Origin of the sequence: Paenibacillus etheri, from assembly GCF_001012825.1 — a bacterium.
Classification (GTDB): Bacteria; Bacillota; Bacilli; order Paenibacillales; family Paenibacillaceae; genus Paenibacillus_AQ; species Paenibacillus_AQ etheri.
Genome location: NZ_LCZJ02000019.1, coordinates 457302 through 514972, shown reverse-complemented (window position 1 = coordinate 514972; position 57671 = coordinate 457302). Strand labels below are relative to the sequence as shown.

Below are 57671 nucleotides of genomic sequence, written 5' to 3'. Positions count from 1 at the left end.
ATTTTATGGGTTTCTATCCGATTGACTAACCATGGCTGATTACTAGGTACGGGAATTCTATTGGTTCCTGCAGTGTAGGAGAGGATTCCAATTGTGATCCCATTAACGTTTTTGATAAGAGTAGTCTTGGATTCTTTTACAGACCTTGATGTACCGGTATGATCGATTGCACTACGGTCCAGTACTCGCAATGTCCGAAGCAGCCCCGAGGCACCATAATCCATACAATGATTGTTTGCTGTCACTAATACATCGAATCCTGCTTCTTTTAGTGCCGGGGCTAATTCGTCTGGACACTTGAATATTGGACCTCCAGATCGCAGACTTTTTCGGCATTCTCGTCCGTTTCCGGCAAAGGTTGTTTCGAGATTACCAATGGTTAGATCCGCCTGTCTCAGATAAGGAGCTACTTTTGCGAACAGGGGAGTGAACGAATAGGTTCCGTCCGATTGTTTAGCATCTGAAATAATGTAACGTTTGACCATAAGGTCTCCCACTGCAGCTATTTGTATTTCGGTCATCTTTATCCACCTTTTTTCGTTTTCATTTAGAATATGAAAAAAAGGCGTTATGGGTTATTTTTTTGGCAAATTAGACATCAAGTAATATACAATAATCTTTTTGAAAAGAAGAGGGAAGCTTTATGCAAAGGATTCAAAATTCTAAAATGTACTTTGTATTTATTCACATATTTTTGTTGATCTTATTGTGTACCTCAATGTATGCCTATTCTCCGTGGATTCGTACTAAAGTGAAGGAAATTCTCGATCCTGCGGACAAAGTATATACGATTGCGCATCGCGGTGCATCGGGTTATGCTCCTGAGAATACTATACCTGCATTCGAACTAGCTATTAATATGGACACCGATTATATCGAGTTAGACATTCAGTTAACTAAGGATCGTGTTCCTGTAGTTATTCATGATGAAACTATTAATCGCACGACAAATGGAACGGGTTATGTTAAGAATTTTACCTTAGAGGAGCTTTCGAAATTAGACGCTGGCTCATGGTTTAACGAACAGTATCCCATGTTTGCTAGAGATAAATATGATGGATTACGTATTCCGACTTTAGAAGAGGTATTTGAAAGGTTTGAAAAAGAAGTGGACTATATGATTGAGATTAAGGATCCCGCTTTGAATCCGAATATTGAAACCATATTAAACGAACAAATTGAAAAATATAAGCTGTCGGATCATGTTTCCATACATTCATTTAGTGAGGCGAGTTTACGTAGGCTTCATTCCATTAACCCGGAGATCCCTCTTTATCAAATTGTTTGGTATAATATCCCGGTTTATAAAATACCAGAATCTTATATCAATCGGGTGAAAACTTATGCGGTTGGTATTAGCCCTAACTTTCAAAGAATAAATTCGTCCTATGTCGCACAGGTGAAAAATTCTGGACTAAAGGTATTTCCATATACAGTGAATTATCAAGTCAATATGGACAAAGCCGTGGTTTGGGGCGTAGACGGGGTTCATACCAATTTTCCTGACCGTTTTAATGAAGTGATTAAGAATAATAAGAAGTGAGGAAACGAAAATTCAACGATCGGAATTTATATGCCGAATACATCGATTTCAGAGACAGGATACCATGTTTTTGAATCTACGTCTTTAAAATACACTTGAATAGTATAGGTACCTTTTGTATTAAAGGAATAAGTAAACTCGTTGGTTTTGAACCAAAAGTTCTCTTCACTTTTCTTAATCTGTTGATTATCTATGGTTTCTGTTTTATCTGCAGGATCAGTGATCGTAAGTTTTATATCTGAAATTTCTGTTTTTAAATGATCCACTTGTAATAAAGTAGAAAATGCAAAACGGGCAGGGCTTTTTACCTTACCGAAGATTTCTCCATTGTTATCAAGCAATACCATGTTCACATTTGGCTTGTAAATTCGAACCGTTTTACTTGTCTCATCCAAAGAGATTAAAGCAAACAAACTTTTAGAAAGCTGTTCAGCAGGTAAGAGAATGTCCCCCCCGGACAATATTGCTGCCTGTTTTTGTACCACATTATTGAAATATAGTGAAACTTCTGATGGGTTCGAAGCGGCATAAATCATTGTTCCCGGTAAAATCATTATGCAAAGTACTAATAATGTCAGTCTAATTAGTTTTCTCAATGAAATCTACTCCTTTATATTTGTTATGTTAATTATACCCATAAGATGGAAGATAGTTTCTTTTATGCAATTAATAAAATAATCCATTTTTTAGGTTTCGTTTTGTATCTCCGTTTTCTAAATAATTCTCCAGGAGCTTGGATAAGAATGTAACAAAATATTATGGCATAAGAATATCATTGGGACTAGATTTCATTTGACAGAGAAGATAATATTGGTAAAATTATACACAGGTTATATTAATAGGAGGTTAGCGATGGATATCGCCATGGAGTTAATTGAAAGTATGTTAGTTAAATTTAGATCTGAAAAGAAATGGACGCTCCAAGCACTTGAGCAATGTAACCCAGAGGATATTACTTGGTCCCCAACCGTGGAAAGTAACAGTATTGCAAATTTAGTTGCTCACATTAGCGGGGCAGTGCACTCTCGAATTGAAACCATTCTTTTAGATATTCCTGATACAAGAGATAGAGAGAGGGAGTTTGAACGAGGGCTAGAAATGACAAAAGAACAAGCCATAACCATGACCAGGGATGCTTTTGATATTCTCATTCAATATCTTGAACGGCTACAATCTAACCCGGAGTTACTGATGGCACAACCCTTTCTTAATTTACCACCACTTACATATAGCCAAGTAAATAACGAGACTACCGCTCTTAATCTCATGATAGCGATGGTAAGAGAAGTACATTATCATACAGGCCAAATCATCTATGCGGCAAAAATAAGAAAGGGAAAGCTTGTATGGCAATGACAGTTTAACTACAGAAAATGATCCCATAAATAGCAAAGGACTGCCAAGAGGCAGTCCTTTGTTCACCCTAACTAGAACCCTCTCACACTGCTAGGGGTTACTTTTCTATGCTTTTTGAAAGTCCGGCTGAAATAGTAGATATCGTTGAAGCCAGTAGTGGTAGCGATTTCAGAAACCGTTAGCTGAGTATGCCTTAGCAAATAATCTGCACGGTCTAAACGGACTGCATTTATATATTCCGATATCGTATGCCCAGTTAATTCCTTGAAGAGGCGACTGAAATGGAAGCGGCTTAGCCCTGTTAGTGCCGCAAGTTCGTCAACTTGTATCGGCTCCTGGTAATGGGTATCGATATAACGTAAAACAGGTGCGAAGCGTTCAACGGTCTGAATACGTCTTTCTTGCTCAGCCTGTGAAAGTACGGTGACGAGATGTCTGCGCAATAGCAGCGTTAGCAGGCGATATAGCTCGGACTTGACGGCCAGCTCATATCCAAATTCGCGAAGTTCCAGTTCCCGAATAATCGCCAGCGCACAGTCTGTAATGTGCTGATCCCCACGGATATGATTACGTAACAGCAGCTGGTTCTGCTGAATCGGGGCGATGAACTTGGTCTCGGCAGCGTCGCTTACTGCACTATGCAGCAAAGAAGTATCTGCAATAATCGCATAATACAATAAATCAGAAGAAGCGCTCACCCCATAATGCAGCTCGTTGCTGTTCACAGCAACTAAATCACCAGCCCGTACGTTGATCGGTGTTCGTCCGCATTCAAAAACAGCCTCACCGCTCTCAATAAACAGAAATTCAAGATGCTCATGCCAATGATGTGGGAACAACAAAACTCCCTCTTGGTTGAAGCGCTGGGTATGTACTTTGATCGGAAACTCGGGATCCGGCATGTCCATGGGTTCCTGCAGATGTTTATCATAGTCCAACATTTATTGTTTGCACCTCCTATAGCACAATTGTACAAATGAAACCGCAAGGCTCTGCATGGTGTTTAGGCTTGAAATCATTATAATACGAATCATAACCTATGCAAAATAAAGGAGAGAGTGTTGATGGATATGATCAAAATTGGCGTAATAGGAACCGGCTCTATCTCCGGCATGCACTTAAGTGCTTATCGGAATAATCCGCAGACAACCATATATGCGGTATGTGACCTGAATGAAGAGCGTGCACGAGCTGTTGCTACTGAGTATAACGTGGAAAAAGTATACACGGATTATCGTGAATTACTGGCTAATTCCGAAATAGATGCAGTCAGCATCTGCACATGGAACAACTCTCATGCTGAGATCAGCATCGCGGCGCTTGAAGCAGGCAAGCATGTACTTGTGGAAAAGCCGCTTTGCCGCACGGTTGAAGAAGCGCTTCAGGTTCAGCAGGCAGTGGAAAAGAGCGGCAAAACTTTGCAAGTAGGCTTTGTACGACGTTATGACTCCAATGCCCAGCTACTTCAGACATTGGTGGAACAAGGAGAATTCGGCGAAATCTACTATGCGAAGGCGACGACGTTCCGGAGACTCGGCAATCCCGGAGGCTGGTTCAGTGATATTGAACGCTCCGGCGGCGGACCACTGATAGATATCGGCGTCCATGTGATCGATCTATGCTGGTATTTGATGGGCCGTCCGAACCCAGTATCGGTAAGTGCCAATACCTACCGGAAGCTCGGAAATCGTTCTAATATCAAGAATCTTTCTTTCTATAAAGCGGCTGATTACGATGCAGCGAACAATACGGTGGAAGATTTAGCAAATGCACTAATTCGTTTTGAGAATGGAGCTTCGCTGATGGTCGATGTTAGCTTTACACTGCATTCTAAGGAAGACGAGCGCTCGGTGCGCCTGTACGGTGACAAAGGTGGTTTTGAAATTGATCCTGAGATAGTCATCGTCAAAGAACAGGCGGATACGATCGTTAATACTTATCCGCAGACCGATAATAAGGGGTTTGAGTTCAACAGCGCATTCCAGAATGAAATTAATCATTTTGCGAACAACATCAGCACCGGCTCTACACCGATTAGTCCTGTGCAAGACGGCGTTACAATCATGAAAATACTCGGTGCGATCTATGAATCCGCTGCCAAAGGTGAAGAGGTGAAACTATGAAGTTAGGAATCAGCACTTACAGTCTGCATTCAGCTTTTTCGACGGGTGAGCTCACGCTTGAAGGTGTCATTGAGACGATCGCCGATCTGGGCGCAGAACATGCGGAGATTGTACCCTTGGGTATCAATTTGGTTGAAAATCCTGAGCTAATTGATCAGATTGTACGAACGGCAGCGGGTCGTGGTCTAGAGTTGTCCAATTATGCTATCGGGGCGAATTTTGCCGGGCTGGAGTCAGCGGAAATGCAGCGGGAAGTCGAGCGGGTAAAGCGGGAAGTAGACGTCTGTGCGGCATTAGGTATTCAGCGGATGCGGCATGATGTAGCCTCGTCAAACGATCTATCAATCACGCATTTTTTGAAAGAGCTTCCACGTTTGGCTGAAGCCTGCCGAGAAATTGCCGATTATGCCGCAGGTTTGGGCATTACGACTAGTGTGGAGAATCATGGATACTTTATTCAGCACAGCGATCGTGTACAGGCATTGGTTCACGCCGTAGGAAGAGACAACTTTCGTACAACACTCGATATTGGGAACTTCCTGTGTGCAGATGAGAACCCACTTATAGCTGTAACTAACAACATCAAGCTTGCTTCGATGGTGCATTTCAAAGATTTCTATATTCGTCCGCAGGATCGCCAGCCTGGCGAAGGCTGGTTCCAGTCCTCTGGTGGGAACTGGTTGAGGGGTGCCATCGTTGGTCAAGGAGACATCGACATGCCGAGTGTAATTCGAACCGTTAAGGAAAGCGGTTACGACGGATTTATCTCTGTAGAATTTGAGGGAATGGAAGAGTGCCGTAAGGGGACAAAAATTGGGCTCCAATACATCAAGCGGGTTTGGAATCAAATCTAATTCATTCTAAAGGAGGATTATTGCCATGGTTAAACCAATTATCACTAACAAAATCGGCGTTATCGTAGATAGTTTTCAGGTCGGAGTGAAAGAGGGATTGCGCAAAGCAAAAGAAGCAGGGGCAGATGGAGTTCAGATTTATGCGGTGCAAGGTGAATTTGATCCCGCTAATCTTTCTCCGTCAGCCCGCCGTGAATGGAAGGATTACATCGCTTCACTGGGTCTTGAAATCTCTGCCCTCGTTGGAGATTTAGGCGGACATGGCTTTCAGGACCCTGCACAGAACCGTGCCAAAATCGAAAAGTCTAAACGCATTATGGAGCTGGCCAAGGAGCTAGGTACAGATATAGTCACTACACATATCGGTATTGTTCCCTCTGACCACACCAGTAAAATTTATGAAACCATGCACATCGCATGTGAGGAACTCAGCAGATACGCGCATGAGATGAATTCTTACTTTGCGATTGAGACTGGGCCGGAACCCGCTGCGCGTCTGAAGACATTCCTCGACGGTTTGGGTTCCAGAGGGGTTTCTGTTAATTTTGATCCGGCCAATATGGTGATGGTGACTGGTGATGATCCCGTGCAAGGTGTTCATACACTAAAAGACTACATTGTACACACCCATGCTAAAGATGGCCTCAAACTTGCCGATATCGATCCGCGCGATGTTTACGGTCAATATGGTTATGAAGCACCAGCATTAGACCATGAGAAGATCGCTGAAATGGCCGAGACCGGCTCGGCGTTCCGTGAAGTTCCACTTGGAGCAGGTTCTGTCGACTGGAACAATTATCTGCAAGCGTTGAACGACATCGGTTATACAGGATTCCTGACCATTGAACGGGAAGTAGGTACTAATCCAGAGGAAGATATCCGCCAAGCTGTAAATTTTTTAAAGGGGTATCGGGTCTGAACACGGTAGTGATAAAGATTAAATAGTTCATCCAAACTTTGAGATAAAGTGAAGCTGCCATACAGGAGAACAGGCCTGTACGGTGGCTTTTTTTATCGCTACAAACCATTTAACTTAGCATAGGACAAGAATCTGATCCAATTGCTACAGGCTAGTTCCGACCTAATTAGCTGTTTTTTAATAGGACATAAATCTCATTTTTTGCAACTTTATCCTCTATTTGGCGTTAGAGAAGAGAGAATACGAAGGGGGGAGCCTATATGAAAAAGATAAATTTACTAGCCCTTTTAACAGTCATTTCAGTGATATTTGTTGGATGTGTCAATACAGGGAATAAGGATAAAGCGATTCAAACGCAGATCGATCTAAGTTCTGTTAATTCCATTACAGTCCAGAACGATAGCGGTGAATCAATGACCATAACAGACAACAACGTAATAGAACTTTTCACTGAAGCTATACATACTGCTGAGTATGACAGCGCCAAGCTTGATATTGCAGCACCTGATTATGAAGCTACTGTTGAATTGAAGAATAAAGAAAATGAAAAGTTCTCATTCTGGATTATGGGCGAGAATGGTCTTTTTACTAAATCAGCACAAAATGGGCATTACAAATTGCCAGAAACAGAAAAAGTAGTTTTACTTAACTTATTTCAACCAAATGATCAACAAGCAGAAACAGATAATCTAAAAATCGACGAGGACATCAAGCGAATCACAATAGCGAACGCTGTAGCACATGGTTCAGTGAATGCTAACATAAAGGATGAATATACAGATCATGAAACCATTGAAATTTTTGTCCGCGCCATCAAAAACGCTGTTCAAATACCAGGAGAGTTAAATACCGCAACTCCTAACTACGATATCGTTCTAATTTCAGATAATAATAAATATGCCTTTCATTTATGGATTAACGAAACTAGCGAGCAAGGCATGTTAATGAATGTGAACGAAACGAGCACAGGCTACACGCTAACTAAGGAATCAACTGCCGAGTTAAAAAAGATAATGTTCACGGAGGCAAAATTTAACGGTTATGTTCCACATTCAATAGTTGGGGCTCAGTAATGAGGACTAGGGAAGCTTCGCTATTGTTTAAGCGCTGCTATTGCAGGTATGATTATCGGTTAATACATGCCTCGCCGTCTTTGTGCATTCGAATATTAAAATAAAGCCGATGATCTAAACCAAAAGATCATCGTTTTTTTGTTTGCTTAATAAGATAACGGACCATGTATCTTTTAACGTAATTCACTTGGAGTCCGTTGTTTAATCTGTTTAAATACTCTGTTAAAGGTACGGATATTAGTGAAACCGCATTCCAGTGCGATATCTAAAATGGATTTGTCTGTGGTCAGCAGCAGCTGTTCTGCTTGGTTGACTCGGATGTTGCTAAGGTATGCAATATAGCTCATACCCGAAAGACTCTTGAAGAATCGGGAGAAATAAAAGAGGCTCATATTGGCTTGCCTTGCGGCGTCAGCAAGTGTGATGGGATGCATGTAGTTGACGTCGAGGTATTCAAGAACCCCTTGCATAATCTTCATGTTAGTGATGCGCCTTTTATCTTTCTGTGGATTAATCTTATCTAAGGGAACATGCCGTAAAATGAGTCCGCTCCACTCGTGCAAAAGGCCAATGATTACCTGTTCATGATATTCCAGCTTCTGATTATATTCGTCCATAAGTTCCTGCAGGATCAGAGAAAGACGGTTGTTGATACGGACTTCTTCTTCTCGTGTAGCTATTCGTTTCTCCATAAATGGGGAAGTCAGCCTCACATTCAAAGGCCATCCACCAGGAAAACCGATTAACGAAGGATTGAATATCACCATCATTATCTTGGAGCTGCAGTCTTTACTGTCATAGTAGTGGATGTCTCCGCTGCTGCATATAGCCATATCTCCCGCTTTCAAGATCCTCGTTTCGGAGTTAATTCCCATCCGAATTGAACCTTCAAATACATAGACTATCTCAAGATCGTTATGCCAGTGGGCTAGAAAATCAATATCATTAGACATTATTACAGTGAAGGGGAAAGTCGAATGGTAAGTTCTATTTTCGTGAAAGGCTTTCATGAGATCTCCTGTTCATGTGGTTTGAATTTTTGGTTCACCTCTAAAACTTAGCAAAAAATGACCATTCCTACAAGTGAAATGGCGAGCACACCTCTCTGATCTGGATTACAATTTCATCAGATGGACGAAAGGTTGATTACATATATAAAGGAAAAGGAGATTGCAGGATGACGAAGAAAGCATTAATGATCAGGTATCCTCAGTTCTGAAGGCAGTAGCTTCTGGAGTAGGAATTGCCGGTTGTCATGGAGGGATGTGCGACTCTTTCCGTAACAATACAGAGTGGCAATTTTTGACCGGGTCAGAATGGGTAGCACATCCATTTAACGATGGGGTAGAGTACGAAGTTAATATCGTACATTCTGGCTCCAGTCCTATTGTGGAGGGCATCCAAGACTTCAAGGTGAAATCGGAACAATATTATTTACATGTAGATCCTGCAGTGGATGTCTTGGCAACAACTACGTTTGTAATGAGTGAGGGTGAGCATTCAGCAAATGGTGTCATCACGATGCCTGTTGTATATACGAAGAAATGGGGAAAAGGGAAGGTTTTCTATAATTCACTTGGCCATCATGCAGATGTTTTCGATATTCCGGAAGCCAAGGAACTGATGCGAAAAGGCTTTTTGTGGGCGGCTAACTAAAACTGAGATAAGGTGGGAATGATCTTGCGCAAAGTGAAGGTAGGTATAGTCGGCTGCGGAAACATCAGCAGCATTTATTTTGAAAATTTGAACGGGACTTTCGTTAATACTGAGGTTTATGCTTGTTCCGACCTGGATAAAGGTCGTGCAGAGCAAGCGGCGGAGAAATATGGCGTTCCTCATGTATGGACGACAGAACAATTACTTGCTTCGGAAGAGATTGAAATAGTCGTTAATCTAACAACGCCTAATTTTCATTTTGACGTGTGCAAGCAAGCCTTGCTAGCTGACAAGCATGTGTATGTGGAGAAGCCCTTATCCCTTTCCCTTGAAAATGGCACTGAGCTAGTTCGTCTGGCAAGGGAAAAAACCTGTTCCTTGGCTGCGCACCAGATACTTTCCTCGGAGGCTGCCTGCAAACCTGCAGTAAGCTGATTGCGGATGGTTATATCGGGGAACCGGTGGCAGCAACTGCCTTTATGCTTTGTCATGGACATGAAAGCTGGCATCCAGAATTTTATTATAAAGCCGGTGGAGGACCCATGTTTGACATGGGACCCTACTATCTAACCGCGTTAGTATCTTTGCTAGGCCCAGCTAAAACAGTATGCGGCATCACTAAAACCTCCTTTGCTCATAGAACGATCACGAGCGACAAAAAGTTTGGCAAAGTCATTGATGTAGAGGTGCCCACACATGTTGCTGGAACGATTGAGTTTGACAGTGGCGCTGTGGCAACCATGATTACCAGCTTTGATATTTGGCACAGTACTTTACCGAGGATCGAAATCTACGGATCGCACGGAACCTTGATCGTACCGGACCCTAACAACTTTGGAGGGCCGATCCTTTTACGCCCGGCACACAGCTCGGAATTCCAAGAGATCCCACTTATCTATAATTATGCAGATAATAGTAGAGGCATAGGAGTAGCAGATATGGCACATTGCATCGACACGGGGGAGACTCCTCGTGCAAACGGAGAACTCGCCAATCACGTACTTGAGTTCATACATGCATTCCATACAAGTTCCGACTCTAAGCAATATGCTCAACTGTTAACCAGCTGCGAGCAGCCCAAGCCATTGCCGCTGGGCTTAGTCAAAGGGTATTTAGAGTAGTAATTTCCCAGAGCAAATACCAAATCTTCACCATACACTTACCAGACAGGTCTTGATCTCATAGTAGATTTATCTTCATTTGCTTTATATATAAGTGTTGTTAAATCATCTTTGAGCATTTGCAGTCGTTCAGTTCCTATGATTTCAATCCAACGTTGCTCAATCTCAGTTAGTATTTCCTCTTTTGCTTTCACTGCTAACCAACCTCGCTCAGTCAAAACAATGATTTTTCCTCTCTTGTCAGTGGGATGATTTTCGCGAATTACATAACCACTTTTCTCAAGATAATCTACCATTTTACTTACAGCTTGCTTCGTAATTCCTAAATATTCGGCTAATTCTATACCTGTTGCTCCGTTTGGAGCAATACACTTAAACATAAAACCATGTACAGGTCTAATATCTGCAAATCCTAATTCACGCAATCTATCATGTAGTTCATTAATTGATGTACTAAAGGATAATGATAAAAGTGTTGTCAGATCCAATTCACTAAATACTTCCTGAGTCATACATAAAACCTCCTTAAATAAAGTCAACTTAGTTGACTTTGTACGAAATACATTGTACTATGCAAAAAGTAGTCAATCAAGTTGACTATATTTTCTGTTGTGAAAGAAACAGGAATCACTGAAACAGAATTAATAAATTATGGAGGGTTCTCATGACTAATATTGTTAAAGTTAGAGCAAGTGTATTTATTCCAACACCGTGGACTGATCCTAGGAAGGATGAAGAAACAGGAAACGTAATCCATTTTGAAGGTGACTCACGTGAATTCACACCCTATGCTGTCAACGCTATGCGCTCCAGAGTGGAACAAGAAGTAGTTGTGGATTTTTACAAAAAAGATATTTTCACATATGCAAATACTGGTATTACAACAGAAAGAGTCACTACTCCAGATGGTTCTGTTAATAAAAAAACAGGAAAAGCTACTACAGAAGGTATTTTATGTACTGATATTGTGTGGGGTTCTGAAGACGTTAGGTTTCAAATGAGTGCAAGTGCTAGCAATCCATTAAATGCATTTGCACCTCCAGTTGACTATCTTTTAAAAGTTCATATTCAAAAGGATGGTACTGTCAATATGCAAGGAGCACATGATGGATTTCCTTGTTTTGAATTTTATAAACAAGTGAACTTTGGAACGTTCGAACAAATTTATACACATGATTACAGAGTAACTGGTGATACACCAGAAGCTATGGCTGGAGAAATGGAGTATAGTTTCAAAAAAATATTATAAACAACATAAGAGTGCACATCAGGAGGAACAAGGAATGACAACCGTTTTATTTGTAAAAGCAAACAATCGACCAGCGGATCAGTCAGTTAGTGTTAGATTATATGAGGCTTTTTTAGCGAGCTATAAAGAATCACATCCAAATGACACTGTGGTAGAACTGGATTTATACAATGAGGAATTGCCTTACGTAGGTGCAGATATGATTAACGGTACATTTAAGTCTAGTAGAGGATTAGATTTAACAGTAGAAGAAGCAAAAGCAGTAGCTGTTGCTGATAAGTGTTTAGATCCATTCCTTGCAGCTGATAAAGTCGTATTTGGGTTCCCTTTATGGAATTTAACCATCCCAGCTGTACTACACACATATATTGATTACTTAAACCGCGCAGGCAAAACATTTAAATATACGCCAGAAGGTCCAGTAGGGCTTATTGGAAATAAAAAAATAGTGTTATTAAACGCAAGTGGTGGTGTATATTCTGAGGGACCAAAAGTTGATTTAGAGATGGCTGTTAAATATGTAACAAGTATGATGAACTTCTTTGGTGTGAAAAATATAGAGACTATTATCATTGAAGGGCACAGCCAATTCCCTGATAAGGCAGAAGAGATTATTGTCGCAGGGCTTGAAAAAGCTGTTAAAGTATCAAGGACGTTCTAATTAACCAAGCGTGTATCAGTCTATATAGGGCAGTACCAACACTTTTATAGCGGTGGTGCTGCTTTTTTATTCGCCTATTTCACTATTTTTGGGGAGTACGTAAAGTCGATAGAAAGAAGGATTACATTACAATGGAACGTTTATGGACAAAAAACTATATCACGCTGACCCTTACAGCTTTATTACTATTTAGTGGATTTTATTTACTAATGCCAACATTGCCTATGTTTATCAAACAACTAGGTGGAAGTGAATCTCAAGTTGGATTAATAATTGGAGTGTTTACAATATCGGCAGTAATTTTTCGTCCTATTATTGGAGGATTAATGGATCGGTTTGGTCGACGTGCATTTATAATAAGCGGATTACTATTTTTTGCTATAACAATGTATTTTTATGATTGGGTAACAGGCATTATATTTTTAGTAATATTACGTATCCTTCATGGAGTCAGCTGGGCAGTTGCTACAACTTCGATAGGAACGGCTGTGACTGATGTTATTCCACAATCTCGTCGTGGAGAAGGAATGGGATGGTATGGACTAGCAATGACATTAGGAATGGCGTTAGGACCAATCATTGGTCTTTGGGTAACAAAATCTTATTCATTTCATTACCTATTTCTTCTATGCACAGCATTAGCTTTGATTGCATTCATACTTGGATTTGGTGCAAAAATTCCAACAGTACAAAACACATCAAAAAAAACAATATCATTTTATGAAAAAACAGTTTTACCTATCGCTATCGTTACATTTTTCTTATCATTTACTTTTGGTGGTATTACAACTTTTTTACCACTGTTTGCGGCAAATATTGAAGTTAACACGGGTACTTTTTTCTTAGTGTATGCAGTCACACTTACAGTAATTAGACCACTTACAGGGAAGATATCCGATAAGTATGGGGAAGGGGTCATTATTGTACCTGCTCTTTTCATATTGGTAGTCGCACTATTCGTCCTAACAATGACTAAAGGAATTGCTGGAGTGGTTATTACAGCTATTTTGTACGGAATTGGATTCGGATCAGCTCAACCAGCGCTTCAAGTAGCGATGATTCGATTAGCCCCACCAGCGAAAAGAGGTGTAGCGAACGCTACATTCTTTACTGCTTTTGATTTAGGAATTGGTTTAGGAGCTATACTACTTGGATTTGTTTCACAGCTTATGGGATATCAGATGGTATTTATTACTTGTGCTATATCTGGGTTTATTAGTCTGGTGCTTTTTATATTGTTTGTAAAAAAGACACTAAAAACAACCTAAACCTTCGTTATCAATAAGACAGTAAACTTGATTTCATGGGTTTATATGATAGGATTTTGGATGAGGCAAGGCTCTATTAAGATTAAAAATAGGAGGTTAGGTATGCAAGAAAATACATTGATAGCCTCGGATTTCAGGTTTTCAATTAACCTCCCTGAAGACGCTATCGCTTCCTGGCATCAAGAACTTGAGGTAATGTACATCTTGCAGGGAACTGGGGTACTACAGTTGGATGACAATCAGTTTACCTATGAAGTTCAGCAGGATGACATTATTGTATTGAATAGCTACCAACTGCACGCTTTAAATATGCAAGGTTCGGGCAAGGCGCTATCGCTGTTTATCTCGCCGGCATTTTTGGCAGCTTTTTGTCCTGAGATTGAAAGTATAATTATAGAGTGTAAGTCTTTTCTATACCCTAAGGACGAACAAGCTCGCTTTAATGTAATCCGAAGTGAGTTCGCCAGTGTATTTCAGGCCTATTACAAAAACGAATCTCGTTTACCTATACTAATGCGTAGTCGTGTAGGTGTACTGCTGAACAGTCTAGTGCATACTTTTCTTGAGCAGAACAAGCAGAAGGATCCCTCCAAATCCTCAAGTAAGGAAAGATTGCGCAAAGCAACCGACTATCTCCACCGACATTATCGGGAAAATATTACTCTGAGTGGACTAGCCTCCACTATCTATTTAAGTAGCTCCTACCTGTCCCATTTATTTCAGAAACAGCTTGGCCTTACTTTTACTGCCTACCTTACAAATGTCAGACTGAGTCAGGCGGTGGCACTTCTTCGTAGTGAAAGAACGATCACGGACATCGCCTCAGAAGTTGGATTTCCAAGTACCAACGCTTTGATCGACGCCTTCAAACGGCGCTTTGGTGTTACACCAGGGCAATACCGTCTTGTGAATGAGCATGATGCGACAGATCCACAGGAGAACAGTATGGTTACAGCGGGATTTTCGACCGATTTCACTTCACTAATGCGGCATTTGCATCACAACGAGCACTCCATTGTCCAACCTCAGGTCAATGAGGGATATGATCTTCATGTGGACACTGCCCGTAAGATTCGGACGCTGAGTCATAACTGGCGGACGTTGATTAATGCAGGATACGCCAAGGATCTGTTGAATGGCGCGGTACAGGCGCAAATACGTAAGCTGCAAAAGGAGATTGGCTTTCGCTATATGCGCTGCAAAGGTCTGTTAGACGATGACATGATGCTGTATGTCAGGAAAATGTCTGGTAGCGCAGATTATAACTTTGTTTATGTAGATGAGGTACTGGACTTCATGCTTTCAGTGGAGTTAAAGCCTTATGTTGAATTTAGTTATATGCCTTCTGCATTAGCGAGGGAAGCCGTGTTTCCATTTAAGAGGCCAAGCATCCTTTCTATGCCTGAGCATCTAGACAAATGGCTCGCCCTTGTGACTTCCCTGGTTAGGCATTTCATTGATCGGTATGGGATTGAGTCCGTGCGGGAATGGAGGTTTGCTCCTTTCGTGAGTCCAGAGTTTTCAGGATATGGTGTGTTTACCATGGAAGAATACTGGGTGCTTTACCGTGGAACCAGCTACGCCATCCGTGCTATCGATCCGCAGCTACATATTGTTGGTCCAGGAAGCAACATTGATTCTAGTAATTTTATCAGCGAATTTCTAGTGTCTTGCAGTAAGGGGAATTGTTTGCCGGACTCTCTGGCTCTACGTGCTTATCACAGCATATTACCGGGTCAGGAAGACACTGGTCTTCAGCTCATGGCAGAGGATGAAGCTTTTCCACTTGCGGTAAGCGGCGATGAACAGTTTATGAAACACGCGTTACATAAGGTCAAAAAGCTGTTGCGTCAACGTGGTTTCGCTAGCCTGCCCGTGATTCTTGAAGAGTGGAGTAATAACATATGGCAGCGTGATTTGTGTAATGATACCTCCTACAAATCTGCTTTTCTTTTCAAAAATATTCTGGAGAATTACGACCACTTTGAGGCTATGGGATACTGGTCGCTTAGTGACCATATGGAGGAGATTGTTCCTTCGTCGGATCTTTTTCATGGCGGGTTTGGTTTATTCACTCGCGGAGGTTTGCCCAAAAGCTGTTATCGGGCGCTGCAATTGTTGTGTTATGCAGGAAGCGGTCTGATAGCTGAAGGTGATGGGTATTTTATAACTTCCTCGAAAGGTGAAATACAGATATTTCTATATAATTATTGTCATTATGATACTCTATATCGCTACCGTCATACCACTCACTTGACTCAAACCGAACGTTACAATGTGTTCAATATACGCAATACCCGTCAGTATCACATTCGTCTAGACGGCTTAACGCCGGGTGTTTATACAGAGCGAAGGTATTCGGTAGGTCCGGCTGGGGGAAGCGCCTTTGATGAATGGTTGAATATGGGGGCACCTAAGGACATGCGTCCAGAAGAATGGTCTTATCTTGAAGGTCGGTCCCTGCCGTTATTACAAATGCGTTCGCTGCAAGTGACAGCAAATTTTGTGGTAAATGCTGTTGTACAACCACATGAGGTACAAGTGATTAGATTAACAGTTAAATAGAGAATAGTATAATAAGGATGACATTAGTGTTGTCCTTTTTTTGTTTTTTATATTGTATTTTTGCTCTCGACATCATTTTTGAAATCGCTTTCAATAATAATGATAAAAGAAGGATATAACAAAAGAAATAATGCGATATTTTTTCTGCAAACCCAAACTTATAATTGAGTTATGGCAACTAATACAAATCAGCGCAAATCATTTTACCATACACATTTGAAAAGGAGTAATCATCATGGAACGTAAATATTCGCAACAGCTTCTTACATCGATGCTAGAAAGGCAACATGTAATTAATGAAAATGGACTGGATATCCTGATTAAGCCTATTCCTGAAACCGATGAGCCTGGCGTGCTGGATCCTCGCTTTTATCAAAGTATGGAGTCAATCCTAAAAGGCTTCAAGGGAATGCTGGTTAAGATGATGTTGAAAGGCAGCCGAAAGAAAAATATCCAAAAAAGTGCAGCTCAAATGCGCAAGATGATGAATGGCGTGAACAGCATTCCGATTACTGAAGATGTTGATGTGAGGCATGCTACCGTTCAAAACGGCGATGTGGCTGTCCCTGTGCGAATTTATACCTCGCAGAAGAAGAACGGAGAGTTGCAGCCAGTGTTCTATTACATCCACGGAGGCGGTTTCGTAGCAGGAGGACCCGAAGTAGTGGAGGAGATGTGCAAGCTTGTGGTTGCCAATACCGGCTGTGTATCGATTCAGGTTGATTACCGCCTGGCTCCGGAGAACCCATACCCCGCTGGGCTCGACGACTGTTATACCGTATTGAAATGGATATATACTCACGCCGAAGAATTTAATGGTGATCCGAATCGCATCTGTATTTCCGGTGATTCCGCAGGTGGGAATTTAGCCACGGTATGCACAATGAAAGATCGGGATGAAGGAACGCAGATGGTAAAGGCACAGGCACTACTATATCCAAGCGTGGACGCAGCAGGTATGCAGGAACATATGCAGCGTAGAGATGTTTATGAAATATCCCCGTCTCAGGATAAAGAGATTCGTTCTATACTGAATTTGTTGAGCGGCGGTTTAGGAACTGTGCGCTTAGGCGAATATTTGGGCGTGTCCGATGATACAATCCCGTATGTGAGCCCGCTGCGAGGAGATCTGAAAGGGATGCCGCCTGTCATTATTTTGTTTGGCGAATATGATTTTTTGCGTATTGAAGATGATGCATATGCCTTAAAGCTGAAGGCATCGGGTGTCAAAGTGAAAACGGTACGTTACAAAGGTCTTTCTCACGGCTTTGCCGATCAGGTGGGTGTAACACCACAAGCTGAAGATAGTTTGATAGAAATTGGGAATTTCATGCTGGAGAATGTGTAATTAATTATAGTCAAAAGCCGCTCATTGCGGCTTTTTTTACTGTACTGAAATTACAAACTAATCTTGTCATCAGGCACATTCATGCTACGGCTATATTGGAAGATTACACCTGTCATCATTCAAATGAGTGTTAACCACTCTACTAAATTATCTGGCTTAATATGCTAAGCTTTATATAGTAGAGCATTATATAGTAGAGCATTATATAGTAGAGCATTATATAGTAGAGCATTATACTGCTAGAGATCAGTGATTACCATAATAGGAGTGATATTTTACAGACAAAGATCAACCTAGAAGGCGAATGGAAGTTGCAATTGGATGAGACAAAACAGGGACTAACCTTGCCTTTTACAGATGTTATCACACTGCCGGGAACAACGTCATACGCACGTAAAGGACCAAAGAACGAGGAAGTTTTAGTAAGCGCTCTAACTGATGAATATTTGTTTGAAGGGCAAGTCTGGTTCGCAAGAGAGGTATTCATTCCGGATGAGCTGGCCGGTAAGGCCTGCTATCTATTTTTGGAACGGACGAGACTTACGACGCTTTGGCTGGACAATACGGAGATCGGTAGCCGTAACAGTCTTAACACCGCGCATATATATGAATTGCCGAAGCTACAAGCTGGAATTCATACAATCACGGTCCGTGTGGACAATACTGATTACCCAACCAAAGGCGGACATTTGACTTCACAGGATACCCAGACCAACTGGAATGGAATTACCGGTCGTATGGAGCTTCAGTTCTATGGGGAATCGCAGCTTACTTATATCCGACTGGAGTCGAATCTGGCTGAACGTACGGTTCGTATTACAGCAATTTTGGACAGCAACAGTGAAACTACGCTTGCGGTGTCTGCTCAAAGCTTCAATAGTGAAGAGACACACGGTGGACGAGCGTGAGTTTCCTGTTTCAACGGGGCTTTTTTTCGTCGATTATGTGCTAGGCCAAAACGCGTTGCTCTGGAGTGAAGGCGCTCCCAATCTTTATAATATAACCCTTATTATCGCTTCCATACCTGCTGTCCACCGGAGGCTGCATTTACCGCTGCGGATATGCTTGGGATCTATATGCAACCAGAACTTCCATTCTGGGGTACAATCAAGGAAAAAACCGATGATGGCCATAATATAGCAGAGCAGGATTATCTGATCAGTGAGGGTTATGCCATTCTCCAGGCCTTCGGCAATCATCCCTCCTTCTTGATGATGTCCCTTGGTAATGAGTTATGGGGCAGTAAAGCTAAGATTGATTCTTTCCTGAAGGACTATAAAGCGTTCGATAATCGGATTCTCTATACACAGGGCTCCAATAACCACTAATGGGTACCGGAAATTCTGGAACATGACGATTTCTTCAGTGGGGTACGTTTCTCCAGAGACCGACTATTTAGAGGCTCTTATGCCATGTGTGATGCACCACTAGGACATGTACAGACTGCCTTGCCGAGTACAATGAAGGATTATGATGATCAAATCGTACCTTTGGATCTCTTAAATGGAGAGAAGATCGAAGATGCAGCTGGCGGTGAGATCCAGATTCAGTATGGTACCGAAGCCAAGACCGTGAAGGCAGATGAGGCTTCCGGAGAATGGATACCGCACATTCCTGTTGTTTCGTATTAGATTGGACAATACGCAACTATCCAAATTTTGAAGAGATCGAAAAATATAACGGACCACTCAAGGCCGAGAATTTCAAAATTTTCCGTGAACGCTTGGAAAGTAAGGGACTGGGGCATTTAGCCGCTAAATACTTCGAATGTTCAGGGCAGCTGGCCGTAGCCTGTTACAAAGAGGAACTCGAGGCGGCATTACGCTCCCGGCGGCTTGCCGGATTCCAGCTCCTGGATCTCCAGGATTTCAGCGGTCAGGGAACAGCATTAGTAGGTGTCCTCGACGCCTTTATGGATTCCAAAGGAATGATTAGCCCTGAGGAATGGCGAACCTTTTGCAATGATGCCGTTCTGCTGGCGAGATTTCCTAAGTATAACTATGTCTCCGGTGAACCGTTCGATGCTCATGTAGAGCTAAGCTGCTTTCGCAGCGGGATGCCAGATACACTTGAATTACGTTGGGAACTGACTGTGGATAACGTTATTTTGGCAGAAGGGACAACCGAGGGGAACGTTCCTGCAGGAACGAATTACATCGATATCTGCGATTTGGAAATAACGCTGCCTGTAGTTGACCGGATGAGTACTATCGTATTGTCTCTCTCGATACAGGGGACAGATATTCGTAAGAGCTACGATCTATGGATTTACCCAGAAAAGAGCGGCAATATGCTGGAAGGCATCCATGTATTCGACAAGTTGTCTAGTGATGCGCTTGCACTGCTGGAGCAAGGTGAGAGCGTGTTGCTGATGCCGAAACCGGAAACTCTCCAAAATGCTGTCGAGGTTATTACTGCACAGATTTCTGGTGTTACCCAATGTTCCGCTCAATCTCAGAGAGCATGAACCTGCCAGTTCCTGTGGGTACCATGGGGCTGTTAATTGATAACAGCCATCCTGTATTCCACGAGTTCCCTACCGAGGAGTATTCAACATATCCATGGTGGAATATCGTTCAGCACTCAAAATCCATTATCATGGATGAAGCTGATCGCAGTTGGAATCCCGTGGTGCAGACCATCGACAATTTTGAAAGAAATCATAAGCTTAGTTTCCTCGTGGAATGCAGCGTAGGAGCAGGCAACTTACTAGTGTGCGCTTTAGATGCAGACAAGGTAAGCGATACGCCTGAAGGAAGACAGTTCTTATCAAGCCTTGCGGGTTACATGAAATCCGCAGCGTTCAAACCACAATACAAAACAACTGTTAACGAGCTTCTTGAGCTAATCAAGTAGGGGATTGCTAAGGCTCTTCATTGTATTTCATATGGATGAACAGAACACAGGGACAGTGCTTCTTTATATACGATGGACCGTTTAACAGCAGAGCAGCGATTCTCTAAGTCACGAGAGAACCGCTACTCTTTTTGTGCTAGTTAGGAGGCAGACTTCAACTTCAACAGTGTAATCATCTTCTAGCTTGTGAGAGTTTCGGACCCAAATGACGCTATTTGACAAATTCCAGCCTTTTGAGCAGCGTTTCGGACTCCAGTGAACCTATTGTTTAGAAAGAGGCTCACTCAATTACAGAGTTTTTTATGCGAATAGCGACTATAGGGTCCGTTAGCATTCCAAAAGTGTAATAATACTGCGCTTAGGGTCATCTCAGTCCGATAGGTGCTACGTCGTTGCAGGAGTTCTTGAATCTCAAACCAAACAAAAAGCAAAGGAGATCCCCAGTGGCCTTTCACGGCTTGAGGGAACTCCTTTTTCGCGTTCCACAAACGGCTTGTATCTAGAATGGTTGTTTGTATTTATCTGCAACTGCGCAGATTAACAAACGATTTCACAGGGTTAGGGGCCTTCGAAAATGATAACCCGATGCTATCATTGGTAATGAAGCTTGATGAATAGAATTGTAAGCGCATTAACCGATGGCGCCAGAGCCGTTCTTAGTCATGAACAGCGCCAAATTAAGCAGGATTTGGGGGAACGGGAGAAGACATGAAACAAATCTTATTGAACGATCTAAAGTGGGAAGTTAAAGGGTACTGGCCTTGGGTGCCGTTAAAAGGGACCAGCATGGAGCTGGGGCAGGAATTGATGGGAGTTACAGACTGGATGCCAGCGACTGTGCCGGGCGGAGTTCATTATGATCTCTACAGACAGGGCTGGATTAGCAATCCATATGAAGAGTTGAACAGTCTAAGCTGTGAATGGGTGGAGAACCGTTGGTGGGTTTTCCGCACGACCTTAGAACGCCCAGAGCTAGAGTCAACCCGAATTGAGCTTGTCTTTCAAGGTCTAGACTATGAAGCTGCAGTTTACGCCGATAATGTCTTGCTGGGAGAGCATAGAGGGATGTTCGAGGCAGCTATATTTGATGTTACAGATCTACTCTCGGAGCGGGAGAGTTTGGAAATCTCAGTGCTGCTGAAGCAGGCACCGGATGAAATGGGGCAAATCGGTAAAACCTCGGCCACCTTCACGCAGAAGAGCCGTTTTAATTATAAATGGGATTTCTCCACCCGGTTGGTCAACGTCGGAATCTGGGATGATGTGGTACTGAGGGTACATCAACAATGCTCCTGGGATGTCGTGTCGATCACTACAGATACGGAGCTTGGTAAGAAAGGTAGCGGGCAGGCGTTTGGTCGGATTACCATTCAGGCAAGTATTAAACAGATGGCTGGACCTGAACATGTACGGGCGTTGACAGCGAGCATCACTTGTTCTGACCCGGAGGGGAATCCGTTGCAGGTTCAGTCGTACTCAGTTCTCTCGGGAGAAGTTCTGAACGCGGAGCTGGATATACCTGAACCACAGCTATGGTATCCGAACGGTTACGGGAAGCAGCCGCTCTACAGCCTTAAGCTGAAGTTGCTGGACGAATACGATATGGAGCTGGATACCCGGAGTTTACAGATAGGTATCCGCAAACTCAATTATATGCGGAATGTAGAAAGTCCCGCCAACGCGCTGCCTTATACGGTTGTGATCAACGGCCGCAAGATTTATATAAAAGGGGTAAATATGACGCCCTTGGATCATCTCTACGGAAATGTGACGGTTGAACAGTATCAGCAGATGATCCATCTGATGAAAGCGGCACATATCAATCTCGTTCGAGTATGGGGCGGCGGAATCATTGAGAAGAAAGCCTTTTATGATTTATGTGATGTAAACGGCATTATGGTCTGGCAGGAGTTCATCCAATCGAGTTCTGGCATTGATAATATCCCATCCAAGCAGCCTGAGTTCCTGGAACTGCTGCGCAAGACGGCTTGCGCAGCACTCTGTGACAAACGAAATCATGTATCAATGACGGTATGGAGCGGCGGAAATGAATTAATGAGTGAACCGAACAAGCCTTCAGACCTCAGCGATACCAATTTGGCGATGCTGAAGGAGCTGGTGGAGAAGTATGATCCGCAGCGGCTCTTTTTGCCGACTTCGGCGTCTGGTCCGGTGGAATATATTACGGAAGTCAAGGGACAGGGTCATGATGTCCATGGCTACTGGAAGTATATGGGGAACCCCTATCACTACGAATTATACGGCAGCAACGATAATCTGCTGCATAGCGAATTCGGAGTGGATGGACTGAGTTCTCTCAAAAGCCTAGAGAAATTTCTGAATGCAGACAACCTGCAGCCGATTTCGATGGAGAACAGCGCAGTATGGAGACATCACGGAGAGTGGTGGGATACGCTAAGCCGTGAAGAAGAAATGTTCGGTGGCATGAACGATTTGAAGCAGTTCTCCGCTTGCAGCCAATGGATGCAGGCAGAAGGAATTCGCTTCGTGCTAGAGGCTAACCGTCGCCGTAAATTCCGGAACAGCGGCAGCATTGTCTGGCAGTTCAACGAGCCATGGCCGAATGTGTCTTGCACCAATCTTGTCGATTATTATGGTGAAACGAAGATGGCCTACCATTGGGTGAAGCAAGCCTTCCGTCCGCTGCATGCTTCGCTAGATTACCGCAGCCTGCTGCTTACGGCTGGCACCAGATTTCAGGGAAATGTATTCGTGCATGGAGTGGATGGAGGCAGGGTTCAAGTCGACGCGGAGGTGCTTGATGCAGCGGGCCGAAGCCTATATCGACAAACCTTCGAGGCAGATGGAGACAAGGATCGTGCTGTCTGCGCTGGGAGTCTGAATTTCAGCGTGCCTGAGCAAGAGAATCTACTATATTTTGTCAGATTGTCATTCCGGGATGTTGAAGGTGAACTGCAGCAAAATTTATATGTGTTCTCCACCGCCAAAAAACATCTTTATGCCCCAACGCTTGAACTTACAGGTGGCAACCTTCAAGTGCGGCAGGAAAGCTTATGGCATCCGGCTGGTGTAGGGGAGAAAAGTCGACAGGCTCACTTCACTCTCCATAATACTGGTAGTGAAGTATTGCTTCATGTACATGCGGAGGAGAAGGGGAACCACTACTGGATGGAAGCAGAAGAACAGTTCCACACCCTTTTTCCGGGAGAGAAAAGGACGGTAATGGTTACTTGCACACCGAAACTAGCGGGAGGATTCCTAACCGGAGAGAATTACAGTAGTACCGACGCTCTGCCAGAAATTAAATTCTGCTCGTTTCTGAGAGCACAGGGCGAAACGATACCAGATGAAGGAGAAGGAAAACATGAGTAAATCATTGTGTTTTGTACCGGGGAAATACGTTCCGCTAAGTCGGTTTATTCGGAGTGGAGGATCTGATCCCATTTCTGTACCAGTTAGTAGGGCTGTGGCCGATTACTTAAAATTGCACAACGCAGAACTTCGGCTGGCCTGCTTGCGGAGCGGTGAAGTAACTTACCAGAAAGCCGCATGGTCAACCCTGCGTGAGGATACAGTCGAGGCTGAGAACGCGGAAGGAAGTCAGAATTTAGAGGAAGGAGTGTTCACGCTTGTCAGTCCGCTTTTGACCAATATGTTTCCTGTAGTGTCACACTGGGATCACAGTGCGGCAGAAGGAAAAGGTGGTTTCAGCTATGGCGGGACAGACGGCATCGGGACTCTGCGGATGGACGAAGCTGGAGAGAAGGTTGTAGCTGAGCATGTACGGCTCTATAACAACGATCCAGATAGCCCTTATGTATACAATACCGAAGATTATCAGTTGTTCGGCAGTAACGAAGGGGATAAAGCACTTAAAACCCCGCAATTTGAACACTATATTGGTGACTGCTACAGTCTCTATGCAGTAGATGATTTAGTTGCCAGCTCCTTGAGCGATCGTATGCTCAAGACCTTCGGGTATCCGGTGGTCTTCCGCAATGAATCCACAGGCGGTGGGGCATCGTTAAATGATGCTCCTGTATTTCAGCTCATCAGTGGAAGTCTGTTGGTTACGGAGAACAGGCAACATAGCCTTGCTTCCTATATTCTGCCACCCTATTGGAGTGCCGAAAACGTTAAGGGATATCCGCTGTTGTTCAACGGTTATTATGATGCCAATGAAAATACCTTCAGCACTGTAGGCCCCTCATTTCTGGAAATCATCGGCAAGACTCTTGCCAGCACGGGCAAAGGTGTTGTTGGTATTCTCTGGAACGGCGGAGGTTACATCGGCAGCCGCTCCCTGCAGGGCTCCATTTATGCCGGCATCGCAGCTGCAATTGCCAGAGGCCAAGATAGCTATGGCGGTGATGCGGAGCAGGTTGTGGCCGTGGGCGGCTCACGCGGTGGGCTGACCGCTCTGCTGGCGGGAGGCAATCCTCTACGGCTGCCGTACCGGGTGCGCTACACATTGTGTTATGCACCTCCGCTAATTCTGAACGGGCTTACCCGTGAGTTTGCGGAAGGGGCCTGCCCGTTGATCTGGCATGTGGCAGAGGTGGACACCGGTTACCGGGACATCTGGAAGAAGGACTGGCGGCATCCACAGACCGGAAGATCAGGTATCGAGACTCTGCTACAGACACTTACGGGGGTTAGTGACTCTGAAAGTCTGCGGGAAACGACCGGACTGGAATCCGATTTCTTCCTAGACGGTCTTAAGGCGAGCGGCACTAAACTGCTGATAAACCACGGCACGCATGATGCCTTTACCCTCAGCCGCTTCAGCTTTGCCTTCGCGGCCTTGGTCCGGAGTCGTGGCATTCCACTTCGCCATGAGATCGGCTACCGCTTCGGGCATAACAATTGCACGGATCTTTACGAGCAGGCGACTCTATGTCTAAAAGCTCTTCTACAGGAACAGGAGCTTGAATTCACGGGGACGGTGCATTATCGCAGACGTAGTCCAGCTGCGGGCGAGTGGGAGCAGACGGAACGTTTTGTGCCGATCCATCAGCCTGTTTTTTTGGAGGCACCGAAGTTCGTAGCCATAGACACTCCGGTGGCATGGACACTGTATGGGGAACCAGGAATGGAATACCGCTTGGAGCTGGGAAGCTTGGATCAGCAGGCTTGGGAGCAGAAACAACAGGTAGTTCGGAATGAGTGCGTTACACTCGCGCTTGGCGTCTTGCCTGACAAACAGCATCGGCTAGAACTCTGCTCATGGCAGGACGGGGTGAGTATACTCGCTGATGGGCAGCATGCAGGTTATTATCTCTATGAGCTGTCTTACAGACTCAGGGGTGAACAGGACTGGAACGTAGTATCACCATCCCGTGTGCCGCAGCCCGACGTGGAGCCGCAAGCGGTGCTCCGCATTTTGGAGGAACAGCCCAATCCGGCGAGCGAAGCATTTCGAGCGGAAGCAGCCGTCCTATGCATTAGCTCAGGGCTAAGTGAGGCCTAAACAAAACGTCATAACATGAACATAAGTGGTGTACGACCATTTCGGTGCGTACATCGCTTTTTTTTGAAAGATAAGAATGTATAAGTTTCCTACCATACTCTATCTCTTATATCTCTCGCATCAACGCTTGCCGTCCTTATAAGTTCGCCGAAGGCGTTTATGCTTGCCGGCAAAATAAGTAGCTTTACAAACGCTTTCGCAGGGTTACCGGATTTCGAGTTTTTGTAGGAAGCGCTATCATTTAAGTATAACAACTATAAAACGCCTGACTGGAGTGAATCTTAGCTTCGGGAGGAAGGAAGGACAGGAGTATGATTGGAAAAACCACTGAACTAAATCCTTTAATGACAAAGAAAAAGAAAGGTTATCCTGTGCGGCGTCTATTTAGAGATTGGTCATCTTGGATATTAATTGTCCCCACGCTGTTTGCCTTTTTCTTTTTTTCCTGGCAGCCGCTCGTCGAGGGCATTGTGCTCTCTTTTTACAATACAGAGGGCTATAATGCCGTGAGTTTTGCCGGATTTCAGAATTACAAGGATGTGATACAGAACTCAGCGTTTCAGCAGACACTTACTAACTCTTTTGTGTATGTATTCTGGTCTCTGCTAATCGGGTTTGCTGTACCCATTATAGTCGCAGTTGTCATCAATGAACTCAGGCATGGGAAATCATTTTTTCGCTTTTCGGTCTTTTTTCCGAGCATGGTTCCCGGTATAGCTGCCTCGATGTTATGGATGTTTCTGTTTGAGCCTGGAAAGGGCGGCGTACTGAATATTATGCTGAGCGCTCTGGGATTCCCGGTGCAGCAGTGGCTTCAGGACCCGGACATGACGATTATGCTGATTATTTTCACGATAACCTGGCGGAATTTTGGGGGAACAGTGCTGCTCTATCTAGCCAGTCTGCAAAGCATAAATCATGATCTGTATGAAGCGGCTTCTATCGATGGTGCGAATGTATGGCGGAGATTTAAAAGCATCACTGTTCCGCAAATTTCTAGCATGATCGGACTGATGATGATTTTGCAGATCAGCGGTGTATTTCAGATCTTCAATGAACCCCTAGTAATGACTGAGGGTGGACCGAACAATGCCTCAATGACCTTGATGCTGCAAAGCTATTATTATGCGTTCCGAAGTTTTGAAGCAGGGCATTCCATGGCGCTGGGGGTTATTACTTTCCTTGTCCTGATGGTGCTTACTATTATTTATTTCCGGCTGGATAAGAAATTGAACAGGGAGTAGAAGCTATGAAAACAAAAGAAGCATTTGGCATTATCGGCAATATAGAATACAGGTCACCTTGGGTGCGCGTGCTGTATTGGTGCATGTTCATTCTGATGATTGTGCTTGCCGCTGTCTGTATTCTGCCTCCGGTCTGGATTATGGTCTCAAGTCTTAAAGACATCAAAGAGTTTTATGCGATCCCGCCAACCTTGATTCCCCGCTCGTTCAATGTTGGCAAGCTATGGGAGACCTGGCAGGAATTTGACTTTCTCAGTTATTATCTGAATACAGCTTACCTGGCCGCCGGCTCAGTAATCTTCTGCCTTACGTTTAACGGGCTGGCTGGATATTTCTTTTCCAAGCTGAAGCCGCGAGGGAGTGCACTGCTGTTTGCCCTGATCGTGTGGACCATGATGGTTCCGAATACAGTCGGTATGGTACCGCTGTTCAAAAACCTGATTGATTTTCCACTGCTGCACTTGAATCTGACCAATACCTACTGGCCAATGTGGTTTATGGCTGCCGTGAATCCGGTGGTAATTCTGATCTTCAAGAACTTTTTTGACACCATCCCACTGGCGCTGCTGGAAGCAGCCAAAATTGATGGAGCAAGCACCATCGGCATTTTTATCCGGGTGATCCTCCCGCTAAGTGGACCGGTTATGGCCACGATTACGATATTAACGATGAACAGTGTCTGGCAGGACTTTTTCTGGCCCTTTATGGTGCTGAAGGATAAATCGACCTGGTCTGTCATTGTGGCCATCTATAATCTGAAGGCGACTTTGCCGCAGGACATTCAGTTTATTGCGCTGACGTTTGCGATCCTGCCGCCGATTATCCTGTTTATCTTTTTCCAAAAGTACATTATGAACGGGCAATCGTTAGGCGGCAGTATTAAAGGTTAACATCACCCGATCACAAACCATTTCACAGTTTTGACCCGTAGGGTGCTGCAGAAGGTGCGTGGTAAGATGATTTCAGATTCAAAAGAAAGCGCTTTACATGTTGTGAAGAATGCTTTAACAATAAGACTAGGGGGAATAACATTGAGAATCGAACACACCAAAAAAATTACAGCTACACTAGCGCTAACGCTGCTTCTTACAGCAGGTCTGGCTGGCTGCGGAGGTTCCAAAGAAGAGAACGCCGGAGGGAATACGGAGGAAGCGAGCAACAAACAGGTGACGATCAAGGTCAGCAACTGGCCGAAGCCGAACGAGGAAGCCAAAATCGCCCAGTATGAGCAGGTTATGGCGAAGATGAAAGCTAATTTTCCGGATATTATTGTGGACAAGGATGAATGGGGTTATGACGTCAGCTCTTTCCTGCCTAAAGCGGCCAGCGGTCAGCTTCCTACGGTATACGAAACCTTTTTTACAGAAACAAGCAAAATTATCAAGGCAAATTACGCAGCTGATATAACAGATACGATGAAAAAATATGGCTATGATCAGGCGATCAATCCAGATCTGCTTAAGATGGTTACCAAAGAAGGAAAATATTACGGGATTCCGAAGGATGGATACGTCATCGGCATGCTCTACAATATGAATCTCTTCAAGGAAGCTGGTCTGTTGGACGATAAAGGCATACCAAAGTTCCCTAAGACATATGATGAGCTGGCAGAAACCGCGCAGATCATCAAGCAAAAGACTGGTAAGGCAGGAATGTTCCTACCAACAAAAAGTGGCCAGGGCGGTTGGATGTTCATGAATATTGCCTGGGCTTACGGCGCGGAATTCGAAAAACAGGTAGATGGCAAATGGCAAGCGGTGTTCAATTCTCCAGAAGCGGCGGCAGCACTGCAATATGTGAAGGACTTGAAATGGAAATATGACGTTCTGCCGGACAATAATCTGGTGGATGTTACGAATGACATGTTCCGCTTGTTCGGCACCGATCAAGTCGCTATGAGCTTCGGCACGAATGACTGGTCTCCAGTCATCCAGCAGCAGACCAAAATGTCTAAAGACAATGTGGCAATGTCCGCGCTTCCAGTCGGACCGATCGGAAAGCCTGTAACTCTGCTCGGCGGTGGTCTATATATGTTCTCGCCTAATGTAACACCTGAGCAGATTGATGCTGGATTCAAATGGCTAAAAACCTACGGCTTCACACCGGAATCCTCAGAAGAGGCATTGACTGGCTGGGATATCGAGAAAAAGACGCTGAGTGATCAGGGGCTGATCGTAGGCCCTTACGGACTGCGGATTTGGACAGATGAGAAACGGATTGGTGAAGAACAGAAGATTCTCGACAAATACAACAATGTAAACCTGGATCTGTTCCGTGATTATATGGACAACGGCAGCAAAGGCATGCGGGCAGAAGAGCCAGTCAACGCTCAGGAATTGTACCAGAAGCTGGATATTGTACTGCAAACCGTCCTAACGGACAAAAACGCAGATCCACTGGAGATTTTGACTAAGGCTGCTGAAGAATTCCAACGTGATTATCTAGACAAGGTGAAATAAACACAGTCAAACGGCGGCGTCGTCCTTCTGAAGGGCGGCGATGCCGTTTCTGCGTAGATTGCCAAATCTACTATAAGGGATGAAGGAGATGTGCATCATATGGCAGCAAAAGAATGGGGAGACTGGAGCGCGCAATGGATCTGGCCGCAGAAGGAGCAAGGAACAGCGGATAGGGAGCAGCAACACGAACGAGTGTATTTTCGCAAAGTGTTTGAGCTGCCAGCTGGAGCCGGGAAGGCCTACAGTCTGAATTTGGCCATTACAGCTGACAGTCGCTACAGACTCTTCGTTAATGGACAGCGTTTATGGGCCGGTCCCTGCAAGGGTCATGGCCATGTGCAGTATTATGAGGAATTCAGTTTGGACGACTTTCTGCAACCAGGTATAAATGTGATTGCTGTTATGGTAGTTCATTATGCAGGAACTTCGCCATTTGAGCTGGGTGAAGACGGACCTCTATCCATCTGGCGTTCGCAAAAAGGGGGCCTGCTCGTGGAAGCGGAAGTTGCAGAAGGAAGTCAGCTTGTGCAGGAACTGAATACGGATACCTCATGGAAAAGCATTAGGGACCACAGCTACCGACTTCAGCCGTTTCCGATTATGCGCTGGATGGGCGGATTGGAAGAGGTGGAGGGGGACTTGGTGCTGCTGGATTGGACACTGCCGGAATATGACGACAGCGCCTGGCTAGCCGCAGAGACTGTACAGCCGGTACGGGATGATTATGGACAATTAACCCCCTGGCAATTGGCCGAGCGACCGATTCCGCTGCTGTATGAGCGGGAGCAACTTTTCCTGAAGCTGATGCGCAGCAGCAGCGGTGAAGGGGAGGCCCTATTTGAAAACGGACATAGTTTGGAGCTGCGGAATGAAGCTGGTAGGGCTTCGTCGCCATTAGAAGGAATACACGTGGAAGCGGGGCAGCAACTCTGGCTGGAGCTGGATGCAGGTGAGCTAATCACAGGTTATCCGCAGCTTAAGTTCCTTGGGGGTAAAGGTAGTCGGATCACCCTGTTGTACGCCGAGTGCTACGAAGAAGAGACGGGGAATGATGAGATTCGTCGCAAAGCTGTCCGCGATGATATGCGGGAGCATGTGTTAAGAGGCGGATATGACAGCTACCATCCAGCCGGTTATGGCACCTCGGTGCAGATGGAAAGCTATGAGCCATTCTGGTTTCGTACCTTCCGGTATGTCCGGCTGGAGGTGCACACTGGAGCCGAACCTTTGACGATATCCGGCTTCAGTTATCGGGAGACCGGGTATCCGCTGCTGCCGGAAGGAAGCTTTAACTGCTCCGATGAACGTTATAACCAGCTATGGGAACTGAGTGTACGAACACTACAACGCTGCATGCATGAGACCTACGAGGATACGCCGTATTATGAACAGTTGCAATATACTATGGATACCAAACTGATGATGGAGTTTACGTACCTGTTGTCTGGGGACGACCGATTGGCACGGAGGGCAATGGAAGATTATAGGGCTTCGCAGCTGCCAAACGGCATGTTGCAAAGTCGCTACCCCTCCGTGCTGCCACAGGTCATCCCCTCCTTCTCCTTATATTGGATCGGGATGATTCATGACCACTACAGATCCTTTGGTGATCTGGCACTGGTAAATCGATACCGAGTACAACTTCTATCCGTATTGGACTGGTTCGATCAGCGAAAGACACCACAAGGTCTGGTGGACAGAACCCCTCGCCAATATTGGAATTATTTTGACTGGGTGGAAGAATGGCCGCTTGGAGCACCAGACTGTACGGAAGCTGCACCTGCAACCGTGCTTAGCTTGATGTATGCGGCCGCGTTGGAGCAAGCGGCTGAATTGCTTGCCGCCAGCGGGTGGACGCAGATTGCAATAGAATTGCGTCAGCGCAAAGCCGCGGTCAACACAGCGGTACTGGAATGCTGTCGCCAAACGAACAGTCTGATGTTCCGCGACAGTCCTGCGGCAACAGCGGAAACGCAGCTGAGCCAGCATACGCAGGTGTGGGCGGTTTTAGCTGGTACGGTAGATGCTGTAGAGGGGGCGGCCTTGTTAGAAGCAACGTTGACAGACACATCGCTGGCTAAGCTTTCACTACCAATGAGCTACTATTTATTCCGCGCGCTGGAGCATTGCGGATTGTATGACCGCTCCTTCGGACTATGGGCACGTTGGGTGAAGCAGCTCGATTTGAACCTCACTACACTCCCCGAAATGGACTCTGTTGGAACCAGAAGTGACTGTCACGCTTGGAGTGCTCTACCGATCACTGAGTTCACAAGAGGGATATTGGGTGTCCGGCAAGGGATAGAGGGAATAACCATAAAGCCACATTGCGGCGAACTGCAACAGGCCAGTGGAACCGTAAGCACAAGTCTGGGCCTAATACATGTAAAGTGGGAAATCCGTTCAGAAGCGGATATGAAAAACTTCTACATGGAGGCTACTTGGCCAGCCAGTACGGTAATTACAATTATCCTGCCAAATCATGAAGTGCTGCTGACAGATGCAGGTTCTTTTTATAAGGAGATCGACATTAGTCACTTTAGCTGATAGTCTGATTTCAATTGATTTTCGGTTTCGTTGATTCATACACCGGAGGGGGATGGGGGAGTTATATGTTCAGATCATTCGGCCGCAACATCCGCCTTGTCCTGGTGCTGTTTATTACCGTTTACATTGCCGCTTCGAGTTTCATTTTGTACCGTACTATCGAGCATAGAAGCTTGGACATGCTGCGGCAGTTGTCCGTTCAATACATTGGCCAGCAGCATAAGAACACTCTTTTGTTCATGAACTGGCTAGAGGAGACCTCGAAGCTTATCTCCAACAATCAGGTGGTACAAAACGCTCTGAAAAAACCAGCGTACGATGGAGCGATTTCTCCGATACTTGAGGGCATTCGCTCCTCCAGCAGTGACATTCTCGGCATTTATATTTGGGGTGAAGCAGGGGGGACTTACTCCTCGAGCAATGTGTCGGGGCTTCTCCCCTTTGCAGAGATCAAGAAGGTTCCGGGGATGGAACAATTTCTGGATAACCGGGAACAGACTTTGCGCTGGACGGTGCTGAACCGGGAACATCTAATGAACGCGCCTTCTGATCTGCGCGACCGTCTGCTGCTTGAGGTGAAAATTCAGAACAAGGAGGGGCAAATTTTAGGTCTGCTCTCGCTCGAAGTTGAAATTGACAAGCTGTACAGCTTCTATCTGTCAGGTAAGAATACGATCTACGGCGAGAATGAAGTTTATCTGCTGACAAGTAACGGAAAGCTACTGAATGCGGCGGATGTGCCTATGAAGCGACTGCAAGAAATTAGAACTGCGCTGGCCACACCAGAGAAGGATAATCCAGCTATGCCGGAAGAACAAGATAGTTCAAGTAGCGGTGCTATGGATTTGTTGGAGCGTGAAACGGCCGACGGCTTGATATTGCTCTATCCGCTGCCCGAATCGGACGAGCGGATAGTCACCTATATCTCTGCAGACGGCATGAACACAGAGCTGCGGACATTTAAGTATTTAATGATCGTTTTAAACATCGTCGTGTTCATAGTGTTCTGGTTGCTGATTTCAATGCTCAGTGGCAGTATTGTTAATCCGCTGAAACAGTTGTATTTGAAAATTAACTCCACGATGAAAGACTAAGATTGGCAGTCTGATTCTATGAAAACTAGCTGTGTAATTTCAATCTACCCGCTAAAATCAGCAAAAGATACTAACTTTCAGCACTTATATCTACTCAGACAAAGAGGTGTCCCCAAAGCAATGAATGGGTTGCTTGTGCTTGGGACGCCTTTTGATGTTTTAGTAGAATGGATGGAAGTAGAGGGAGATGCGCTCCGCAAACTAACCTATGCTGCACCAACATATCACTCCTGGCAGATAAAACTAATGTGCCTTAGCCGAAGTGTATTTCATACAACTATTGAGGGCAATTAATATTTGAAGCAAGGTTTAGTTGCATTCACTACACTTATTATTCGAGAAAATAGTCGTTGTCAACGAAAAAGGAAAGTATAGATGTACCTAATACACTTAAACGTCGGCCTTCGCAAAATAGGGCGTTTTAGTTGTAAGAAATACAACTAAAACGCCTCTATTCAGAAGTGTTTCTAATTCACCAGCGTCATCCAGCTCTAAGTGCAGCCTCGCCATCAACGTCCCCATGTTACGCTCAGAACGTTTACTTATGGGGAAAAATGCAACTGTCTACCAGTTGCTCGCTTGGCTTCAGTTCTTCGCCATTCAAGCTTCTTACGCTGGACTTCAGCAGATTAGTGGGAAAAAGAGGAGGAAGACTGATTACGGAGAACACTATTATTTAAGAATTACGCGACCACGGCCAAAACTATAATTTATATTCATTAAAAAAGAGTGTAATTGTAGGGGAGAGTAGCTAATTATGAGGAAATTCTACTTTGTTTTGCTTATTATCGTTATTTTGTTTTTATCAGCTTGTCAATCATCAGAACAATTAAAGCCGATTAAAGAAGAAACAATTAATTTCGATATAAACATGGCAATTGAAATGGTTGAGAAGAAAGAAAAAATGATCATTGATTTAGCGTTGAGAGAAAAGGTGTCAAAACTGGAGTATAAGGAATTAGAAAAATCTTTTACCGATGAGTTTGGAGTCCATGCTAAGGATATTCTATCTATGTTATTTATCAATAATATGGATTCCGATCCTGAGTCAGATATGTATGTACAACAGAACACTTTATATCCAACTGTCTTTCATAAAGGAATAACTATAACAAATGCGGTCATTTATAAAAGTTACTTCGAGAATGAGTTTTTTAATCAAACTAGATTAAGCATTAAGGAAGAATATGTTGGTGATGATGAGAAGTTAAAGGATTGGAAAAGAGAATACATTTTTACTCCAAACAAAAATGGAGAGTGGGAATTAAATGGATATTCTGGAGTGATGAATTACTTAGGTGAAGATTATAATATGAATTATTTAGAGTTAAAAAGGTAAATAGTTAATCATTGTAGGTCATTCATGTCGATATGGCAAAAGAATCTCATGGAGCACAAGATACAAACTACCGAGGGATCGTGCGTTCGAACCAACAATTATAAATTGCGGGATTCATAAGATTGGCTGCCTTTTATTCAACTATCGGCGGGATTGCGGAAATCTGAGTACAGGAGGTGGAAAGTGAAAAGACCTTTAGGCGTTACTTTAATTAGTTGTTTCTACATTTTTGGTGCAGTTGCATTGATTGTCACAGCAATATTCTTTAATGCAGATGCCGATGAATTTGGCATAGCAGATAGGTTTGGTTTACCAAACTTTCCAGAACAATTATTTAGGGTTATATTGGCTATTAATTCCCTTGTTCTAAGCTATGGTTATATGCGTTTGAAAAAATGGGGGTTTTGGTTGATGATTATGTACTCATTTGGATTTGGTTTAATAAGTTATAATCTATTATACTCTCAGAATCAACAACCATTTATTGGGAATTTGATTTGGTCAGCAATTGTACTCATTTATTCGTTTTTTGTTAGAAAGTCCTTTTTCCTCACAGAAAAGAATGGATAATTCAATGAATACATTCAATTAATGGACAGGTTAATAGAGTACATAATTAGCTTAGCAGGGAATTAATGCTGTCATATGCAATGATCACAGGAAGAGCGAACTTTGAATAACCGTTGGCGCAACGAAAGGAAGGGTAACTATGTTTCTGACACAACAAGAAATGCTGTTCATTGTGCAATCACAACTTGCAATTGACCTAAATTGCTCTATCGATGACCTGAACGGTGAGAGGGACAGCATTATTTTTGTTGAAGCTAAGAAAAATCCTGGAAGTAGACCATTTCCAAGAAAGGAACGTTATTTCGAAATCCTGTCTATGGGAAAATCAATTGTAGTATCGGCAACACCGGAACGCTTGTTAATTGCAAAAACTCAGATGCAGGGCAAAAACAGAGATACCGTATTCTCCTTGCCATTTATCAGAGGTCTCTACTTACATTTTCTGCCCGATGTAAAAAAAATAAAGCCCATGGCACCAACGAATTGTTTTACATTTGAATTAATTAAGCGAGAAGAAGTGGTCAGTTTATTTGATGTTACGAGATTCAATGAAGCTATTATTTATGATACGAATCTTCCCTGGCAGACCAATCTAGCTGTACTTGCAAAGCAAGACGGGAAAATTGTTGGTGTGGCAGGAGCAAGCAAAACCTGTGCAAAACTGTGGCAAATCGGCATAGAAGTATTACCACAATATCGTAATTTGGGATTGGCTAGTTATCTTGTAAACAGGCTAACTTTTGAAATATTGGAACGCGGAGAAATACCGAGTTATGACTTAATTTCCAGTAACATTGCATCACAAAGAGTAGCTCACCGATTAGGATATTTTCCCGCATGGGTGTCTGATTGGCGATGCAATTTCGAAGGACTTGAACAGTAATTATATTTCAAGATGCTTCAATGAACGGGACAGGTCAGTTAAATGAAACAGCGACAGTCTAAAACTTATTATATGGATTCTAACGGTTTGACAATTCGAAAAGCCGCGTGGAATAAAGACATTCAGTCTACTACTTTATTGTCTGCTGACAACCGCTAGCCCACAAACGGTTCGTTTTCTCATTCGTTTTCGATAGAATATCTACCCACACTGCTCACACGTCAAAAAAAGAAATCGTTCTTTGTGAGAAAAGTGGAAGTACCACCTACCTCTCAAAAAGGAACGATTTCATTGTATTGTCCGCATTCATTAACAATCCTCACTAATTGGGCAGCTCCTTCTTCAAGCTGATCGTAACCGTGGTGCCTTGCCCCGGAGTGCTGGAGATGCTTAGCCCATATTGAGGACCGTATTCCAGCTTGATCCGTTCGTCCACGTTTCGTAGGCCATATCCGCTCTGGAACAGTACATCTTCCTTAGCTTGGCTAAGGGTCGCACCGTTGGCAAAGCCGACCCCGTCATCAGTCACGGTAAAACGAATCTCATCCTCCAGCAGCTCGCCTTTAATCCAGATCCGGCCCATACCACGTTTCTCGCTGATGCCGTGCTTGATCGCATTCTCTGCGATAGGCTGAAGAATCAGCTTCAAAATGCGGACCTTTCGCAGCGATTCCTCAATGTCGTATTCAATCTCGAACTTATTCGGAAAACGCATTTGCTCGACCGTAACAAAGCTCTCCACCAAACGGATTTCTTCGTCGACGGTGACAAATTTATCACCTTTATGCAGGCTAATCCGAAAAAAGGTTGCCAGAGAAGAAATTAGCCGCTCGATGTCGGGCTGCTTCTTCAGCCGGGCTATCCAGGCAATCGCATCCAGCGTGTTATAGAGAAAATGAGGATTGATCTGCGATTGCAGCGCGGTCAGCTCCGCCTTGCGCTGCTTCTCTTTTTCCTCATCTTTTTCAAGCATTAATTGGCTGATCCGTTCTACCATCTGATAGTAGCTGTTCTCTAGCTGGAAAATCTCATCGACCTGTGCCCGCTGCTCATAGACAGCTGCTAGGTCTTTTTTGCCAAACAGACTCAGCTTCTTCTTCAAGTTCAGTAGTGGTCGGGTGATTTTGGCCGCCAGATAAAAGGAAAGAATCAGTAGCACAATGAAGGTAACACTGGCGAAAAGAAGGGCATTTCGGTTACCCTTGGCAATTCCCTCCAGCAACTTGTGGCTAGAAATCACACTGGTGAACTCCCAGCTAACACCAAGCGTCTCCAACCTAGGATTCAAAGGATAAGTAGCAATGATATAGGAATTTCCGTTATCTGACCAGGTGCGGTAGCCTTCTTTCTGACCCGGGCGAAGAGGGGCATTCTCCTCCAAAAAATTGCCCAAGAGCCGCTTGTCGGGGTGAGATATAATCCGGTCGCTGGAAGTCAGGAAGGAGTAGCCAATGCCAGTGAAACTGGAGGAATAAAGATCTGCCAAGGCTGCTTCTCTGACATAGATGATGACGACCCCGATATTTTGACCCGTATTGAAGTTCCGGAATTGCTGTCCGAAGGGGATATAGGCATTGCCGTCTCCATCCCGTTTAATTTCACCGACAACAGGCATGCTGCTCTCCTGTATACGTTTAATGAACAGGGCTTCAGGAACCTCGAGCATCTGCTCCTTAGACTGATAAGAGTAAAGCATATTATCATTGGTGTTGATAATCACATTGCCCACGAGATCATTCTGTGCCAGCATGCCGTCGATGATAGCCCCGATCCGTGATTCCTTGTCTGCTGCCGGTAGGGAATCGTTATTAATGATCTGGTAAATGTCGCTGTTCACCAGAAATCGCAGGAACAACATCTGAATGTCATCGACCATCAACTCCACACTGAGCCCAATTTGGCGCTGAGTCTGGACCACATGACGATACAGATCCTTTTGCAGATAGGTATAGGAATAGAGGTTAAAAATAACAAGCATCAGCACCAAATGCAGAGACAATCCCACTAACAGGACAACAACAATCCGGCTTTTGATCTTGAACCTCCGCATCCAAGAATCCATCCGGTTGACCATCGTTAGCTTAACCATAGGTTTTTGCATATTCGCTCGGCGGGATGCCCGTCATCTTTTTGAAGATCTGGCTAAAGTATTTGGAGTCGGTGAAACCAACCTGATTGCCCACCTCATAGACTCGGTACATCGGATTGCGCAGCATACGTTTGGCTTCTTCAATCCGATATTCCGTCAGACATTCATAGAACGTCTTGTTCAAATCTTTGCGGAATAGATGCATTAAATGGGTTGGACTGACGAACACCGCAGCAGCAACCATCTCCACGGTAATGTTCCCAGCATAATGCTCCCGGATAAAAGCGAGGGCGTCTCTGATTTCACGCCGGCATCGAGCTCCGGCCTCTTCCTCAGCGTACAGCACACGTTCAATACCAGACAATGCACGCTGCGCAGCAAGCACAGCCTGTTTGTATGAATCTACGATTCCGTTCCAATCTTCAGTAGGTTTGCCGATGCCTACGCTGAGAGCCTGGCCGAAATGCTGCTGGCTCCATTCCGATAGCTGCTTACCTAATCTGCGGGCAGAATCCCCGGCAAGCTCAGGTTCCTCGGTTCGGAGAATCATAACCCACTCCAGACGGCTATCGCGGAACAGACAGAGCTGATCAAAAGAATACGCTTCCAGAATAACCGCTGCTTCATCCTCTAACGCTTTGCCTATAGCATCTCCTTGAAGGCCGTTATCAGCAGGGTAGGTTATGGACAGCGGCAGCATAGCTTTTCCCGGTTCCAATTGAAGCTCCAGGAGCTTTATCTTACTTGCTATGAATTCCTCACTATGCAGCTGGTCATGCAGTAAATCCTGCCAGAATTGTTTGGAGATCGAGGCGATTTCCTCATTAAGCTGTGAATATCGGTTAGAGAGTTGCTTTTTCCCCAGGATTTCATCGCCAACGCTTCGTACTGTATCTGCGAGTTCTTCTATATTAATAGGCTTCAGCAAATAGGTGGAGGCGCCATAACGCAGTGCAGCCTGCGCATATTGAAATTCGTCATAACCGCTGAGTACGACAATGCCTACGAGCATGTCCTGCTCCCGTATTTTCTCGATGAGTTCAAGACCGTTCATATAGGGCATGCGGATATCGGTAATAATCACATCCGGGCGGTACTGTAGTGCAAGCTCCAAACCCTCCTCACCATTACTGGCTTCTCCTATGATCTCGACGTTGTACTCTGCCCAGTCTATGGTTTGGGTGATGCCCATACGGACCAGATATTCATCATCTACTACAAGCGCTTTCAACATTGGCCTCACCTCGAAGTAGTTTCTAATATGTCTTACAGTCATTATAAACATGAAACCACTTTTAGAGGAGCGGTAATTTCTTAGTTGTCAGGATCACAAACGATTTCGCAGTATATTCCCCGGTGGCTATGTACAAAGATGGCGACATTGCAGAAGTTCTAAACATTTCAACAGCTTCGCAAACCGTTTCATAGGATTCCATCCTAACTTTTGCAAAATACACTGTGGTAGACTTTAACCGTAAAAGAGCTGTAAGCGCTTTTATAAATACATGATATCGAAATTGAACGCTGTAGGAGGAGTACCCTTGATACAAAATTCATTTATTCCATTCGGGTTTCAATATTACCGTTCCCCGACTCCTTTTCGGGATCAATGGGAGAAAGACCTGAGCAATATTGCCGGGCAGGGCTTCAATTGTGTGAAGTATTGGGTGCAGTGGCGCGCCAGTGTGTCCAAAGAAGGGATCTACCAGTTCGATGATATTCAGGTGCTGATGGATATTGCCCAGCGGAACGGCTTAAAGGTCATTTTGAATGTGATTTTTGATGTGGCGCCAGCCTGGTTTAGTAAAAAATATCCTGATTCCAAAATGATCACAGCAGACGGTTCCGTTCTGGAACCTAGGGCAATTAACTGCCGCCAGATTGGCGGAGCACCTGGACCCTGTTATCACCATGCAGCTGCGGCCACGGAGAAGGCGGAATTTCTAGCGGAAACAGTGAAGACTTTCAAAAATCATCCCGCCCTCTGGGTGTGGGATTTATGGAATGAGCCTGAGCTCACGACAGGAATTAAGCGCAAACTGTCTTTTGACAACCAAGTATGCTATTGCGGTCATTCCGTGCTGGCATTCCAAGAATGGCTGAAAAATAAATATATTACTCTGGAAGCCCTAAACGAATCATGGCAGCGGACTTACGGAAGCTGGGAGGAAGTAGAGGCACCACGTGGACAAGGCGTATTCAATGATCTGGTGGACTGGCGGTTGTTCATGTCCGGTACTTTGACAGATGAGCTGCGGAGCCGGGTAGATACAGTGAAGTCGCTGGATCTGCTACATCCTGTTATGGCACACACTGTGCCAGCCCCTATTTTTAATATGATTACAGCAGGTTCAGACGACTTCAAGCTGGCTGAGCTTTGTGACCTGACAGGCAATAGTCTGGGGTCCTCAGCCTGGTCAGCTGATTTGCTGATCTCTGCCGCCAAAGGCAAACCGATTATCAACTCGGAGATTCATGCGCTGCCGGGCAATACGGCGATGAAGCCGCGCCAGCCGGAGCTGCGAGAAATGAAGCGGCATATTCTGACCCCGCTCGCCCGTGGCATAACAGGATATCTGTTCTGGCAGTATAGACCGGAGGTATTAGGACAGGAGGCTCCGGCTTGGGGCAGTGTGTATTTAGACGGTAGTCCAACCCCATGGTACAAAGATATGGCCCAACTAAATAAGCTTGTGCAAGACAATAAGCAAGAGCTTTTGCAGGCAAAACGGGGTGGAGACGGGATTGCTATTCTATTCAGCCCACAGAACCAAATCGCCAACTTTGCGGCACATGATCATCTGGACACCTATAACGATTCCCTGCAGGGCGTCCATAAACTGCTTCATGAACTTAACTATAAAGTGGAGTTTCTGCATGAGTCGGATGTTACGAAACAGACATTGGAGCAATACCGCTGCCTGTGGATGCCTTATCCACTGTATCTGAACCGTAAACTGTGTAACCTCCTGCGTGAGTGGGTGGAGAAGGGCGGCATATTGATTTCGGAATGCTCCTTCGGAGCGCTTCAGGCAGAGAATGGCTGTCACAGCTATACAGTTCCCGGTTATGGATTTGATGAAGTCTTTGGGGTTCGGGAGACTTGGATTCATTCTGCCGAGAATCTGGATCATAGCTATCATCAGGTAGCATTCGAATCACGGACGGCGATCCCACTCCTTAATGTAATGAAGCACAGCAAGGAAGGGGAAGCAGCCGCAGATGATAAGGCACACGGCTCCTATTACAAATCGGATATTGCGCTGCAAAGTCATGTGAAGGTCCTAGCCGAATTTGCCGAGGACGACATGCCTGTGTTGACGGCCGCCGCTTATGGCAATGGGCGTGCTGTGTGGTTCGGCACCTTGCTTGCGGCTGCCTACTGGCAGGATGGACATACCGGAACGCTCCAGCTGGTGCGCGATCTTTTACAGCGAGAATTGAAGCTACAGCCGAATGTGCAAGTAAGCGGAGGTGTCCGCGCTGATCTTTCCGAGTGGGAAGTTGAAGAAGACAGAGGTGCGTTCCTCTATGTGCATAATGAAGGGAACGAATTGGCAGAAGCCAAAGTTACGCTGCCTGCCCTTTATACTTCAGCAGAGCCATGGTTTGACGATGGGAATGCCAAATTTCAGCCCATAAATCCGTTTGAAGCTTCAACGACTCAACTGTCGATACGAGTAGAAGCAGGAGATGTTCAAGTATTTCGATTATCTTAGCCGGCAGCAGTTAAGGTCAGAGATTATAGAGCTGGTGAAAGCCAGCCAAAGGAGTGTATCCATTTGGGTTTGTTAGATTATGTTAATCCATTGCAGGGGACTAAGTCGGATTTCCGCTACTCACACGGCAATACGCTGCCGCTTACAGCCATGCCATTTGGCATGGCGGCTTGGAGCCCACAAACCCATGAAGCAGGGGGGACCTGGTTCTTCCATCCACACCATCGCCACCTGGAGGGCATCCGATTAACTCACCAGCCCAGTCCTTGGATCGGAGATTATGGACATCTAACACTGATGCCGCAGACTGGACCGTTATTGCTCAGTCCTGGTTCGCGCTCTTCTTCCTTTAAACCGGAGGAGATGCAAGTGTCCCCTCACTACTTCGGTGTGTCTCTTCAGCGATATCGTACCCGACTGGAGCTGACCCCTACAGAGCGCGGTGCGATGATTAGAATAACATACGCTAAGGGACAGCAGAACAGGCTCATAATAACACCGCTAAAAGGTGAATCTCAACTCACCTTTCAACCGGAGAAACGCAGGATCATCGGCTATACAAGAGGCCATACCGCCGGAGTACCCGATAATTTCGCGATGTATTTCGTCTTCCAATTCGACACTGACATTCTCATGGAGGCGTCGGGAATTTTTGACGGGGATTACCAACCTCTAGGGTCGAATGAAGGTACAGGCGAAAAGCTGGGCGCATACGCAGGATTATCCATACCAGAATCCGGTATAGTAGAAGTGAAATGCGGTACTTCCTTTATCAGTGGAGAGCAAGCGCAATTAAATCTCGACCGGGAGGTTGGTGGGCACAGCTTCGGAGAGATCTTGAGCAAAGCAGAGGCAAGCTGGGAAGAACGGCTGAGCCGCATTGTTGTCGAAAGCGCGGATGAAGAGAACCTCCGCACCTTTTACAGCTGTATGTACCGGACCTGCCTGTTTCCTAGAACGTGGCATGAATATAACGAGCAAGACGAGCAAATTCATTACAGCCCTTTTAACGGCAGTATTTGCCGGGGTCCAATGTATTCAGATATCGGACTGTGGGATGTATACCGGACCAGCTTCCCGTTATACAGTATCCTGTTTCCATCCTTGCTCGGTGAGATCATGCAGGCTTGGACATTAGCTTACAGTGAAAGCGGCTGGCTGCCGAAATGGCTGTCACCAGGCGAACGCAGTGCCATGCCCGGCACATTGATTGATGCGGCAGCTGCAGATGTCGTAGTCAAGGGTATCATCGGCTTCGATGCAGAGGTGCTATACGAAGGTTTGTTAAAGCATGCAGATCGTCCGGCAGCGGACGAGAAGCTGGGCAGACGAGGGCTTGAATTGTATTTGCAGAACGGTTATCTGCCACATGATCGTTTCCATGAAAGTGTAAGCAACACGCTGGATTATGTATACGGAGATTTCTGTATTGCTCAGGTTGCCAAAGCACTTGGCAAAATGGATGATTATGAGCGATTTATGACCCGGGCGCAGAACTACAAGTTGCTATTTGATCCGACGGTTGGGTTTATGAGAGGTCGCAACGAAGACGGTACTTGGCAGGAGGAATTTGATCCCTTGGCGTGGGGCGACCCGTTCTGTGAAGGCGGGGCTTGGCAAGGGAGCTGGGCAGTGCCCCATGACTTCCCGGGATTAGCCGGGCTGATGGGTGGCGAGGAAGCTTTTGTTCAGCGTCTGGACCAGTTAATGGTCGAGGAACCGATATTCAAAGTGGGTTCTTATGGCTTGGAAATTCATGAAATGTCGGAAATGGCCGCGGCCGATCTGGGGCAGTTTGCCATCAGCAATCAGCCCAGCTTCCATATTCCTTATATTTTCGCCAGACTTGGGGCGTTGTCCAAAACACAGTACTGGGTTCGCAAAACCATGGCTAAACTGTTCAACAGTGGAATGGATGGCTTGCCCGGCGACGAGGATAATGGCAGTATGGGTGCCTGGTATATTTGGAGCGCCATCGGCCTGTATCCGTTAAGTCCCGGAATTCCGGAATATGTGCTCGGCAGTCCCCTATTTGATAAAGTAACTATTCAGCTTGAAAATGGGCGGCAATGGGTCATTGAAGCGGAAAACAACAGCTCCGCCAATGTGCACAGTAAATCGATCCACTGGAACAATACGCTTTGGGAGCATCATTCTTTGCCTCATGAAGAGATTATCAAAGGCGGTGTCCTGAAGTTCAGTATGTGTCCGGGGGCAGACCCGTCATAAGAGCAATGCAAGGCAGTCCGGAACATTCCGGGCTGTTTTTTGTTTTATAGATGAAGTGAGAACTGGCCTTTACAGGCAATTCGTGAAATGGCAAACCATTTCGCAGCATTCCCGCCTGTTTTTTTTGGGGTAACATGTCTAATATCGAAGAGAATGAAAGCGCTTAATACGAGTGCGGAGAGGAGGAATCAACTTATGACTTTAAGGCTTCATTCCAAAAGAAATCGACTTATCACCATTCTGATTCGCTCTGATTGCGGGAAGTATGCTGCTGATTGGCGTGATGAATGTGCAGGCTCCACAAGCAGAAGAACCACTTCTGACCCTTAACGGACAGGAGGTCACTGTAGCGGAGTTCAACTGGCATCTTCAAATGAATCGGGCACTGACTTGGTTAATTCGGATGTTACTGAGGTACGCAATGTAACTCATACCTGAAATGCTTTTGAAGAAGCGGGAGAAATAAAAGAGACTCATATTAGCTTGGCGTGCAGCGTCAGCAAGTGTGATGGCATGCATGTAGTTGAGGTCGAGGTATTCAAGAACCTCTTGCATGATCTTCATGTTAGTGATACGCCTTTTGTCTTTCTGCGGATTAATCTTTTCCAAAGGGAGATGCCGTAAAATAAGTCCGCTCCATTCGTGCAACAAGCCAATGATTAGTTGTTCATGATATTCAAGCTTCTGATTATATTCACGCATGAGTTCCAGCATGACCGCAGAAAGACGGTTGTTAATATCTTCATCTTCTGATCTTGTAGCAAATCGTTTCTCTATAAAAGGTAAAGTCAGTCTCACATTCAGGGGCCATCCACCAGGGAAACCGATCAACGAAGGATTGAAAATAATCAGCATTATCTTGGAGCTGCTGTCTTTGCTGTCATAATAGTGGATGTCTCCGCTGCTGCAAATAGCCATAACACCCGTCTCCAAGACCTTCGTTTCCGAGTTGATTCCCATCCGAATCGATCCTTCAAATACATAGACAATACGGTAAAGGGAAACGTCGATTGATAGGTTCTATTTTCGTGAAAGGCTTTCATAAGATCTCCTGTTTATGTTATTTGAATTTTATGTTTACCTCTAAAACTTAGCAAAAAATGACCATTCATACAAGTGAAATGGCGAGCAGTCCCCTCCGATATGGATTACAATTTCATCAGATGGACGAAAGGTTGACTACATAGATAAAGGAGATTGCAGAATGACAAAGAAGGCACTGATTGTAAAAGGTGGATGGGATGGGCATGAACCGAATGAAGTAGCTGCGATTTTTGCTGGCATTCTAGAGTCTGAGGGTTTTGAGGTTGAAGTATCTGATACACTAGATAGCTTCAACAGTGCAGAGGAACTTGCAGACTTAAGTCTTATTGTACCGGTGTGGACAATGGGAGAAATCAGCAATGATCAGGTATCTTCGGTTCTGAAGGCTGTAGCTTCTGGAGTAGGAATTGCCGGTTGTCATGGAGGGATGTGCGACTCCTTCCGTAACAATACAGATTGGCAATTTTTGACCGGATCTCAGTGGGTGGCGCATCCATTTAACGATGGGGTAGAGTACGAAGTCAATATAATACACTCCGGCTCAAGTCCCATTGTGGAGGGTATCCAAGACTTCAAGGTGAAATCAGAGCAATACTATTTACACGTGGATCCTGCAGTGGATGTTTTGGCAACAACTACGTTTGTGATGAGTGAGGGTGAGCATTCAGCGAATGGTGTCATCACGATGCCCGTTGTATATACGAAGAAATGGGGAAAAGGTAAGGTTTTCTATAATTCACTTGGACATCATGCTGATGTTTTCGATATTCCGGAGGCCAAGGAACTGATGCGAAAGGGCTTTTTATGGGCGGCTAACGAAAACTGAGAGAAGGTGGGAATGATCTTGCGCAAAGTGAAGGTAGGTATAGTCGGCTGTGGAAACATCAGCAGCATTTATTTTGAAAATTTGAATGGTACCTTCGTTAATACGGAGGTTTATGCTTGTTCTGACTTGGATAAGGAACGAGCAGAGCAGGCAGCGGAGAAATATGGAGTTCCTCATGTATGGACCACAGAAGAATTACTTGCTTCAGAAGAGGTTGAAATTGTCGTTAATCTGACAACGCCTAATTTTCATTTTGATGTGTGTAAGCAAGCCTTGCTAGCTGGTAAGCATGTGTATGTGGAGAAGCCATTATCCCTTTCTCTGGAGAATGGTACCGAGCTAGTTCGCCTGGCGAAGGAAAAGAACCTGTTCCTCGGCTGCGCACCAGATACTTTCCTCGGAGGCGGTCTGCAAACCTGCAGTAAGCTGATTGCGGATGGTTATATCGGGGAGCCGGTGGCAGCAACTGCCTTTATGCTTTGTCATGGACATGAAAGCTGGCATCCTGATCCAGAATTTTATTATAAAGCCGGTGGCGGACCCATGTTTGACATGGGACCCTACTATCTTACTGCCCTAGTGTCCTTGCTGGGCCCGGCTAAAACAGTATGCGGCATCACCAAAACCTCCTTCCCTCAAAGAACGATTACTAGCGAAAAGAAGTTTGGTAAAGTCATTGATGTAGAGGTGCCTACACATGTTGCCGGAACGATTGAGTTTAGTAGTGGTGCCGTGGCAACGATGATCACTAGCTTTGATACTTGGCACAGCACTTTGCCGAGAATCGAGATCTATGGATCGCAAGGAACTTTGATTGTACCTGACCCCAATAACTTTGGAGGACCGATCCTTCTACGTCCGGCGCACAGCCCAGAATTCCAAGAGATCCCGCTTATTTACAATTATGCAGATAACAGTAGAGGCATAGGGGTAGCGGATATGGCTCGCTGCATCGACACAGGGGAAACGCCACGTGCAAACGGAGAACTCGCCAATCACGTACTTGAGATTATGCATGCATTCCATACAAGTTCCGACTCTAAACGGTATGCGGAACTAGTTACCAGCTGCGAGCAACCCAAGCCACTGCCGCTAGGTTTAGTTAAAGGGTATTTAGGATAGCATTTACTTAGAGTAAAATGCTGAATGTAACGCTGTAGATAATCAGCTTTCAAAAGGGTAGAAGACAGATCTATAAGTCGTCTACCTTTTTTGGTCTGATGTTTTGCTGAGAAAGTCAACCGCTATGGATAATCGTTTCACTTCTTAATTCCTTCGCAATATTCAGAATAGCTCGATTTAAATCTTCGATAAATAGTTCATATTATTTTCAGCTCGTTTAATCCGCCCTTTCGAGTCTACTAGCCTGTGTTATAATCTTCTAAACATATTAGATTGTGGAGATGGTGGAGATGCTAGAACAGAAAGTGAATATCCGTTTTCCAGAGGAAGCAGATGCAGAAGAATTGACAGCAATGTACTTGCGAAATCGGGATTTTTTCGAGAAATTTTCTCCTACCACCGCGGAGGAATTTTATACGGTGGAGCATCAGCTCCAAATGATTCAAAAGAGTAGGATCGACAGGGCGGAGGACCGAAAATATAACTTTGTGATATATCACGTAGAAGACAAACGAATTATTGGTAGTATTGGGCTGTCCTTTGTCATACGAGGCCCACTTCAAAGCTGTATGATTGGATATAGTCTGGATATCGAATATAATGGCAATGGTTATATGACAGAGGCTGTAAAGCTGGTGGTACGCTATGCCTTCGAAGAGCTAAAGTTTCACCGGATTACAGGGGAAGCATCTCCCCGAAACCCCGGATCTATCCGCGTACTTGAGAATGCTGGATTCCACAAAGAGGGTATTTCCCAACGTAATGTGAAAATCAATGGAGTGTGGGAGGATCATCAGGTTCTAGCTATTATCAATCCTTCTGATTTATAACTAGAGATCTCGATTTAAAGATAGTATATATAGAATCAAATGGGTAGATTAGACGGATGTTGGAAATTGCTTATATTGGGAAAGTAATAGGAACACTGAAAGCTGGCTCGTCAATTTTTAAAAGAACGTAATAATTCTATCAATTAAAATAAGGCCTATGTTGAATCTCATCTGACTAGAAACGAATCAGACACTAACGCCAGAAAAGAGTTCGACATTTCAATACAGAAACTGGCCCGGGTCGGAATTCAGCTGGAGAGAGACAACACCCAATCCATGTTTGAGACCGGACGGATTTCTAGACAGAGCATGAAGGAACTAAAACGTATTATCCTCTTCATGTGAGCACGATCTGCGAGAAGAGATGAATTAAATGAAATATCTAACTATTTTGCGGATATCGGAGGTTAAATCAATGACCATTATCATTAGACAAGAAAAAGTTGAAGATATTAACGACGTTTACCATGTTGTCCAAAAAGCATTTGAAAAAGTGGACTATTCAGACCATGATGAACACAATTTGGTAAATAGGCTTAGGCATTCTACAAAGTTTATTCCGGAGTTGTCTCTTGTAGCTGAATACGAGAATAAGATCGTGGGTCATATTCTTTTTACAGAAATAACAGTGGATGGTCATACTTTGATTGCGCTTGCACCTGTTGCTGTATTACCAGAAATGCAAGGTAAGGGGATAGGGAAGTTACTGATTACAGAAGGCCACAAAATAGCAACACAGCTTGGTTATAAGAGCTCTATTGTTCTGGGTCATGATAAGTATTATCCGAAGTTTGGTTATAAAAAAGCCAGTCAATATGGTATAGAAGCACCATTCGAAGTTGCTGAGGCTAATTTTATGGCCGTTGAGCTTATGGATGGCGCACTTTCAGATGTCCATGGGGTTGTAGAATATGCTAAAGAATTTTTTGAAGAGTAGATGATATATATCATAAATGACCTCTAATGTAATGGGGTGATTTCGACAGCGGAAAGGGTGTTTCAAGCCAATAATGGCTTGAAACACCCTTTTTTTTGTGAAGGATATATTGTGTTCCAAGGCTCCACATTTTCTTTTGTTAACAGAATCAAATAACACCTTAAATAAAGGATTGTGGATTATCAGAACTGATACCGGCTTGACGAATAACTTTATCCTGTATAAAATGAAGCAGTGATTTAGTAAATTAGTAAATTAGTAAACGAGTGAATTGTTAAATTGGAGTGAAGTAATGAAAATACCAATAAATTTAAAGTATAGTCCTGTTGTCATGTTGGAGAGGTTCGAGGATTTTTTCCCCTTGTATTCAAGGTGGAATTCAGACACTTCTTGTGCGGAATACTGAAGGAACTTTTATTGGCAGGGTTTCGGGTGCGATCATGCCTGTTTTTTTATGGGGATGATGGGCTCAGCATCAGGATAAGGAGGAGGAGAATGAAATGCAAGAACATGAAGAGTATTATTTGTCACCTATGAGATTAATGACAGATGCAGAAAAAAAGCTGATTTGGGAAAAGCCAATATCTCATAAGGTCAGCGAAGAAGAACTGCGTATTAGTAAAGAAGTAAAGCGAAACTGGAATCGCGGAGAAATGAAAATTGCCAATATTCTGTTAGAAGGTGATGCCGGCTCTGGTAAAACACAATTAGCCAAAGCATTATCCTCTAATTTCGGGCTGCCCTATACGAAGGTGACTTGTTTTGCGGATATGGATAAATCAGATATTATGGGAGCTATTCTGCCGGTGATTTCTTCTGAACAATTAGAGAAATTAGAGCCCGCGGAGCAAATCGTTCTGAAAGCTTTATATGAAAGCGATGGTTTTCAAAGCACGACTGAAATTTTAATGGCTGCAATGACAATTACGCAGGAACAAGCTGCTTCTAAAATGAGGCAATTGCTGAAGCTTGCTATGGAACATTCTAATGGTGAAGCTGTTGAATACCGATTCTATCCATCTGAGATTGTTAGAGCCTATCAAAAAGGTTATCTTTTAGAAATACAAGAACCAAACGTTATTCGGGATGCTGCGGTACTCATGGCGTTAAACTCTGCTTTGGAACTGGACGGCAGCATTAATCTTCCTACCGAAATCATACGCAGACATCCCGACTTCATAGCGGTCATTACAACCAATCGCAGCTATGTAGGATCTAGGCCATTAAATGAAGCATTGCGTGACAGGGTCCAACACTCAGAAAAAATGGATCTGCCCACCAAAGAAATCATGATCGAACGTGCAATAGTCAAAACAGGTTATAAAGACGAGAAAGTATTAAGCGTATTAGCAGACACCATTATTATGTTGGACAAAACAGCCCGGGCCAATGCTATCAAAGGCGTGGCTGGAATGCGCTCCTTTTTCTACTGGACAGATGCAGTTGCAGCAGGAGCCTCGGCAAAAGGATCTCTTTATCATAAGGTCATCTACAAGATCACAACGGATTCCGAAGAAATCAGGCTATTAGAAGAAGCACTCGAGAAGCATGACTTGTTATGTGGTTTAGATGCAGCTCTAATTGAAGTAAAAAAAAACGAGATTTTAACGGAGATGCGATAGAAATTAATTCATGGGGAGAAATAGGTGTCACTGAGGTTGATCATGATAACATTGTTGATGAAGCAGGGATCGTACTAAAAAAGTCTGACGACAGTGAAGAGGGTTCTTCCCGTTTACCCGATGAGTCTACCGATATGGAAAGTTCAGATACGGGAGAAATCGGCTCTCCAAAATATCATCAGGCAAATCCCGACCCCATGTCAGAGGATGATAAACAAAAAGACCGCGATTTCCGTAAAAAGCTTAATCAAGCCGCGAGAGAGCTCGTGACGAATTCTGTTCATGAAAGAGTAAAGCTCATTGTTCACCGTCCAGATTACAATCAGGAGATCCAACAGGAATATGTCAGACTAAGCAAGGAACTTATTCCAATCGTTCAGGAAATTGCCAGAAAGACACTTCCGCTCTTAGAACATGAAACGTCTTCCGATTTTGAGCGGAACCGTTATTACGGTAGCAAGTTTCAAGCTGACAGCGTTGCTTATAGGGACTATAGGTATTTTGCCAAAAAGCGACTTCCAACGGAATCACCTTCCCTTGTAGTTGGTCTAAGGGTGGATGAATCTGCATCGATGTCAGCATTTGGGAGATTAGAAGCTGCCAAACGAGCGGTAATCGCGGTATATGAATTTTGTCAAATTTGCGATATTCCGATACTGATTTATGGCGATACTGCTGATGTTTCCAAGATGGAGCAAATGTCGATCTTTGCTTATACTGACTTTGATAAACCAGATCCCGATGATCGATTCAGGCTGATGCGGATTCAGGCGAGAAGTAATAACCGTGATGGGATGGCCCTTAGAATTATGGGAGAACGGTTAGCTGCTTCACCGCATCAGACTAAGCTGTTAATTAGCATCAGTGATGGACAGCCCAAAGCAATGGACGATTATACCGGAAGGTACGCAGTTACAGATATGCAACAAACCATAGAGGAATATGAACGGAAAGGCATTACATTTCTAGCAGCCGCAATCGGTCAAGATAAGGATGTTATTAGTGAGATTTATGGTAACGAAAGATTTTTAGATATTACAAATTTACGTAAGTTTCCTGCAAGGTTAGTTCGGATTATCGCTCGATATTTATAATTTTCAAGAATATTAATTAACTACGATAAGGAGAGAAAGATATGGATATGAATAAACGCAAAGAGCTGATCGAGGAGTACAAACAAATCAAGACTTATATGGGTGTTGCCCAAATCAAAAACCAAGTCAACGGCAAAATCTTTATTGATAGTTATCCTAATTTGAAAAACAAATGGCTTACCTTGCAAATGCAGCTCGATATGGGGAGATTTGCAAATGCCCAGTTGCAAAAGGATTGGAAAGAATTCGGTGCAGATGCGTTCACTTATGAGGTACTAGAGCAGAAGGAAATAGACAAAGTAACTGATATGCGTTGGGAACGGAAGAAAATCTTAAAGCCATGGTTAGAAAAGCTACAGCCCTACGGAGACAAAGGTTATAACAAACCACGAATTGACTAACGATGAAATCCAAGATAAGATGAAACCGTCGTTTAGTAAATTAGTAAAATAGTAACTGGAAGGACGAAAAAACATGAAAATACCTACAACTTTAAAACATAAGCCTGTTGTCGTGTCAGAAAATTATGAGAAGGTTGACGGCCGAATGGCCGGAAACACGGATGCGAAAGGCCTTTCCTTGGGATTAGCCCAGTGGAATGATAGAGGGAAGGTCGATATCTCGGCCAAAGTATGGAGATATACGGGAGAAAAATGGTCCAGACAATCGGAAGAGCTGCCTCTTCATCGCGTGCTTGATTTGTCCATTCTAATTTGTCGGTCGTTGGAACATTTCCGTGAAGCGTATAGATATGAGAATTTATATGACCCGGAGCAGCCCGTCATCGACCGTGTTGGCCTGCAAGGAGATGCTATGACTGTGGCGGTTTGTACGGATAATGAGCGAATTAATGAAGATATTAAGCTGTTCAATCAAGCTCTGAGCGATGACGGTGAAATGATCGGTGAGCGTCTGAGCACGTTATCCAAAATATTAAAGGATATGGGATATTAATTAGAAAGTGGCAGTCAATTGGGGCAAAGAAGCCTTCGTGACTGCCACTTTTTTTATATAGTTCAGATCGTTTCCCTTGATTTACAGATGAGATCCGCCACTAGCATCAATTAATTGACCGGTTACCCAGCGGCTATCCGATGAGGCAATATCAGCGGCAATATCAGCTATATCTTCCGATTCTCCCCACCTGTTGACATCTTCTGCTTCATTTTGTCTTTTTCCATAATGTACGGCGACCATTGCACCCTCCTGCGCCAATCGTAACGCTATGCCGCGACCAATTCCCCGGCTTGCAATAGTTTAGGGGAGTATGATAATGATCAAAGCGAACGGTGAAGCAAAATTCATGGCATTATATGAGGCACTCGCAAGCGAAGTCAGATGGAGAATTATGAGTCTTGTTGCAGATAACGAAATGAATGTGAAGGAGATTGCAGCGAAGTTAGAACTTAGCCCCTCTATAGTCACCATGCACATTCGAAAGCTCGAACAAGCCCAATTAATCGTAAGCCGTAGGGTACGCCAAAACGGAGGAACTCATAAAATGTGCTTCCTTAAACAAAAAAACATTGAGATTGAGCTACCAATTGCCAGGTAAACGCCTAGGGTCAGAGAGCAAACAATATCTGTCGGTCATTATACCTCGTTTGAAGTTCATCCAACCTGCGGACTGGGCACGCGCGAGATGAAGATAGGGGTTTGGGACGACCCGCGCTACTTTCTCGATCCCGAGCGAGTCAATGCCGCCATTTTGTGGTTCGGGAGAGGTTACGTTGAGTACAAAACGCCTAACTATCTACTTCCTCATCAAACTCCCGAGGCCATCGAAATTTCAATGGAAATTGCTTCTGAAGCACCAGGCTTGAGGGACCATTGGCCTTCTGATATTCAGTTCATTTTTAATGGCCAGACGCTTGGAACCTGGACCAGTCCAGCAGACTTCGGAAGAGCTGCGCGAGGCATATATACTCCGAAATGGTGGCATCGAAATGTGAATCAATACGGATTATTGAAGTCGATTCGAATTGACAATGCAGGCACATATATTAATGAAGAGAGGGTGTCGGACGTGACTATCGCTGATCTTCAGCTACGAGAACAATTTTGGACGCTTCGTTTCGCAGTAAACGAGAAGGCTGTTAATGTTGGCGGTTTGACACTTTATGTGGCTGGATTCGGTAACCATGACCAAGATATTTTAATTCGTGTGTACCTAGGAACGATGACCTAATGAAACAGGATATTTCAGTTATAGTTGTTTTCTCCATCCAGTTTATCAGCTGGAGCTGGTAAACTATCCATATATTGAAGGAGTTGAGAGGAGAGATATTCTGAATTATAACGAGGTTATTAAAATTGCTGATACAAACTTACTTCCATTAGTGATGGAATTGTACGGATTGGAAGGTTATGAAATCAGGCTTATCCATGCACATGAAGGAGGACGGAATGTCGCATATAACTGTGATAAAGCTGATTCTGAAGCAAAAATAATCAGAATTGCCTTCTTAAATGACAGAAGCCGGGAAGATTTTTTGGGTGAAGTTGAGTATATTAGATATTTATTTGAGCATGGTGGAAGTGTCTCGGATGTAGTCAACTCCCGAAAGGGGAATCTGCTGGAAGAGATTACTCATAACAATCACACTTTTTATATCTGCCTATTTAATAAGGCTAAGGGAAAAATGCTCGTGGAAAATAATTATCAGTATCGGGAAGGCGTTCCTATTACTGAATACTATTATAACTGCGGTAAAGTCCTTGGAAAAATGCATCAATTATCGAAGGGATATACGCCTGTCCATTCTCGGTATAATTTTTTTGATAAATATAATGCCGATTATATAGATAAGCTAATACCTGACTCGTTATCTCTGCTGAAGGAGAAGCTGGTAGATCTCCTTACAACCTTAGAAGGGATGGACAGGAATCACGAGTCTTTTGGGATGGTACATTTTGATTACTGCGATGGGAATTATATGATCGATTTTGATACAGGGCAAATTACTGTTTTTGATTTCGATAACTCCTGCTTTTGTTGGTATTTGTTTGACCTGGCAGGTCTCTGGACACAAGGCGTGGGATGGACACAATTCGAACCAGATGCTGGTAAACGTAAAAAATTCATGGATGATTATTTTGAAGTAGTCCTCGAAGGATACAGATCTGAGACCGCGATCGAACCGTCGATGTTGGATAAACTGCCCTTATTTATTCAAGTGACGCTCATGGAAAATATTGTAGATGCATTCGAGGTCATGCGAAACAATGGTGAAGAGCCATCATGTGATGAGGAATTATCCTACCGCATAAAATGCTTGGAAGACGACATTCCATATATGGGTTTTTTTGATGACATTTACTCGTGTGAAGAACCCTTTGATTATGAGGAACGAGATATTAGACTCTAATATACGGGAGTTGGAGCTACAGTGACTTACGAGAAGCCAAAATTGGTCATGAGTGAAATTGAAAAAGTATTGGAGAATCATCTTAGGCCGGGTTCGACTGAGATTACACCACTTTCCGGTGGCAATATAAGTAACGTATTTTCTTTTATCCTCGATGGAAAAGGCTATGTTGTGAAATTCAGCGATCTGGCAGGAGCGTATGAAACAGAAAACTATGTATCGAATTTGCTGTCAAGTCAGAACATCCCTTTCCCAAAATGTTTGGGGTTAGGAAGAACTAGCCAGTTAACCTATCTTATCATGGAACGAATGGAAGGGCGTAACCTATCCGATTGCACGGCAGAGGAACAAACTCTTCATCTGCCTGAAATTATCAGCATTTTAACAAGAATGGCCGCAGCGGATATTGGAGCAACTAACGGGTATGGGTGGATCGGTGCTAATGGCAACGGGTCCCATACATCTTGGAAGGACTTCGTCGTTGCCGTAAATGCGGAGGATCAAACGGGAACGTTCTGGGAGAACTGGCATGATCTCTTCCGCACGACTTGCCTGGAGAGGGACGTATACGAAGAAATATACTGTCGGTTGATGGATTATGTACCTTATAATGAATCGAACAGAAGCTTTATCCACGGAGATTTTCAACAGTGGAATATTTTGTCCAATGGAACACGAATTACCGGCATTATTGACGGGAATTGCATGTACGGTGATTTTCTCGTTGACCTTGCGATTTTAGATCGGCATATGCCATGGAGTGATGTCATTAAGGCGTACCAAAACTATCAAGAGAAAGCTGGAATAGTGACCCCTTATTTTAAGGAGCGGCTAATGGGTGCCTATTATTTCAAGGGACTAGATGGACTTCGATTCTACGCTAAGATGGGATGGAACGATGCTTATCAGAACACACGGCAATTTCTTTTAAACCTGACAGCTTAACAACAGCAGGATTATTATTCATGTAAAATATTCTTTTACCAATACCCCGGGTATCTGTGATATAGCATTTGCTGTTGAAGAAATTGCTTCGAAAATCCAGGTAATGATTCAGTCAACAGTCCAGTGGTGATTCTAAATAACATAAAAAGATTGAGAGCACCTGTTGTTTTAATAGGGGCTCTTTTATATTTATAGAGCGAAGTTAAGGCTAGCACCCAAGCTTCAGGCTTACAATCTGTAATAATTGCACCTGGACTTGTCATTAATCCACTATCTACAGCTGTGTCCGACTTGTTAAAATGTAAGCGCAATCATATTAACTATCGATTGGAGGAGTATGGCATGAAAAAGATTGGTGCAGGTTTTATATTCTTATTGGTGATGTGCGCAGCATTATCCACAACTGCGTTCGCTAAACAGCCTTATTCATCCTACTGGTATCCAGAGCAATTGCTTCAGTGGAGTCCTGCATCCGATCCGGATGCGGCATTTAACCAGAGCACAGTCCCGCTGCAAGATCGTTTTGTGACAGATGGTGTCAACTCCCATGCGACTAAAGCGCCCAAAGTTATGGCATTATCAGCGCTGAACTCGGGAACAAGTGGCGTACCATCACAAGGTTCGGACAAATTTGGAGCTAACACGTTTTCTTATTGGCAGTATGTTGACAAGCTGGTCTATTGGGGCGGTTCTGCCGGTGAAGGGATCATCGTTCCACCAAGCGCGGATACCATCGACGCAGCTCATAAGAATGGCGTGCCAATTATCGGAACAGTATTCTTCCCACCCACTGTGTATGGCGGGAAATTTGAATGGGTGGAGCAAATGCTTCAGCAGAACAGTGATGGCTCGTTTCCTGCTGCAGATAAGCTGATCCAGGTTGCGAAGTATTACGGATTTGACGGTTGGTTTATTAACCAGGAGACTGAGGGTGGAACACCAGCTGACGCACAGAAAATGAAAGCTTTCCTAAGTTACCTAGAATCGCACAAATCTGCATCTATGCAAATCGTATGGTATGACTCCATGACCAAGGAGGGCAGTATCAGTTGGCAAAATGCACTAAATGACAAGAATGCAATGTACCTGCAAGACAATAATAAGAAAATAACAGACAGTATGTTCCTGAACTTCTGGTGGAAGGATCTTAAAAGCTCGGCTGAGAAGGCCAAAAGCTTGGGAAGAACGCCATATGATTTATATGCAGGCATCGATGTCGAAGCCAAGGGCTACGATACGAATGTGAACTGGAATTTGCTGTTCCCGGATGGTCAACCTGCCGTCACTTCCCTTGGTATTTACCGCCCGGACTGGGCTTTTAACAGCGCAGAGAGTATGGAGGATTTCTTCGTACGTGAGAACAAATTTTGGGTGGGACCAAACGGGAACCCGGGAAACACCGCGAGCGGTCAGGCTTGGAAAGGGATCGCAAACGATATCATCGAATCATCCCCTATAAATAAGCTGCCTTTCATCACCAACTTCAATACAGGAAGCGGACAGAAATATTATGTTCGTGGGAAGCAGGTTCGAGATAAGGGATGGAATAACCGGAGCCTGCAGGATATCTTACCAACATGGCGCTGGATCGCAGACAGCAAAGGAACAGCACTTACTCCGGCGCTTGATTGGTCCGATGCGTATTACGGCGGTAGCTCTCTGAAGG

Annotated in this window: 49 protein-coding genes and 4 pseudogenes (1 of these 53 only partly in view); 44 read left to right on the top strand and 9 right to left on the bottom strand. The window is 44.3% G+C overall.

What is annotated here, in order from left to right; all coding sequences use genetic code 11:
* A protein-coding gene (locus UQ64_RS11835) for a CapA family protein (protein ID WP_060623656.1) crosses the window boundary here: on the bottom strand, positions 1 to 521 show its 5' portion. The gene continues 493 nt to the left of window position 1, outside the view; the window shows 521 of its 1014 coding nt (coding positions 1-521); it begins with the start codon at positions 519 to 521; its stop codon lies beyond the left edge, outside the window.
* A 122-nt stretch (positions 522 to 643) separates the two neighbouring features.
* Between UQ64_RS11835 and UQ64_RS11830 the strand changes: the two genes are divergently transcribed.
* Positions 644 to 1543, top strand: coding sequence for a glycerophosphodiester phosphodiesterase (locus UQ64_RS11830; protein WP_060623655.1), 900 nt, complete (start codon positions 644 to 646; stop codon positions 1541 to 1543).
* A 26-nt stretch (positions 1544 to 1569) separates the two neighbouring features.
* On the opposite strand, the gene UQ64_RS11825 is transcribed toward UQ64_RS11830, so the two are convergent.
* Positions 1570 to 2139 carry a hypothetical protein gene (locus tag UQ64_RS11825; RefSeq protein ID WP_060623654.1) on the bottom strand — a complete coding sequence of 190 codons (570 nt, stop codon included), beginning with the start codon at positions 2137 to 2139 and terminating at the stop codon, positions 1570 to 1572.
* Between the two features lie 256 nt (positions 2140 to 2395).
* Here UQ64_RS11825 and UQ64_RS11820 point away from each other — a divergent pair, with 256 nt between their 5' ends.
* Entirely contained in the window at positions 2396 to 2899 is a 504-nt protein-coding gene (locus UQ64_RS11820; RefSeq protein WP_060623653.1) for a DUF1572 family protein, read from the top strand.
* Between the two features lie 71 nt (positions 2900 to 2970).
* Here the strand turns inward: UQ64_RS11820 and UQ64_RS11815 are convergent, their stop codons facing one another.
* Positions 2971 to 3840, bottom strand: coding sequence for an AraC family transcriptional regulator (locus tag UQ64_RS11815; RefSeq protein WP_060623652.1), 870 nt, complete (start codon positions 3838 to 3840; stop codon positions 2971 to 2973).
* 123 nt (positions 3841 to 3963) lie between these two features.
* Between UQ64_RS11815 and UQ64_RS11810 the strand changes: the two genes are divergently transcribed.
* The 4 genes from UQ64_RS11810 (at position 3964) to UQ64_RS11795 (ending at position 7868) form a co-directional block, all read left to right on the top strand.
* Positions 3964 to 5022 (top strand): Gfo/Idh/MocA family protein, encoded by a 1059-nt coding sequence (locus UQ64_RS11810; RefSeq protein ID WP_060623651.1) that lies wholly within the window; start codon positions 3964 to 3966, stop codon positions 5020 to 5022.
* Positions 5019 to 5876: a sugar phosphate isomerase/epimerase family protein gene (locus tag UQ64_RS11805; RefSeq protein WP_060623650.1), complete on the top strand. Its 858-nt coding sequence runs from the start codon at positions 5019 to 5021 to the stop codon at positions 5874 to 5876. The genes UQ64_RS11810 and UQ64_RS11805 overlap by 4 nt, the downstream gene beginning before the upstream one ends.
* A gap of 25 nt (positions 5877 to 5901) precedes the next feature.
* A complete protein-coding gene (locus UQ64_RS11800; protein ID WP_060623649.1) occupies positions 5902 to 6795 on the top strand; it encodes a sugar phosphate isomerase/epimerase family protein in 894 nt (297 codons plus the stop codon).
* A 260-nt stretch (positions 6796 to 7055) separates the two neighbouring features.
* The gene (locus UQ64_RS11795) at positions 7056 to 7868 is read left to right on the top strand and encodes a YhfM domain-containing protein (RefSeq protein WP_060623648.1); all 813 of its coding nucleotides are present in this window, start codon (positions 7056 to 7058) and stop codon (positions 7866 to 7868) included.
* Between the two features lie 173 nt (positions 7869 to 8041).
* On the opposite strand, the gene UQ64_RS11790 is transcribed toward UQ64_RS11795, so the two are convergent.
* Positions 8042 to 8821: an AraC family transcriptional regulator gene (locus UQ64_RS11790; protein WP_209445765.1), complete on the bottom strand. Its 780-nt coding sequence runs from the start codon at positions 8819 to 8821 to the stop codon at positions 8042 to 8044.
* Positions 8822 to 9065: 244 nt separating this feature from the next.
* Here UQ64_RS11790 and UQ64_RS11785 point away from each other — a divergent pair.
* Together UQ64_RS11785 and UQ64_RS11780 are read left to right on the top strand one after the other, a co-directional pair.
* A pseudogene (locus UQ64_RS11785) lies at positions 9066 to 9524 on the top strand (ThuA domain-containing protein); the annotation flags it as partial.
* Positions 9525 to 9548: 24 nt separating this feature from the next.
* A pseudogene (locus UQ64_RS11780) lies at positions 9549 to 10645 on the top strand (Gfo/Idh/MocA family protein).
* Between the two features lie 38 nt (positions 10646 to 10683).
* Here UQ64_RS11780 and UQ64_RS11775 read toward each other — a convergent pair.
* Positions 10684 to 11157, bottom strand: coding sequence for a MarR family winged helix-turn-helix transcriptional regulator (locus UQ64_RS11775; RefSeq protein ID WP_060623646.1), 474 nt, complete (start codon positions 11155 to 11157; stop codon positions 10684 to 10686).
* A gap of 152 nt (positions 11158 to 11309) precedes the next feature.
* Between UQ64_RS11775 and UQ64_RS11770 the strand changes: the two genes are divergently transcribed.
* From UQ64_RS11770 to UQ64_RS11695, 21 genes are all read left to right on the top strand, one after another.
* Positions 11310 to 11894, top strand: a complete 585-nt coding sequence (locus UQ64_RS11770; protein ID WP_060623645.1) for a DUF3238 domain-containing protein — start codon at positions 11310 to 11312, stop codon at positions 11892 to 11894.
* Positions 11895 to 11928: 34 nt separating this feature from the next.
* Positions 11929 to 12555 (top strand): FMN-dependent NADH-azoreductase, encoded by a 627-nt coding sequence (locus tag UQ64_RS11765; protein ID WP_060623644.1) that lies wholly within the window; start codon positions 11929 to 11931, stop codon positions 12553 to 12555.
* 131 nt (positions 12556 to 12686) lie between these two features.
* Positions 12687 to 13823: an MFS transporter gene (locus tag UQ64_RS11760; RefSeq protein ID WP_060623643.1), complete on the top strand. Its 1137-nt coding sequence runs from the start codon at positions 12687 to 12689 to the stop codon at positions 13821 to 13823.
* 102 nt (positions 13824 to 13925) lie between these two features.
* Positions 13926 to 16388 carry a GH39 family glycosyl hydrolase gene (locus tag UQ64_RS11755; protein WP_060623642.1) on the top strand — a complete coding sequence of 821 codons (2463 nt, stop codon included), beginning with the start codon at positions 13926 to 13928 and terminating at the stop codon, positions 16386 to 16388.
* 235 nt (positions 16389 to 16623) lie between these two features.
* Positions 16624 to 17736, top strand: coding sequence for an alpha/beta hydrolase (locus UQ64_RS11750; protein WP_060623641.1), 1113 nt, complete (start codon positions 16624 to 16626; stop codon positions 17734 to 17736).
* A gap of 317 nt (positions 17737 to 18053) precedes the next feature.
* Complete coding sequence (locus UQ64_RS31645; RefSeq protein ID WP_209445764.1) at positions 18054 to 18644, top strand: glycoside hydrolase family 2 protein; 591 nt, start codon at positions 18054 to 18056, stop codon at positions 18642 to 18644.
* 168 nt (positions 18645 to 18812) lie between these two features.
* Positions 18813 to 19064: a hypothetical protein gene (locus UQ64_RS31640; RefSeq protein WP_209445763.1), complete on the top strand. Its 252-nt coding sequence runs from the start codon at positions 18813 to 18815 to the stop codon at positions 19062 to 19064.
* Between the two features lie 84 nt (positions 19065 to 19148).
* Positions 19149 to 19367, top strand: a complete 219-nt coding sequence (locus tag UQ64_RS31635; protein WP_209445762.1) for a hypothetical protein — start codon at positions 19149 to 19151, stop codon at positions 19365 to 19367.
* The gene (locus tag UQ64_RS31630; protein WP_209445761.1) at positions 19334 to 20203 is read left to right on the top strand and encodes a hypothetical protein; all 870 of its coding nucleotides are present in this window, start codon (positions 19334 to 19336) and stop codon (positions 20201 to 20203) included. Before UQ64_RS31635 ends, UQ64_RS31630 begins: the two co-directional genes overlap by 34 nt.
* Entirely contained in the window at positions 20200 to 20592 is a 393-nt protein-coding gene (locus tag UQ64_RS31625; RefSeq protein ID WP_209445760.1) for a hypothetical protein, read from the top strand. Before UQ64_RS31630 ends, UQ64_RS31625 begins: the two co-directional genes overlap by 4 nt.
* Positions 20593 to 21300: 708 nt before the next feature.
* Positions 21301 to 23946 (top strand): glycoside hydrolase family 2 protein, encoded by a 2646-nt coding sequence (locus UQ64_RS11740; protein WP_060623640.1) that lies wholly within the window; start codon positions 21301 to 21303, stop codon positions 23944 to 23946.
* Positions 23939 to 26044 (top strand): hypothetical protein, encoded by a 2106-nt coding sequence (locus UQ64_RS11735; RefSeq protein WP_060623639.1) that lies wholly within the window; start codon positions 23939 to 23941, stop codon positions 26042 to 26044. The genes UQ64_RS11740 and UQ64_RS11735 overlap by 8 nt, the downstream gene beginning before the upstream one ends.
* Positions 26045 to 26388: 344 nt before the next feature.
* The gene (locus UQ64_RS11730; protein WP_060623806.1) at positions 26389 to 27288 is read left to right on the top strand and encodes a carbohydrate ABC transporter permease; all 900 of its coding nucleotides are present in this window, start codon (positions 26389 to 26391) and stop codon (positions 27286 to 27288) included.
* 5 nt (positions 27289 to 27293) lie between these two features.
* Positions 27294 to 28178 (top strand): carbohydrate ABC transporter permease, encoded by an 885-nt coding sequence (locus UQ64_RS11725; RefSeq protein ID WP_060623638.1) that lies wholly within the window; start codon positions 27294 to 27296, stop codon positions 28176 to 28178.
* A 141-nt stretch (positions 28179 to 28319) separates the two neighbouring features.
* Positions 28320 to 29747: an ABC transporter substrate-binding protein gene (locus UQ64_RS11720; protein ID WP_156417520.1), complete on the top strand. Its 1428-nt coding sequence runs from the start codon at positions 28320 to 28322 to the stop codon at positions 29745 to 29747.
* Positions 29748 to 29846: 99 nt separating this feature from the next.
* A complete protein-coding gene (locus tag UQ64_RS11715) occupies positions 29847 to 32294 on the top strand; it encodes an alpha-L-rhamnosidase-related protein (RefSeq protein ID WP_060623636.1) in 2448 nt (815 codons plus the stop codon).
* 65 nt (positions 32295 to 32359) lie between these two features.
* Entirely contained in the window at positions 32360 to 33388 is a 1029-nt protein-coding gene (locus UQ64_RS11710) for a cache domain-containing protein (protein WP_060623635.1), read from the top strand.
* 120 nt (positions 33389 to 33508) lie between these two features.
* A complete protein-coding gene (locus UQ64_RS30800; protein ID WP_156417519.1) occupies positions 33509 to 33682 on the top strand; it encodes a hypothetical protein in 174 nt (57 codons plus the stop codon).
* 463 nt (positions 33683 to 34145) lie between these two features.
* A complete protein-coding gene (locus UQ64_RS11705) occupies positions 34146 to 34727 on the top strand; it encodes a hypothetical protein (protein WP_060623634.1) in 582 nt (193 codons plus the stop codon).
* 183 nt (positions 34728 to 34910) lie between these two features.
* Positions 34911 to 35297 carry a hypothetical protein gene (locus UQ64_RS11700; RefSeq protein WP_060623633.1) on the top strand — a complete coding sequence of 129 codons (387 nt, stop codon included), beginning with the start codon at positions 34911 to 34913 and terminating at the stop codon, positions 35295 to 35297.
* Between the two features lie 139 nt (positions 35298 to 35436).
* Positions 35437 to 36180 (top strand): GNAT family N-acetyltransferase, encoded by a 744-nt coding sequence (locus UQ64_RS11695; protein WP_060623632.1) that lies wholly within the window; start codon positions 35437 to 35439, stop codon positions 36178 to 36180.
* 322 nt (positions 36181 to 36502) lie between these two features.
* On the opposite strand, the gene UQ64_RS11690 is transcribed toward UQ64_RS11695, so the two are convergent.
* Together UQ64_RS11690 and UQ64_RS11685 are read right to left on the bottom strand one after the other, a co-directional pair.
* Positions 36503 to 38281 (bottom strand): cache domain-containing sensor histidine kinase, encoded by a 1779-nt coding sequence (locus tag UQ64_RS11690; RefSeq protein ID WP_082651084.1) that lies wholly within the window; start codon positions 38279 to 38281, stop codon positions 36503 to 36505.
* Positions 38262 to 39503: a response regulator gene (locus UQ64_RS11685; protein WP_060623630.1), complete on the bottom strand. Its 1242-nt coding sequence runs from the start codon at positions 39501 to 39503 to the stop codon at positions 38262 to 38264. Before UQ64_RS11685 ends, UQ64_RS11690 begins: the two co-directional genes overlap by 20 nt.
* Before the next feature lie 307 nt (positions 39504 to 39810).
* On the opposite strand from UQ64_RS11685, the gene UQ64_RS11680 reads away from it, so the two are divergent.
* The 3 genes from UQ64_RS11680 (at position 39811) to UQ64_RS32560 (ending at position 44547) form a co-directional block, all read left to right on the top strand.
* Positions 39811 to 41988: a beta-galactosidase gene (locus UQ64_RS11680; protein WP_060623629.1), complete on the top strand. Its 2178-nt coding sequence runs from the start codon at positions 39811 to 39813 to the stop codon at positions 41986 to 41988.
* A gap of 57 nt (positions 41989 to 42045) precedes the next feature.
* A complete protein-coding gene (locus UQ64_RS11675; protein ID WP_156417518.1) occupies positions 42046 to 44217 on the top strand; it encodes a GH92 family glycosyl hydrolase in 2172 nt (723 codons plus the stop codon).
* 195 nt (positions 44218 to 44412) lie between these two features.
* Positions 44413 to 44547, top strand: coding sequence for a hypothetical protein (locus UQ64_RS32560; RefSeq protein ID WP_280818183.1), 135 nt, complete (start codon positions 44413 to 44415; stop codon positions 44545 to 44547).
* Positions 44548 to 44586: 39 nt separating this feature from the next.
* Here UQ64_RS32560 and UQ64_RS11670 read toward each other — a convergent pair whose 3' ends face one another.
* Complete coding sequence (locus UQ64_RS11670) at positions 44587 to 45177, bottom strand: helix-turn-helix transcriptional regulator (protein ID WP_060623627.1); 591 nt, start codon at positions 45175 to 45177, stop codon at positions 44587 to 44589.
* Between the two features lie 244 nt (positions 45178 to 45421).
* Here UQ64_RS11670 and UQ64_RS11665 point away from each other — a divergent pair, with 244 nt between their 5' ends.
* The 8 genes from UQ64_RS11665 (at position 45422) to UQ64_RS11630 (ending at position 52646) form a co-directional block, all read left to right on the top strand.
* Positions 45422 to 46087 (top strand): ThuA domain-containing protein, encoded by a 666-nt coding sequence (locus UQ64_RS11665; protein WP_060623626.1) that lies wholly within the window; start codon positions 45422 to 45424, stop codon positions 46085 to 46087.
* 18 nt (positions 46088 to 46105) lie between these two features.
* Complete coding sequence (locus UQ64_RS11660; protein WP_209445759.1) at positions 46106 to 47209, top strand: Gfo/Idh/MocA family protein; 1104 nt, start codon at positions 46106 to 46108, stop codon at positions 47207 to 47209.
* A gap of 290 nt (positions 47210 to 47499) precedes the next feature.
* A complete protein-coding gene (locus UQ64_RS11655; RefSeq protein WP_060623625.1) occupies positions 47500 to 48039 on the top strand; it encodes a GNAT family N-acetyltransferase in 540 nt (179 codons plus the stop codon).
* Between the two features lie 415 nt (positions 48040 to 48454).
* Positions 48455 to 48976, top strand: a complete 522-nt coding sequence (locus UQ64_RS11650) for a GNAT family N-acetyltransferase (RefSeq protein WP_060623624.1) — start codon at positions 48455 to 48457, stop codon at positions 48974 to 48976.
* A gap of 500 nt (positions 48977 to 49476) precedes the next feature.
* Positions 49477 to 50598 carry an AAA family ATPase gene (locus UQ64_RS11645; RefSeq protein WP_060623623.1) on the top strand — a complete coding sequence of 374 codons (1122 nt, stop codon included), beginning with the start codon at positions 49477 to 49479 and terminating at the stop codon, positions 50596 to 50598.
* Positions 50599 to 50732: 134 nt separating this feature from the next.
* Positions 50733 to 51692 (top strand): vWA domain-containing protein, encoded by a 960-nt coding sequence (locus tag UQ64_RS11640; protein WP_060623622.1) that lies wholly within the window; start codon positions 50733 to 50735, stop codon positions 51690 to 51692.
* Positions 51693 to 51733: 41 nt separating this feature from the next.
* Complete coding sequence (locus UQ64_RS11635) at positions 51734 to 52093, top strand: GIY-YIG nuclease family protein (RefSeq protein ID WP_060623621.1); 360 nt, start codon at positions 51734 to 51736, stop codon at positions 52091 to 52093.
* Positions 52094 to 52166: 73 nt separating this feature from the next.
* Complete coding sequence (locus UQ64_RS11630) at positions 52167 to 52646, top strand: DUF6530 family protein (protein ID WP_060623620.1); 480 nt, start codon at positions 52167 to 52169, stop codon at positions 52644 to 52646.
* 81 nt (positions 52647 to 52727) lie between these two features.
* On the opposite strand, the pseudogene UQ64_RS30795 reads toward UQ64_RS11630, so the two are convergent.
* Positions 52728 to 52841 (bottom strand): annotated as a pseudogene (locus UQ64_RS30795) (short-chain dehydrogenase); the annotation flags it as partial.
* Positions 52842 to 52965: 124 nt separating this feature from the next.
* Here UQ64_RS30795 and UQ64_RS11625 point away from each other — a divergent pair.
* From UQ64_RS11625 to UQ64_RS32080, 4 genes and pseudogenes are all read left to right on the top strand, one after another.
* A pseudogene (locus tag UQ64_RS11625) lies at positions 52966 to 53880 on the top strand (ArsR/SmtB family transcription factor).
* Between the two features lie 154 nt (positions 53881 to 54034).
* The gene (locus UQ64_RS11620; protein ID WP_209445783.1) at positions 54035 to 55060 is read left to right on the top strand and encodes a phosphotransferase enzyme family protein; all 1026 of its coding nucleotides are present in this window, start codon (positions 54035 to 54037) and stop codon (positions 55058 to 55060) included.
* A gap of 21 nt (positions 55061 to 55081) precedes the next feature.
* Complete coding sequence (locus UQ64_RS11615; RefSeq protein WP_060623618.1) at positions 55082 to 56005, top strand: aminoglycoside phosphotransferase family protein; 924 nt, start codon at positions 55082 to 55084, stop codon at positions 56003 to 56005.
* A gap of 342 nt (positions 56006 to 56347) precedes the next feature.
* On the top strand, positions 56348 to 57671 hold a 1324-nt coding region (locus UQ64_RS32080), incomplete at its 3' end, for an endo-beta-N-acetylglucosaminidase (protein WP_425339586.1).

What these genes read in the sequence shown, in the direction of transcription:
- UQ64_RS11620 (WP_209445783.1), top strand. Translation starts at nt 54,035, where the DNA reads ATGGAATTGTACGGATTGGAAGGTTATGAAATCAGGCTTATCCATGCA.
- UQ64_RS11725 (WP_060623638.1), top strand. Translation starts at nt 27,294, where the DNA reads ATGAAAACAAAAGAAGCATTTGGCATTATCGGCAATATAGAATACAGG.
- UQ64_RS11820 (WP_060623653.1), top strand. Translation starts at nt 2,396, where the DNA reads ATGGATATCGCCATGGAGTTAATTGAAAGTATGTTAGTTAAATTTAGA.
- UQ64_RS31640 (WP_209445763.1), top strand. Translation starts at nt 18,813, where the DNA reads ATGCAACCAGAACTTCCATTCTGGGGTACAATCAAGGAAAAAACCGAT.
- UQ64_RS11715 (WP_060623636.1), top strand. Translation starts at nt 29,847, where the DNA reads ATGGCAGCAAAAGAATGGGGAGACTGGAGCGCGCAATGGATCTGGCCG.
- UQ64_RS11635 (WP_060623621.1), top strand. Translation starts at nt 51,734, where the DNA reads ATGGATATGAATAAACGCAAAGAGCTGATCGAGGAGTACAAACAAATC.
- UQ64_RS11690 (WP_082651084.1), bottom strand. Translation starts at nt 38,281, where the DNA reads ATGCAAAAACCTATGGTTAAGCTAACGATGGTCAACCGGATGGATTCT.
- UQ64_RS11830 (WP_060623655.1), top strand. Translation starts at nt 644, where the DNA reads ATGCAAAGGATTCAAAATTCTAAAATGTACTTTGTATTTATTCACATA.
- UQ64_RS11775 (WP_060623646.1), bottom strand. Translation starts at nt 11,157, where the DNA reads ATGACTCAGGAAGTATTTAGTGAATTGGATCTGACAACACTTTTATCA.
- UQ64_RS11705 (WP_060623634.1), top strand. Translation starts at nt 34,146, where the DNA reads ATGAGGAAATTCTACTTTGTTTTGCTTATTATCGTTATTTTGTTTTTA.
- UQ64_RS11670 (WP_060623627.1), bottom strand. Translation starts at nt 45,177, where the DNA reads ATGGGAATCAACTCGGAAACGAAGGTCTTGGAGACGGGTGTTATGGCT.
- UQ64_RS11795 (WP_060623648.1), top strand. Translation starts at nt 7,056, where the DNA reads ATGAAAAAGATAAATTTACTAGCCCTTTTAACAGTCATTTCAGTGATA.
- UQ64_RS11770 (WP_060623645.1), top strand. Translation starts at nt 11,310, where the DNA reads ATGACTAATATTGTTAAAGTTAGAGCAAGTGTATTTATTCCAACACCG.
- UQ64_RS11655 (WP_060623625.1), top strand. Translation starts at nt 47,500, where the DNA reads ATGCTAGAACAGAAAGTGAATATCCGTTTTCCAGAGGAAGCAGATGCA.
- UQ64_RS11765 (WP_060623644.1), top strand. Translation starts at nt 11,929, where the DNA reads ATGACAACCGTTTTATTTGTAAAAGCAAACAATCGACCAGCGGATCAG.
- UQ64_RS11685 (WP_060623630.1), bottom strand. Translation starts at nt 39,503, where the DNA reads ATGTTGAAAGCGCTTGTAGTAGATGATGAATATCTGGTCCGTATGGGC.
- UQ64_RS11760 (WP_060623643.1), top strand. Translation starts at nt 12,687, where the DNA reads ATGGAACGTTTATGGACAAAAAACTATATCACGCTGACCCTTACAGCT.
- UQ64_RS11740 (WP_060623640.1), top strand. Translation starts at nt 21,301, where the DNA reads ATGAAACAAATCTTATTGAACGATCTAAAGTGGGAAGTTAAAGGGTAC.
- UQ64_RS11645 (WP_060623623.1), top strand. Translation starts at nt 49,477, where the DNA reads ATGCAAGAACATGAAGAGTATTATTTGTCACCTATGAGATTAATGACA.
- UQ64_RS11640 (WP_060623622.1), top strand. Translation starts at nt 50,733, where the DNA reads ATGGAAAGTTCAGATACGGGAGAAATCGGCTCTCCAAAATATCATCAG.
- UQ64_RS11665 (WP_060623626.1), top strand. Translation starts at nt 45,422, where the DNA reads ATGACAAAGAAGGCACTGATTGTAAAAGGTGGATGGGATGGGCATGAA.
- UQ64_RS11810 (WP_060623651.1), top strand. Translation starts at nt 3,964, where the DNA reads ATGGATATGATCAAAATTGGCGTAATAGGAACCGGCTCTATCTCCGGC.
- UQ64_RS11650 (WP_060623624.1), top strand. Translation starts at nt 48,455, where the DNA reads ATGACCATTATCATTAGACAAGAAAAAGTTGAAGATATTAACGACGTT.
- UQ64_RS11805 (WP_060623650.1), top strand. Translation starts at nt 5,019, where the DNA reads ATGAAGTTAGGAATCAGCACTTACAGTCTGCATTCAGCTTTTTCGACG.
- UQ64_RS11735 (WP_060623639.1), top strand. Translation starts at nt 23,939, where the DNA reads ATGAGTAAATCATTGTGTTTTGTACCGGGGAAATACGTTCCGCTAAGT.
- UQ64_RS11630 (WP_060623620.1), top strand. Translation starts at nt 52,167, where the DNA reads ATGAAAATACCTACAACTTTAAAACATAAGCCTGTTGTCGTGTCAGAA.
- UQ64_RS11695 (WP_060623632.1), top strand. Translation starts at nt 35,437, where the DNA reads ATGTTTCTGACACAACAAGAAATGCTGTTCATTGTGCAATCACAACTT.
- UQ64_RS11710 (WP_060623635.1), top strand. Translation starts at nt 32,360, where the DNA reads ATGTTCAGATCATTCGGCCGCAACATCCGCCTTGTCCTGGTGCTGTTT.
- UQ64_RS11750 (WP_060623641.1), top strand. Translation starts at nt 16,624, where the DNA reads ATGGAACGTAAATATTCGCAACAGCTTCTTACATCGATGCTAGAAAGG.
- UQ64_RS11815 (WP_060623652.1), bottom strand. Translation starts at nt 3,840, where the DNA reads ATGTTGGACTATGATAAACATCTGCAGGAACCCATGGACATGCCGGAT.
- UQ64_RS11790 (WP_209445765.1), bottom strand. Translation starts at nt 8,821, where the DNA reads ATGTCTAATGATATTGATTTTCTAGCCCACTGGCATAACGATCTTGAG.
- UQ64_RS11730 (WP_060623806.1), top strand. Translation starts at nt 26,389, where the DNA reads ATGACAAAGAAAAAGAAAGGTTATCCTGTGCGGCGTCTATTTAGAGAT.
- UQ64_RS31635 (WP_209445762.1), top strand. Translation starts at nt 19,149, where the DNA reads ATGTGTGATGCACCACTAGGACATGTACAGACTGCCTTGCCGAGTACA.
- UQ64_RS31630 (WP_209445761.1), top strand. Translation starts at nt 19,334, where the DNA reads ATGGATACCGCACATTCCTGTTGTTTCGTATTAGATTGGACAATACGC.
- UQ64_RS31625 (WP_209445760.1), top strand. Translation starts at nt 20,200, where the DNA reads ATGAACCTGCCAGTTCCTGTGGGTACCATGGGGCTGTTAATTGATAAC.
- UQ64_RS11800 (WP_060623649.1), top strand. Translation starts at nt 5,902, where the DNA reads ATGGTTAAACCAATTATCACTAACAAAATCGGCGTTATCGTAGATAGT.
- UQ64_RS32560 (WP_280818183.1), top strand. Translation starts at nt 44,413, where the DNA reads ATGACTTTAAGGCTTCATTCCAAAAGAAATCGACTTATCACCATTCTG.
- UQ64_RS30800 (WP_156417519.1), top strand. Translation starts at nt 33,509, where the DNA reads ATGAATGGGTTGCTTGTGCTTGGGACGCCTTTTGATGTTTTAGTAGAA.
- UQ64_RS11755 (WP_060623642.1), top strand. Translation starts at nt 13,926, where the DNA reads ATGCAAGAAAATACATTGATAGCCTCGGATTTCAGGTTTTCAATTAAC.